54 protein-coding genes and 1 tRNA gene (2 of these 55 running past the window's edge) are annotated in these 57671 nt (G+C 49.0%); 34 read left to right on the top strand and 21 right to left on the bottom strand.

Annotation, left to right across the window (positions count from 1 at the left end):
• On the top strand, positions 1-1030 hold the 3' portion of the coding sequence (dnaG, locus tag GWK09_RS02385; RefSeq protein ID WP_163691409.1) for a DNA primase. It extends 950 nt beyond the left edge of the window; only the last 1030 of its 1980 coding nucleotides appear in the window; its start codon lies beyond the left edge, outside the window; it ends in the stop codon at positions 1028-1030.
• An 86-nt stretch (positions 1031-1116) separates the two neighbouring features.
• On the opposite strand, the gene GWK09_RS02380 is transcribed toward dnaG, so the two are convergent.
• Together GWK09_RS02380 and nadE are read right to left on the bottom strand one after the other, a co-directional pair.
• Positions 1117-1746 (bottom strand): response regulator, encoded by a 630-nt coding sequence (locus GWK09_RS02380; protein WP_163691408.1) that lies wholly within the window; start codon positions 1744-1746, stop codon positions 1117-1119.
• Positions 1747-1910: 164 nt separating this feature from the next.
• Positions 1911-2699, bottom strand: coding sequence for an NAD(+) synthase (gene nadE / locus GWK09_RS02375; protein ID WP_163691407.1), 789 nt, complete (start codon positions 2697-2699; stop codon positions 1911-1913).
• 94 nt (positions 2700-2793) lie between these two features.
• Between nadE and gldB the strand changes: the two genes are divergently transcribed.
• Positions 2794-3756, top strand: a complete 963-nt coding sequence (gene gldB, locus GWK09_RS02370; protein WP_163691406.1) for a gliding motility lipoprotein GldB — start codon at positions 2794-2796, stop codon at positions 3754-3756.
• Positions 3757-3848: 92 nt separating this feature from the next.
• Complete coding sequence (gene gldC / locus GWK09_RS02365; protein WP_163691405.1) at positions 3849-4184, top strand: gliding motility protein GldC; 336 nt, start codon at positions 3849-3851, stop codon at positions 4182-4184.
• Here the strand turns inward: gldC and GWK09_RS02360 are convergent.
• Complete coding sequence (locus GWK09_RS02360; protein WP_163691404.1) at positions 4181-4894, bottom strand: pirin family protein; 714 nt, start codon at positions 4892-4894, stop codon at positions 4181-4183. The two genes, gldC and GWK09_RS02360, sit on opposite strands and share 4 nt — an antisense overlap.
• A 101-nt stretch (positions 4895-4995) precedes the next feature.
• On the opposite strand from GWK09_RS02360, the gene GWK09_RS02355 reads away from it, so the two are divergent.
• Positions 4996-5376: a GTPase gene (locus tag GWK09_RS02355; protein WP_283401225.1), complete on the top strand. Its 381-nt coding sequence runs from the start codon at positions 4996-4998 to the stop codon at positions 5374-5376.
• 13 nt (positions 5377-5389) lie between these two features.
• On the opposite strand, the gene yihA is transcribed toward GWK09_RS02355, so the two are convergent.
• Both yihA and GWK09_RS02345 read right to left on the bottom strand, forming a co-directional pair.
• Entirely contained in the window at positions 5390-6022 is a 633-nt protein-coding gene (gene yihA / locus GWK09_RS02350; protein WP_163691403.1) for a ribosome biogenesis GTP-binding protein YihA/YsxC, read from the bottom strand.
• Between the two features lie 12 nt (positions 6023-6034).
• Complete coding sequence (locus tag GWK09_RS02345) at positions 6035-6799, bottom strand: alpha/beta fold hydrolase (protein ID WP_163691402.1); 765 nt, start codon at positions 6797-6799, stop codon at positions 6035-6037.
• A 259-nt stretch (positions 6800-7058) separates the two neighbouring features.
• On the opposite strand from GWK09_RS02345, the gene mraZ reads away from it, so the two are divergent.
• The 18 genes from mraZ to GWK09_RS02255 all read left to right on the top strand — a co-directional run bounded on the left by mraZ (position 7059) and on the right by GWK09_RS02255 (position 26962).
• On the top strand, positions 7059-7523 hold the full coding sequence (mraZ, locus tag GWK09_RS02340) for a division/cell wall cluster transcriptional repressor MraZ (RefSeq protein ID WP_163691401.1): 465 nt from the start codon (positions 7059-7061) through the stop codon (positions 7521-7523).
• Positions 7510-8406 (top strand): 16S rRNA (cytosine(1402)-N(4))-methyltransferase RsmH, encoded by an 897-nt coding sequence (rsmH, locus tag GWK09_RS02335; RefSeq protein ID WP_163691400.1) that lies wholly within the window; start codon positions 7510-7512, stop codon positions 8404-8406. Before mraZ ends, rsmH begins: the two co-directional genes overlap by 14 nt.
• A 17-nt stretch (positions 8407-8423) precedes the next feature.
• Positions 8424-8744: an FtsL-like putative cell division protein gene (locus tag GWK09_RS02330; RefSeq protein WP_163691399.1), complete on the top strand. Its 321-nt coding sequence runs from the start codon at positions 8424-8426 to the stop codon at positions 8742-8744.
• Positions 8744-10750: a penicillin-binding protein gene (locus tag GWK09_RS02325; RefSeq protein ID WP_163691398.1), complete on the top strand. Its 2007-nt coding sequence runs from the start codon at positions 8744-8746 to the stop codon at positions 10748-10750. The genes GWK09_RS02330 and GWK09_RS02325 overlap by 1 nt, the downstream gene beginning before the upstream one ends.
• Positions 10747-12210, top strand: a complete 1464-nt coding sequence (locus tag GWK09_RS02320; protein WP_163691397.1) for a UDP-N-acetylmuramoyl-L-alanyl-D-glutamate--2,6-diaminopimelate ligase — start codon at positions 10747-10749, stop codon at positions 12208-12210. Before GWK09_RS02325 ends, GWK09_RS02320 begins: the two co-directional genes overlap by 4 nt.
• A gap of 12 nt (positions 12211-12222) precedes the next feature.
• The gene (gene mraY / locus GWK09_RS02315) at positions 12223-13443 is read left to right on the top strand and encodes a phospho-N-acetylmuramoyl-pentapeptide-transferase (protein WP_163691396.1); all 1221 of its coding nucleotides are present in this window, start codon (positions 12223-12225) and stop codon (positions 13441-13443) included.
• Between the two features lies 1 nt (position 13444).
• Complete coding sequence (gene murD, locus GWK09_RS02310) at positions 13445-14779, top strand: UDP-N-acetylmuramoyl-L-alanine--D-glutamate ligase (RefSeq protein WP_163691395.1); 1335 nt, start codon at positions 13445-13447, stop codon at positions 14777-14779.
• A 3-nt stretch (positions 14780-14782) separates the two neighbouring features.
• A complete protein-coding gene (locus tag GWK09_RS02305) occupies positions 14783-15976 on the top strand; it encodes an FtsW/RodA/SpoVE family cell cycle protein (protein ID WP_163691394.1) in 1194 nt (397 codons plus the stop codon).
• Complete coding sequence (gene murG, locus GWK09_RS02300; RefSeq protein ID WP_163691393.1) at positions 15963-17063, top strand: undecaprenyldiphospho-muramoylpentapeptide beta-N-acetylglucosaminyltransferase; 1101 nt, start codon at positions 15963-15965, stop codon at positions 17061-17063. Before GWK09_RS02305 ends, murG begins: the two co-directional genes overlap by 14 nt.
• Positions 17056-18408 (top strand): UDP-N-acetylmuramate--L-alanine ligase, encoded by a 1353-nt coding sequence (gene murC / locus GWK09_RS02295; protein WP_163691392.1) that lies wholly within the window; start codon positions 17056-17058, stop codon positions 18406-18408. Before murG ends, murC begins: the two co-directional genes overlap by 8 nt.
• Positions 18398-19117 carry a cell division protein FtsQ/DivIB gene (locus tag GWK09_RS02290; RefSeq protein WP_163691391.1) on the top strand — a complete coding sequence of 240 codons (720 nt, stop codon included), beginning with the start codon at positions 18398-18400 and terminating at the stop codon, positions 19115-19117. The genes murC and GWK09_RS02290 overlap by 11 nt, the downstream gene beginning before the upstream one ends.
• A 4-nt stretch (positions 19118-19121) precedes the next feature.
• Positions 19122-20444: a cell division protein FtsA gene (ftsA, locus tag GWK09_RS02285; protein WP_163691390.1), complete on the top strand. Its 1323-nt coding sequence runs from the start codon at positions 19122-19124 to the stop codon at positions 20442-20444.
• 36 nt (positions 20445-20480) lie between these two features.
• Positions 20481-22406, top strand: coding sequence for a cell division protein FtsZ (gene ftsZ, locus GWK09_RS02280; protein ID WP_163691389.1), 1926 nt, complete (start codon positions 20481-20483; stop codon positions 22404-22406).
• 100 nt (positions 22407-22506) lie between these two features.
• On the top strand, positions 22507-22956 hold the full coding sequence (locus GWK09_RS02275) for a GatB/YqeY domain-containing protein (protein WP_163691388.1): 450 nt from the start codon (positions 22507-22509) through the stop codon (positions 22954-22956).
• Between the two features lie 64 nt (positions 22957-23020).
• Positions 23021-23094 (top strand) — tRNA-Arg (locus GWK09_RS02270).
• A gap of 506 nt (positions 23095-23600) precedes the next feature.
• Positions 23601-23900, top strand: coding sequence for a hypothetical protein (locus tag GWK09_RS02265; RefSeq protein ID WP_163691387.1), 300 nt, complete (start codon positions 23601-23603; stop codon positions 23898-23900).
• An 84-nt stretch (positions 23901-23984) separates the two neighbouring features.
• Entirely contained in the window at positions 23985-26387 is a 2403-nt protein-coding gene (locus GWK09_RS02260; RefSeq protein WP_163691386.1) for a TonB-dependent receptor, read from the top strand.
• A gap of 20 nt (positions 26388-26407) precedes the next feature.
• Positions 26408-26962, top strand: coding sequence for a type 1 periplasmic binding fold superfamily protein (locus GWK09_RS02255; RefSeq protein WP_163691385.1), 555 nt, complete (start codon positions 26408-26410; stop codon positions 26960-26962).
• A 176-nt stretch (positions 26963-27138) separates the two neighbouring features.
• On the opposite strand, the gene GWK09_RS02250 is transcribed toward GWK09_RS02255, so the two are convergent.
• The gene (locus GWK09_RS02250) at positions 27139-28122 is read right to left on the bottom strand and encodes a YpdA family putative bacillithiol disulfide reductase (RefSeq protein ID WP_163691384.1); all 984 of its coding nucleotides are present in this window, start codon (positions 28120-28122) and stop codon (positions 27139-27141) included.
• Positions 28123-28279: 157 nt separating this feature from the next.
• Between GWK09_RS02250 and GWK09_RS02245 the strand changes: the two genes are divergently transcribed.
• Complete coding sequence (locus GWK09_RS02245; protein ID WP_163691383.1) at positions 28280-28705, top strand: CBS domain-containing protein; 426 nt, start codon at positions 28280-28282, stop codon at positions 28703-28705.
• Here the strand turns inward: GWK09_RS02245 and rpe are convergent.
• From rpe to rpsO, 5 genes are all read right to left on the bottom strand, one after another.
• Complete coding sequence (gene rpe, locus GWK09_RS02240; RefSeq protein ID WP_163691382.1) at positions 28702-29364, bottom strand: ribulose-phosphate 3-epimerase; 663 nt, start codon at positions 29362-29364, stop codon at positions 28702-28704. The genes GWK09_RS02245 and rpe overlap by 4 nt on opposite strands.
• A gap of 62 nt (positions 29365-29426) precedes the next feature.
• Positions 29427-30425 carry a tetratricopeptide repeat protein gene (locus GWK09_RS02235; RefSeq protein ID WP_163691381.1) on the bottom strand — a complete coding sequence of 333 codons (999 nt, stop codon included), beginning with the start codon at positions 30423-30425 and terminating at the stop codon, positions 29427-29429.
• 180 nt (positions 30426-30605) lie between these two features.
• Positions 30606-31469 (bottom strand): sigma-70 family RNA polymerase sigma factor, encoded by an 864-nt coding sequence (locus tag GWK09_RS02230; RefSeq protein ID WP_163691380.1) that lies wholly within the window; start codon positions 31467-31469, stop codon positions 30606-30608.
• A gap of 166 nt (positions 31470-31635) precedes the next feature.
• Positions 31636-33867: a polyribonucleotide nucleotidyltransferase gene (locus tag GWK09_RS02225; RefSeq protein ID WP_163691379.1), complete on the bottom strand. Its 2232-nt coding sequence runs from the start codon at positions 33865-33867 to the stop codon at positions 31636-31638.
• A gap of 181 nt (positions 33868-34048) precedes the next feature.
• A complete protein-coding gene (gene rpsO, locus GWK09_RS02220) occupies positions 34049-34318 on the bottom strand; it encodes a 30S ribosomal protein S15 (RefSeq protein ID WP_163691378.1) in 270 nt (89 codons plus the stop codon).
• Between the two features lie 166 nt (positions 34319-34484).
• On the opposite strand from rpsO, the gene GWK09_RS02215 reads away from it, so the two are divergent.
• The gene (locus GWK09_RS02215) at positions 34485-35348 is read left to right on the top strand and encodes a hypothetical protein (RefSeq protein WP_163691377.1); all 864 of its coding nucleotides are present in this window, start codon (positions 34485-34487) and stop codon (positions 35346-35348) included.
• A 40-nt stretch (positions 35349-35388) separates the two neighbouring features.
• Here the strand turns inward: GWK09_RS02215 and accD are convergent, their stop codons facing one another.
• From accD to tamL, 3 genes are read right to left on the bottom strand one after another with little or no spacing between them, the layout of a single operon-like run.
• Positions 35389-36249, bottom strand: coding sequence for an acetyl-CoA carboxylase, carboxyltransferase subunit beta (gene accD / locus GWK09_RS02210; RefSeq protein ID WP_163691376.1), 861 nt, complete (start codon positions 36247-36249; stop codon positions 35389-35391).
• Between the two features lie 29 nt (positions 36250-36278).
• A complete protein-coding gene (fbaA, locus tag GWK09_RS02205; protein WP_163691375.1) occupies positions 36279-37346 on the bottom strand; it encodes a class II fructose-bisphosphate aldolase in 1068 nt (355 codons plus the stop codon).
• Between the two features lie 58 nt (positions 37347-37404).
• Positions 37405-39987, bottom strand: a complete 2583-nt coding sequence (tamL, locus tag GWK09_RS02200; protein ID WP_163691374.1) for a translocation and assembly module lipoprotein TamL — start codon at positions 39985-39987, stop codon at positions 37405-37407.
• A 24-nt stretch (positions 39988-40011) separates the two neighbouring features.
• Between tamL and GWK09_RS02195 the strand changes: the two genes are divergently transcribed.
• The gene (locus tag GWK09_RS02195) at positions 40012-40743 is read left to right on the top strand and encodes a TrmH family RNA methyltransferase (protein ID WP_163691373.1); all 732 of its coding nucleotides are present in this window, start codon (positions 40012-40014) and stop codon (positions 40741-40743) included.
• Position 40744: 1 nt separating this feature from the next.
• Here GWK09_RS02195 and porT read toward each other — a convergent pair whose 3' ends face one another.
• Positions 40745-41443: a type IX secretion/gliding motility protein PorT/SprT gene (porT, locus tag GWK09_RS02190; RefSeq protein ID WP_163691372.1), complete on the bottom strand. Its 699-nt coding sequence runs from the start codon at positions 41441-41443 to the stop codon at positions 40745-40747.
• Between the two features lie 3 nt (positions 41444-41446).
• The gene (gene ubiE, locus GWK09_RS02185; protein WP_163691371.1) at positions 41447-42175 is read right to left on the bottom strand and encodes a bifunctional demethylmenaquinone methyltransferase/2-methoxy-6-polyprenyl-1,4-benzoquinol methylase UbiE; all 729 of its coding nucleotides are present in this window, start codon (positions 42173-42175) and stop codon (positions 41447-41449) included.
• Positions 42176-42402: 227 nt separating this feature from the next.
• Between ubiE and trkA the strand changes: the two genes are divergently transcribed.
• Complete coding sequence (gene trkA, locus GWK09_RS02180) at positions 42403-43752, top strand: Trk system potassium transporter TrkA (protein ID WP_163691370.1); 1350 nt, start codon at positions 42403-42405, stop codon at positions 43750-43752.
• 1 nt (position 43753) lies between these two features.
• Positions 43754-45244: a TrkH family potassium uptake protein gene (locus GWK09_RS02175; protein ID WP_163691369.1), complete on the top strand. Its 1491-nt coding sequence runs from the start codon at positions 43754-43756 to the stop codon at positions 45242-45244.
• Positions 45245-45250: 6 nt separating this feature from the next.
• On the opposite strand, the gene GWK09_RS02170 is transcribed toward GWK09_RS02175, so the two are convergent.
• Together GWK09_RS02170 and GWK09_RS02165 are read right to left on the bottom strand one after the other, a co-directional pair.
• Complete coding sequence (locus GWK09_RS02170) at positions 45251-46435, bottom strand: pyridoxal phosphate-dependent aminotransferase (protein WP_163691368.1); 1185 nt, start codon at positions 46433-46435, stop codon at positions 45251-45253.
• Positions 46436-46449: 14 nt separating this feature from the next.
• Entirely contained in the window at positions 46450-47553 is a 1104-nt protein-coding gene (locus GWK09_RS02165) for a fatty acid desaturase family protein (protein WP_163691367.1), read from the bottom strand.
• 120 nt (positions 47554-47673) lie between these two features.
• Here GWK09_RS02165 and rsmG point away from each other — a divergent pair, with 120 nt between their 5' ends.
• Positions 47674-48315: a 16S rRNA (guanine(527)-N(7))-methyltransferase RsmG gene (gene rsmG, locus GWK09_RS02160; protein WP_163691366.1), complete on the top strand. Its 642-nt coding sequence runs from the start codon at positions 47674-47676 to the stop codon at positions 48313-48315.
• A gap of 276 nt (positions 48316-48591) precedes the next feature.
• Here the strand turns inward: rsmG and pruA are convergent, their stop codons facing one another.
• The 3 genes from pruA to GWK09_RS02145 all read right to left on the bottom strand — a co-directional run bounded on the left by pruA (position 48592) and on the right by GWK09_RS02145 (position 52136).
• Positions 48592-50220: an L-glutamate gamma-semialdehyde dehydrogenase gene (pruA, locus tag GWK09_RS02155; RefSeq protein WP_163691365.1), complete on the bottom strand. Its 1629-nt coding sequence runs from the start codon at positions 50218-50220 to the stop codon at positions 48592-48594.
• Positions 50221-50279: 59 nt separating this feature from the next.
• Positions 50280-50666, bottom strand: coding sequence for a Co2+/Mg2+ efflux protein ApaG (gene apaG / locus GWK09_RS02150; protein WP_163692482.1), 387 nt, complete (start codon positions 50664-50666; stop codon positions 50280-50282).
• A 225-nt stretch (positions 50667-50891) separates the two neighbouring features.
• Positions 50892-52136 carry a type IX secretion system plug protein gene (locus tag GWK09_RS02145; protein ID WP_455429703.1) on the bottom strand — a complete coding sequence of 415 codons (1245 nt, stop codon included), beginning with the start codon at positions 52134-52136 and terminating at the stop codon, positions 50892-50894.
• 155 nt (positions 52137-52291) lie between these two features.
• On the opposite strand from GWK09_RS02145, the gene GWK09_RS02140 reads away from it, so the two are divergent.
• The 6 genes in view from GWK09_RS02140 to nqrF are tightly spaced (at most 21 nt apart) and all read left to right on the top strand, a layout consistent with a single transcriptional unit that may run on beyond the window.
• A complete protein-coding gene (locus GWK09_RS02140; protein ID WP_163691363.1) occupies positions 52292-53644 on the top strand; it encodes a Na(+)-translocating NADH-quinone reductase subunit A in 1353 nt (450 codons plus the stop codon).
• A gap of 5 nt (positions 53645-53649) precedes the next feature.
• Positions 53650-54918, top strand: coding sequence for an NADH:ubiquinone reductase (Na(+)-transporting) subunit B (locus GWK09_RS02135; RefSeq protein WP_163691362.1), 1269 nt, complete (start codon positions 53650-53652; stop codon positions 54916-54918).
• Positions 54919-54921: 3 nt separating this feature from the next.
• Positions 54922-55668 carry a Na(+)-translocating NADH-quinone reductase subunit C gene (locus GWK09_RS02130; RefSeq protein WP_163691361.1) on the top strand — a complete coding sequence of 249 codons (747 nt, stop codon included), beginning with the start codon at positions 54922-54924 and terminating at the stop codon, positions 55666-55668.
• Position 55669: 1 nt separating this feature from the next.
• Positions 55670-56317 carry an NADH:ubiquinone reductase (Na(+)-transporting) subunit D gene (locus tag GWK09_RS02125; protein ID WP_163691360.1) on the top strand — a complete coding sequence of 216 codons (648 nt, stop codon included), beginning with the start codon at positions 55670-55672 and terminating at the stop codon, positions 56315-56317.
• A gap of 21 nt (positions 56318-56338) precedes the next feature.
• Positions 56339-57082, top strand: a complete 744-nt coding sequence (gene nqrE / locus GWK09_RS02120; protein WP_163691359.1) for an NADH:ubiquinone reductase (Na(+)-transporting) subunit E — start codon at positions 56339-56341, stop codon at positions 57080-57082.
• Positions 57083-57084: 2 nt separating this feature from the next.
• A protein-coding gene (gene nqrF, locus GWK09_RS02115; RefSeq protein WP_163691358.1) for an NADH:ubiquinone reductase (Na(+)-transporting) subunit F crosses the window boundary here: on the top strand, positions 57085-57671 show its 5' end (the start). It continues 721 nt past the right edge of the window; the window shows 587 of its 1308 coding nt (coding positions 1-587); its start codon is at positions 57085-57087; the stop codon falls past the right edge of the window.

Here is a 57671-nt window from a genome sequence, read left to right as displayed (position 1 = left end):
GGACGCCGCCGGTTTGCGGGCTTCCCTGAGAGGGGTCGACCTGATCCTGGAACAGGGGATGAACGTCCGCATCTGCACCTTCCCTGCCGGAGAGGATCCCGATAGTTTTGCAAAGAACAACGCCTATGAGGATGTGGTCCTGTACCTGGAAGAGAACTCAAAGGATTTTATACAGTTCAAAACCTCACTCCTGGCTAAGGAGGCAGCCAATGACCCCATAAAAAAGGCAGATACCATCCGCGATATCGTGGGCAGTATCGCCAAAGTTCCCGATCGTATCAAACGGGAGATCTACGTACAGCAATGTGCGGCCATGATGAATATCTCAGAAGAGGTACTGTTCAATACGCTGGCCCAGATCGGAAGGAAGGATTTTCAGGAGGCGAGCAAGCGAAGGAACCAGGAAACAAAGGCCTTTGAAGTGGTCCGGGATACTCCGGCCGAAGCGCGGGTGGACGTGCAATACGAGCTGGAGCGCAAGATCATAGAAATACTCCTGCTTTACGGTAAGGAAATGGAGGAATTCGAAGACCTGGTCCTCAAAGAGAATGAGGAAGGAGAACTGGTGCTTGAACCGGAACGCGTGGAGGCCAGGGTCTATGAAAAGATCTACCTCGACCTGCAGGAAGATGAGATAGAACTCACCCATGACCACTTTAAAACGATCTACTACAGGCTCATGGAAGCCCTGAACGAAAAAGAGGATTTCCAGATCGCAGAATTTTTGCACGAACTCGATCAACAGCTGGTCAATGATGTTTCATCCATCCTTATGGAAGAGGAGAAATACAACCTCCACAATTGGGAACGCAAGGATATCTATCCCAAGGAGAAGGCCAGGACGATCGCCCAGCTGGTAAGTGAGACCATACTCACACTGCGCTGTTTCCTGATCAAGAAGAGGATCCACAGCCTCCAGCAGGATACGGAGGAAAAAACCGAGGACAACAGTGAAGTACTGGAAGAGATCGTGCATTACCTTCAGCTGAACAAATTGCTCAACAACAAACTGAACAGGGTCTTGTCCTGAATGTCTCTGATCGACCAAAGAGGTAAGAGGATAAAAAAAACCTCCTGAATCATCAGGAGGTCTTTCTATAGTTAGCTTGGTATTCTTTAATACAATTCGAGGGCTTTTGCCTGCTGCAAGAGATCCACGAGGTTATCCACGTTGAGTTTTTTCATCAGCCTGGATTTGTAGGTGCTCACCGTCTTTTCATTGAGGTTGAGACCCTCGGCCACATCCTTGTTGCGTTTGCCACTGGCCAGAAGTTTCAGTACCTCCACTTCCCTGGTGGAAAGTTTTCTGAAGAATCGGCGTTGTTTCTGGGTGCCTTCGTCAAAGGCGAGTCGTTGCGCCAGTTCGTTGGTTATGAACATTTTACCCTGCCCGACTTTTTTAACGGCTGAGATGATGTAATCGAGGTCTGCGGATTTAGACAGGTATCCAAATGCACCTGCCCTGATGGTACTGAGGGCGTAGACATCCTCAGACTGGCCACTGTAGATGAGTACTTTCACATCAGGATACTCTTTCTTCATCTTTCTCAGGGTGGCGATACCGTTTATTTCAGGAATGTCCATTTCCAGGATAACAATATCCGGTTTCTTTTTCTTAAGGGCTTCGAATAGCTCGTTTGTGGTTGAGACGTCACCAAGTACTTCAAAATCCGCAACTGTATTGAGGACCTCCTTGATTCCCAATCTGACAATAGGGTGGTTGTCGGCAATTAAAATGTTGATCATCGTTGGTTATTTCTAGACAAATAGCGTAAGAATTACGCCTAAACCTAACACGCAATGTAAGGTTTTATTGTCTAAGTTCTATGGCAAAACTGTAAAAATATTAAGGTTTTACTACAATTTGCCGCCAACAATTCGTCTTAAATGCCCTATTTTCAGGTGATCGGTCATTTCAGAGTCTCCGGAATCTCACAAATGGGTATAGGAATCATCTTATGTTTGTTCGCCGTATTGAACTTCTTGTAGATTGCGAAAACTTCCGCTTCCCTTCCTTTAAAATCCTGTATTTTCCTCCTCTCCGTATCCATTTTTATGGCCCATTCCAATTCGGGGTAAGATGCACCTATCTGGTCTTCGTCAGTTCGGTCGTCTCCCCAGAGTCCGTCTGTGGGAGGCGCCATCAGGATGTCCTCATGCACCCCGAGGTATGAGCCCAGTTCATAAACTTCGGTTTTGAGGAGGTCCGCAATAGGGCTGAGGTCTACCCCCCCATCCCCGTATTTCGTGTAGAAACCAATGCCAAAATCCTCGACCTTGTTTCCAGTACCTGCGACCAGGTATCCCTTGAGGGCAGCGAAGTAATACAGGGTGGTCATGCGCAATCTGGCACGGGTATTGGCAAGTGACATAAAGCGCTCCTCTTCGTTCTCCACCTTGGGCAGGGCGCTCACAAGCTGGTCAAAGACCGGGGTCAGATTTACGGGTTGCCTGCTCACATTGGGATAGTTTGCAATAAGCCAGTCTATGTGCTTGTCTGCACGGGTTACCTGGTTCTCGCTCTGGTGTATTGGCATTTCCACGCAAAGGACATCCAGGCCCGTTCGGGCGCAGAGGGTGGAGGTCACCGCTGAATCGATCCCACCGGAAACTCCTACCACGAAGCCCTTCGTCTTTGCATTCGTACTGTATTCCTTGAGCCAATCTACAATATGAGCTACTACTTTATCCGTTTGCATGATCTTCTAGAATTTAATTGAAATGCTGTACCTTTGGGCTCGTAAAAATAACCCCTGCAGACGTAATATTAAAGCGCTAAACCCATTACTTTTTATGATCAGGTCCTTCTTTCTTGGAATCCTTTCTATTCTCATTTTATCAGGGTGTGCAGATGAAAAAGCAATTCCGGAGGAGATCCTGAATCAGCCGGTGCAACTGGAAATAAAAAGGTTTGACAGGGAGTTTGCCCAAACCGATGTTAATAGTCTGCCGGACCTCAAAGCGAGATACCCCTATTTCTTCCCTCCTCAGTACTCGGATAGCATATGGCTTGCTAAACTACAGGATACCATCCAGGTTGAATTGAGGCAGGCCGTGGACAGCGCCTATGCCGATTTCGGGGAAGAAGAAGAGGAACTCACCCTGTTATTTAAACACGTCGCATACTATTTTCCGCAATACCCTATCCCTGACCTGATTACCCTGACCACGGATGTGGACTACGAGAACCGCATCATCCTGACAGATTCCCTTCTGCTTATCGGTCTGGATAATTATCTGGGGAAAGATCACAGGTTCTACGCCGGGATCGATCGCTATATTGCGAAAGGTCTGGACTCCCAGTACCTGGAGAGCGATATAGCCAGTGCCCTGGCTAAGAAAGTGGTGCCATTTCCTGATGACCGGAGCTTCCTGGCCCAGATGATCTATTACGGAAAGGAGCTGTACCTGAAGGATCTGCTGCTGTCCTGGCAGACCGACGGGCAAAAAATAGGGTATGAGGAGGAAGAACTGGCCTGGGCCCGGGCGAATGAAGAGCAGATATGGCGCTATTTTGTCGAAAGGGAATTGCTCTACAGCACAGACTCAAAACTGGCGCCCCGTTTCCTGGACCCTGCCCCGTTTTCTAAGTTCAGGCTGGAACTCGACAATGAATCCCCTGGACGATTGGGCCGCTACATAGGATGGCAGATCGTAAGGGCCTTTATGGAGCGCACGGATACTCCTGTAAACCGCTTGTGGACCACACCGGCAGAGATCGTATTCAAGGAATCCAACTACAAACCCCAGAAATAAGGCTATGTAATGAGTCGTAACAGATCGTGATTCCCACCGAGATGTTTATTGGCGAATTACATCTGACCTGTAAAAAATCTAAAAATACACAGATGAAAAAGGAAGAGACCTCAGAGATCCTGCTCAGGATCACCCTCGATGAGAACCGCATCCCCGAAAAGTTGAGCTGGTCTGCCCAGGATGGGGGGATCGTCGACGAGGAAGCCAAAGCCATGCTACTGTCTGTTTGGGACAGCAAGAACAAAGAGTCTCTCAAGATCGACCTCTGGACCAAGGACATGCCCCTGGATGAGATGAAGGTCTTTTTTCACCAGACCCTCCTTTCCCTCTCAGATACTTTTATGAAAGCGACCCAGGACGAGAAGATGACGGCTACCATGAAGGATTTCTGCGCCTATTTCGCTGAGAAACTCGAACTGGAGGGCTAATTGGCCATAGGCACTTCCATCAGCAACAACTTGGAAGGCTCCATGGTACTGAATTCTAAGGAATCCGTCTCCCACACCCCCAGGCCATCCCTTCTGTAAACGCGTTCTCCGGCCACGTCACAGGAACCCTCCAGCACAAAAATATACAGTCCGTTGCCCTTCTTTTTAAAGGTGTAGGGGATCACAACCCCGGAGGTTAATTCACCTAAATGAAACCAGGCGTCCTGGTGTATCCAAATGCCTTCATCTTCGGGAACAGGCGAAATGATCTGATGGAACCGGTCCCTGAGATCTTCCGGTTCAAGGGTGATCTGATCGTATCTCGGGGTCACATTCGCCTTCTTGGGCAGTACCCAGATCTGAAGGAATTTCACCGCCCTGTCCGAATTCCTGTTCTTCTCGCTGTGGCTCACTCCGGTCCCTGCACTCATAGCCTGTATATCGCCTGAACGGATCACTGCTACGTTGCCCATGCTGTCCCTGTGCTCCAGGTCACCTTCCAGCGGGATGGAAATGATCTCCATATTCTGGTGGGGGTGGGTACCGAAACCCATCCCCGGGGATACTTCGTCATCATTGAGAACCCTGAGAACGCCAAAATTCATTCTGGATGGATCGTAATAATTTGCAAAGCTAAAGGTGTGATATGAGTTAAGCCACCCGTGATTTGCATGGCCCCGGCTATCTGCCTTGTGGAGGATCTTTTTCATAGGTATTATTTTTGCCCTTCTCAGTCGTAAGGAAAAGGAATTCCTGACGACTCTTCCCGGGGAATTAATCTATTTTTCCGGAGAAACAAAATTCGGTACTTGTGGGCAGAGATCCAATTCAAAAATTACTGTTTGTATACAATGCAGATTCGGGCCTGGGAAACGGTCTTATCGACGCGGCCCACAAAGTGCTGAGCCCGCATACGTATGAGTGCAGGCTGTGTGAATTGACCCATGGCACATTATTGGAGAAACCGGAATGGAAAAGATTCAGGAAGAAATCCGTCGTTCCGATGGAATTCCTTCACAAGGATGAATTCCGCAAAGCCTATGCTTCTAAATTCATGCCGGCCCTGACCTTTCCCATCGTCCTGGAAGTTACCGATTACGAAATGAACATTTTTCTGGGGACCCGGGAACTCAATGCCCTCGCAGGGACGGAAGACCTGGTCCGGGAGATTGAAGTCCGTTTACAACTTTAGTGAGCCTGGTTTTTTAAGGCCTGAATGATCCCTGGCCCTGTTGAGCATGGTAATCAGAATTGATCTGCCCTATATAATCCAGGATCTCGTCCCTGCCCGCAGATTTTAAAGAAGAGGTGACAAAATGAAGGGGGGCCTCCTCCCAAACTCCCTCGGTCATCGTCTTGAGGTAGGCCTTTACCTGGCGTTCTATGGCGTTGGGCTTGAGTTTATCTGATTTGGTGAAAACGATGGCAAAGGGGATGCTGTTTTCTCCCAGCCATTCCATGAAATTGAGGTCTATGGGCTGAGGATCGTGGCGGATATCCACCAGTACAAAGGCGCTGATGAGCTGTTTCCTCTTAAGAAAATACTCGGTGATATACTTCTGGAAGGTCTTTTTATCCTTTTTGGAGACCCGGGCATACCCATATCCAGGGAGGTCCACCAAAAACCAGTTATCGTTGATCCTGAAATGGTTGATCAACTGGGTCTTTCCCGGCCTGCCGGAGGTTTTAGCGAGGGATTTTCTCTCCGTCAGCATATTGATGAGGGAACTTTTGCCGACGTTAGACCGACCTATAAAGGCGTATTCAGGGATGGGGTCCGAGGGGCAGCTGGCCACACTGGAATTACTCATGACAAAGTCGGCCGACTTTATTTTCATGATCTCCCGGACTTAGAAATTGCGTTGCTCAAGCCACTTGGCAAGGATCTCGTTAAATTCATCAGGATGCTCCATCATAGGGGCATGTCCGCACTTCTCAATCCAGAAGAGGTCTGAATCGGGAAGGAGCTCGTGAAATTCCCTGGCTACGTTCGGGGGTGTTACCGAATCATTTTCGCCCCAGATTATACAGGTAGGGGTTTGCATGTGAGGCAGGTCCTTAGACATATTGTGCCTGATGGCGCTTTTGGCAATAGCCAGGGTCTTGATCAGTTTCATCCGGTCATTCACCGTGGCAAAGACCTCGTCCACGATCTCCTTGGTGGCTACCGCCGGGTCGTAAAAAACGTCCTGTGCCTTCTTTTTGATGAATTCGTAATCTCCCCGCTTGGGGTACCCATCCCCCATGGCACTTTCGTAAAGACCGGAACTGCCGGTTATAACAAGGGCCTTAACCATTTCCGGATAGAGTTTGGTATGCAGCAGTCCAATATGCCCTCCCAGGGAATTTCCGAGCAGGATCACGTCTTTAAGACCTTTGTATTCAATAAACTGCTCCAGGAACTTCGCAAAATTTTTGACGTTGGTCTTTAGCATGGGCATGCTGTATATAGGCAATTCAGGGACCAGCACCTGGTACCCTTTCCTGGGAAAGTAATTGGTGACCCCTTCGAAGTTACTCAGACCCCCCATCAAACCGTGAAGGATGATCATAGGAGTACCTTCTCCTACTTCTATATAGCGGTATTTTCCGTCCTTCTTAATCGTATTCTCCATGCTCAACAGCTTCTGTTGTCAGTGGGCAAATATAGGCATTTCCCATATATGGGGCCATTTAATGAGATATGAGAATTCTTACCTCCATATGATAGAAGCGCTTTTTCGCACATCTCCGCCTTGCGGAGATAGTCCGTGCACTAAGTGGAATTTCCGGTTCAGATTTGGAAAAAAAACAAACAAAGTGGTAATTTGTGGTAAATAGTGGTAATAATTTCTATATATTTGAGTTTATATACAGAAGACCAACCAAGTTTGAATGATCAGTTTCATTGGGACATATGATTGCAAAGCCGATGCTAAGGGAAGGGTAATGATACCCGTTACCCTTAAGAATCAAATGGCCCCGATCATCAACAATGGTTTTGTTATCAAGCGTTCGGTATTCCAGCCTTGCCTCGAACTTTATCCTATGGAAGAATGGAATTTGCTGATGCAGAAAATGAACCGAAAGAATCGATTCAAAAAGAAGAACAACGACTTTATAAGGAGGTTTTCAGCTGGCGTCAAGCCTGTGGAGGTCGATGCTACCGGCCGCCTCCTCATTCCAAAAAATCTTATAGCCGTGGCCGGGATCAACAAGGAAGTGGTGCTGAGCTCAGCGATCAATATCATCGAGATCTGGGATAAGGACAGCTATGAAAAGGTACTCGATGAGACGGCAGAGAACTTTGCAGAATTGGCCGAAGAGGTCATGGGTGACGATGGCGATGAGCTATCATAACCCCGTTCTGCTTCATCCTGCGGTGGATGGACTTGATATAAAAGCGGATGGCGTCTATGTAGACATCACCTTCGGAGGAGGAGGGCATTCGCGGGAGATCCTCAGAAGGCTGGGGGAACAAGGCAGGTTGATTGCCTTTGACCAGGACGAGGACGCTCTGCAAAATGAGATAAAGGATGATCGATTTACCCTGATCAATGAGAATTTCAGGTACCTCGGTCAGTTTTTAAAGTTCTATGGCATTCGGAAAGTGAACGGCATCCTGGCTGATTTCGGGGTCTCTTCCCATCAGTTCGACAGTGCAGAGAGGGGATTTTCCACTCGTTTTGAAGGGGGACTCGATATGAGGATGACCAGGCGCAACGAGCTCTCGGCCTTTGACATTGTAAATACCTATCCGGCAGATCAGCTGAGCCAGGTGTTGAAAGAGTACGGCGAGATCAGGAACGCCCAGGCGATGACCCGGGCCATCATTTCTGCCAGGAAAGAGAAGCCGATCAGGACCTCTTCTGAATTAAAGGAGGTGTTGAGGGGATTTTTGCCGGCCCATAAGGAGCACAAGATCCTCGCCCAGGTCTACCAGGCGATACGGATCGAAGTGAACCAGGAGTTGGAGGCGATCAAAGAGTTTTTACTCCAGACCCCCGATCTGCTGGTGACAGGTGGCAGGCTGAGCGTGATCAGTTACCATTCCCTGGAGGACCGCCTGGTAAAGCGGTTCATATTGACCGGGAATTTTGAAGGAGAACTGAAAAAGGACTTTTACGGCAAACCGCTAAAGCCCTTTGATAAGGTGGGAGGCCTGATCGTACCGACAGAGGAGGAGATCAGAGAGAACAACAGAGCCAGGAGTGCGAAACTGAGAATAGCAGAGAGAAGATAACCATATAGACCATTAAGATGAAAGAGGGAATTGTATCCATATTAAAAGGGAAGTTTCTGGTAAGCGGGGACGCGCCAAAGAACTGGCTCTTCCTTGTTTTTGCCTCTTTCCTGGCCACTATCATGATTTCCAGCTCCCACAGTGCAGACAAAAAGGTGCACCAGCTTGCCGCCCTGAATGAGGAGGTCAAGGCTTTGCGCAGCGAGTTTGTCGAGATGCGATCCGATGTCCAAAAGCAAAAACTGGAGTCGACCGTAAGACTGGCAGTAGCCGAAAAGGGTCTGCTTCCCTCTGAATCGCCTCCAAAGAAGATCAAAGTTAAATCCGCTACTCCGTAATGGCCTTTAACCCGAAACATATCCTTACCAGGTTATACCTCGTCTCGGGGACCATGTTCCTTTTTGCAGGTCTGGTCCTTTTTAAATTGGTGAGCATACAGATGGTGCAGGGCGATAAATACAAGGAACTGGCTCTGGAACGCACCGAGAAGATGTTTACCATCCCTCCAAACCGGGGTAATTTGTACTCTGATGACGGCAGTTTGCTCGCTACCTCGGTCTCCAAATACTCCATTCGGTTTGATGCGGTTACCGTAAAGGACGAAGATTTCAAGAAACTGGTCGGTCCACTTTCCAAAGAATTGGGGAGGCTCCTGAACAAGCCCGCCTCCCATTTTGAACAACTCCTTCGCAAGGCAAAGGCCCAAAAGAACCGGTATGCTCTTATTGCCCGCAACCTGGACTACTCCGAGTATATGAGTGTAAAGGGGTTCCCGCTTTTCAACCTGGGGCCGTACCGGGGCGGACTCATCGTAGACCAGAAGACCGTTCGCGAACACCCTCTTGGCAAGATAGCCGAAAGGAGTGTGGGGTATGAGCGTTTCGACGAAAATGGCTACGCCACCCGGGTAGGTCTGGAAGGTGCCTTCGGGGAATACCTGAGGGGAAAGGAAGGCAAACGGCTTAAACAAAAGATCGCTAAGGGACAATGGAAGCCTATTGGTCTTGATAACATTATAGAACCCCAGGACGGGTACGATGTGATCTCTACGATCGATATCAATATCCAGGATATAGCCCATCACGGGCTTTTGAAGCAACTCGAAAAATACAAGGCAGACCACGGCTGCGTGATCGTGATGGAGACCCATACGGGTGAGATCAAGGCTATCTCAAACCTCGGCAGGACCGAAGAGGGTAAATACTACGAACGCCTGAATTACGCAGTAGGAGAATCCCACGAACCGGGATCTACCTTTAAACTGATGTCCCTCGTGGCGGCCCTTGAAGACCAGGTGGTAGATACCAATACGGTAATCGACACCGAAAAGGGCAGGTGGAGGCTCTACGACCGAGTGGTAAGGGATTCCAAGCACGGCGGATACGGGGAGATCACGGTGTCAGAGGCCTTTGAGGTCTCTTCGAATACGGCCTTTGCCAAAATGATCCACAACGGATATAAAAATGACCCACAGGCTTTCGTGAATCGACTCAGGCAAATGGGGTTACATGAAGAACTGGGCCTGCCCATAAAAGGGGAAGGCCGGCCGGTGATTCGCAACCCGGGAGACAAAGGGTGGTCCGGTATCTCCCTGGCCTGGATGTCTCACGGATATGAGGTCTCCCTGACACCTCTTCAGATCCTCGCCTTTTACAACGCTATTGCCAACGACGGGCAATTGCTGAGGCCGAGGCTGATCAAGGAGGTAAAGGAATGGAACAGCACCATCCAGAAATTCGAGAAAGAGGTGATCAATCCCATGATCTGTTCTGAGGAGACCGTCCGGAAAGTACAGCAACTGCTCAAAAATGTGGTGGAAAAGGAACACGGGACAGGACACAGGCTGTACACCAGTGATTTTTCCATGGCAGGAAAAACGGGGACAGCCCAGAAGAATTACGTGGGGAAGGATCCTGATAAGCTAAAGTATATATCCACTTTTGCGGGCTATTTCCCGGCAGATGACCCCAAGTATTCCTGTATCGTGATCATCCATGAACCGGATAAGAGCGTGGGGTATTACGGGGCTGATGTTTCGGGCCCGGTATTCAAATCCATCGCCCAAAAGATCTACGCCAACAATCCCATGGTGGATGAGGTGGCCGACCTGGACCCATTCAACGAGGCACTGGAAGATGCCTATGAATCCTATTTCGAAGAAGTACAAAAGGACCTTCAAACCATTCCTGACCTGAAAGGGATGAGCGGGATGGATGCCGTGTCCATTCTGGAGAACCTCGGTCTTCAGGTAGAGGTCAGAGGTAACGGGAAAGTCAAGAAACAATCTGTGAGCCAGGGAACCCGGCTGAATCAGGTGACCAAAATAATTCTGGAATTGTCATGAAATCGCTTAAGGACATCCTGTACGGAGTAGGCCTCACGGCAGTGAGCGGGACCACCGCCAAGCTCGTGAACCACATCTGTTTCGATTCCAGGGAAGTCGGCATGGACGATGTATTCGTGGCCATTCGCGGGACCCAGTCAGACGGGCATGGATTTATTGAGAAAGCGATCGCCTCAGGCGCAAATGCGGTGGTTTGTGAACAATTGCCTGAAAAACTGGTGAATGAGGTTAGCTACCTCGAAGTGGAAGATTCCAAAAAAGCCCTTGCGGTGATGGCCGCCAACTTTTACGAAAATCCTTCAAAGAACCTCAAATTGGTGGGGGTTACGGGTACCAACGGAAAGACCACAGTTACCACCCTGCTTTACAGATTGTTCAAAAAGGCAGGTTTTAAAGTGGGTTTAATCTCCACCATCCGGATCATGGTAGACGAGAAGGAATACCCCACCCGACATACAACGCCGGATGCGCTCACCATCAATCGATACCTGTCCCTGATGAGCGAGGCAGGGGTAGAATACTGTTTTATGGAGGCCAGTTCTCATGGGATCGATCAGAGACGCACGGCCGGACTCGTATTTGCGGGGGCCATTTTCACCAACCTTTCCCATGATCACCTCGATTACCATAATACTTTCGCCGAATACCGGGATGCGAAGAAGAGACTCTTCGACGAGTTGCCCAAAAATGCCTTCGCCCTGGCCAACATGGATGACAAGAACGGTTTGGTCATGCTGCAGAATACCAAAGCGAGAAAATACACCTACGCCCTGAAATCCTATGCGGATTACCGGGCCCAGATCCTGGAAAACCAATTCAGCGGGCAGTTGCTGAAGATCGATAACAATGAACTCTGGACCAAACTCATCGGGCATTTCAACGCCTACAACATCCTGGCTATCTACGCAACGGCCGATCTGATGGGTCTGGATAAATTCGAAACCCTTAAACTTCTCAGCGAACTCGAAAACGTCGACGGGAGGTTTCAATACCATATCTCTAAGAATCGCATAACGGCTATTGTTGATTATGCCCATACGCCGGACGCTTTAAAAAATGTGCTGGAAACAATCAGTGCATTGAGGACTGGAAATGAAAGCGTCATCACCGTAGTGGGGTGCGGTGGTGATCGTGACAAGTCTAAGCGTCCGGTAATGGGGCATATCGCCTCCTCCATGAGCAACAAGGTGATCTTCACCTCTGACAACCCCAGATCCGAACCCCCGGCGTCCATTATTTCGGAAATGGAAGCAGGAGTGGAACCTCAGCACTCTCTGAAGGTACTGGCCATTGAAAACAGGGAACAGGCTATAAGGACGGCCTGTCAGCTGGCTGGTGCACAGGACATAATCCTTCTTGCTGGAAAGGGACATGAGACGTACCAGGAGACGAACGGGAACAGGGTCGACTTTGATGATTTCAAGATCGTGAAACGCATTCTGGAAGAATTGAAAAAATAAGCAGTATAAACTATGCTATACTATCTGTTTGAATATTTGGAAAAACAATACCAGTTCCCGGGAGCTACCCTTTTTCAGTTCCTCACCTTCCGGGCAGCCATGGCGGTATTGCTTTCCCTTGTATTGGCGACCACCCTCGGGAAGCGGATCATCCTGCTACTCAGGCGCAAGCAGATAGGGGAGACGGTCCGTGACCTCGGGCTGGAAGGGCAGCAGCAGAAACAGGGAACACCCACCATGGGAGGGATTATCATCATTATGTCTACCCTGGTCCCCGTACTTCTGTTCGCAAGATTGGACAATATCTATGTGATCCTGTTGATCGTCACTACTCTCTGGATGGGGATCATCGGATTTATAGACGACTATATAAAGATCTTCAGGAAGAACAAAGATGGCCTTAAAGGAAGGTTTAAAATCCTGGGACAGGTGGTCCTGGGGTTGATGGTAGGTGCTACCCTGTTCTTTCATCCCGAGGTCACCATGAAAGAAAAGAACAAGACCACGATCACGGAGCGATTCGAGGTCAGGGATGTGGAAGGGAAGGAATTGAAATCGACCAAGACCAACATCCCCTTCTTTAAGAACAATGAGCTCGACTATGGGGAAGTGGTTTCCTGGTTTGGCGCAGATCCTCAGAAATACGCCTGGCTGGTCTTTATCCCTATCGTGATCTTTATTGTCACGGCGGTCTCCAACGGTGCCAACCTGACGGATGGGATCGATGGCCTTGCCGCAGGTACATCTGCGATCATCGTACTTACCCTCGGCATTTTCGCATGGGTCTCCGGTAATATTATTTTCTCAAACTACCTGGACATATTCTATATACCCAGGGCAGGGGAACTGGTCGTCTTTATCTCGGCCTTTGTGGGTTCCCTGGTGGGATTTCTGTGGTACAATGCGTACCCGGCCCAAGTGTTCATGGGGGATACGGGAAGCCTTACCATAGGCGGGGTGATAGCGGTCATCGCCATCATCGTGCGAAAGGAACTGCTCATCCCCATCTTGTGCGGGATCTTTTTTGCAGAGTCCCTCTCGGTCATGATGCAGGTGAGCTATTTCAAGTATACCAAGAAGAAATACGGGGAAGGGAGGCGCATTTTTCTGATGTCGCCCCTTCATCATCATTATCAGAAGAAAGGCTATCACGAAAGCAAGATCGTCACCAGATTCTGGATCATCGGGATCTTGCTGGCCATCGTGACCATAGTAACCCTAAAGGTACGATAGGATGGATCGCCTGGTGGTTCTGGGAGGAGGCGAAAGCGGAGTGGGCACAGCCATCCTGGGGAAAAAGAAAGGATATGAGGTATTTGTCTCGGACAAGGGACAGATCCAGAAAAAGTACAAGGACGTTCTTATTCATTTTGGATTGGATTGGGAAGAAGGCGGTCATTCGGAGGAGAAGATCCTCAATGCAAGCCTGGTGATGAAGAGCCCGGGGATCCCGGACAAGGCACCCCTGGTGCAAAAACTCATCGCAAAGGGCATTCCCGTGATCTCCGAGATCGAGTTTGCATCCAGGTATACGCAGGCCACCATTATCGGGATCACCGGGAGCAATGGAAAGACCACCACCACCATGCTGACCTACCATATTTTCAAACAGGCGGGCCTGTCAGTGGGTATGGCGGGAAATATCGGCGATAGCTTCGCCAAAATGGTGGCTGAGACCGAAAAGGACTATTACGTCCTGGAGATCAGCAGCTTCCAGTTGGATGGGATCACGGATTTCCGGCCTCACATCGGGATGATCACCAATATCACCCCGGATCACCTGGACCGGTACGACTACGATTTTACAAAGTACGTAGCGTCTAAATTCAGGATCACCATGAACCAGGGCAAGGAGGATTATTTCATTTATGACGGGGATGATGAGGTGATCACCTCCCACCTAGAGAACCACCCGGTCCGGGCCGTATGCCTGCCCTTCTCATTGGAAGGGGAAGGAAGAGAAGGAACCAGCCTTAGGAAAGAACAATTTATTATAAAGACACAAGAGGACATTATGGAATTAGCATCAGATTCATTAGCACTGGAGGGAAAGCACAACCTCAAGAATACCATGGCCGCGATCACGGCGGCCAAATTAGTGGGTATACGGAAGGAAGTGATCCGGGAGAGCATACAAAATTTTCAGGGTGCCGATCACAGGCTGGAAAAGGTGCTGAAAATACACCATGTACAGTACATCAACGATTCAAAGGCCACCAATGTAAATGCCACCTATTACGCCCTGGACAGTATGACCACACCTACGGTATGGATCGTGGGAGGGGTAGACAAGGGGAATGACTACAAGGTGCTCATGCCCCTGGTTCGCGAAAAGGTAAAAGCCATAATTTGCCTGGGTATGGACAATTCCAAACTCAGGGAGGTATTCAGCAATGCGGTAGACATTTTTGTGGAGACCTACGCCATGTCCGAAGCCGTAAAGGTAGCTTACAAGGTTGCCGAAAGGGGGGATTCCGTACTGTTGTCACCAGCATGTGCGAGTTTCGACCTCTTTCAGAATTACGAAGACCGGGGCAATCAGTTTAAGGAGGCCATCAAAAACCTTTAAACAATGAAGATATTCAGCCACATACAGGGAGATAAGGTCATATGGGCTGTGGTGGCCCTGCTGGCTTTGTTCTCATTCCTGCCGGTCTACAGCGCCAGCAGTAACCTGGTCTATGTGGTGGGGAACGGTACCACTATGGGTCACCTGGTGAAACACGGTCTCTTACTCTTTCTTGGATTTGGCATCATTTACGGGGTTCACAAGATACCGGCACATTATTTTAAAGGGCTGTCCATTATTGCGATGCCCGTGGTACTGGCACTTCTGGTGTATACCCTGGCACAGGGTACTACCATAGGGGGAGCCAACGCGAGCAGGTGGATCCGGTTACCCCTGGTGGGGATCACCTTTCAGACCTCCACCCTGGCTTCAGTGGTCCTGATGGTGTATATCGCCCGCTACCTCTCGAAGATCAAGGAGAAGGAGATCACTTTCAAGGAGAGTATTTTACCTCTGTGGTCCCCTGTATTTTTGATCGTCATGCTGATCCTGCCTGCGAACTTTTCCACGGCAGCCATCCTTTTCTTCATGGTTCTCGTGTTGTGTTTCCTGGGGGGCTACCCTGTGAAATATCTGACCGGGGTCGTGGGAATCGGGCTGTTGGGGTTATTGCTATTCGTGCTGGTGGCCAAGGCGGCTCCAGACCTTTTTCCAAACAGGGTAGACACCTGGATGAACCGGTTGGAAAGTTTCTGGGATCCAGCAGACACGGAGGCAGACTATCAGATAGAAAAAGCAAAAATTGCCATTGCCAGCGGGGGCCTCGTGGGTAACGGGGCAGGCAAGAGCGTCATGAAGAATTTCCTTCCTCAGAGTTCTTCGGATTTTATATATGCCATTATCGTGGAGGAATACGGGCTAATTGGGGGTTTCTCCCTCATGTTCGTGTATATGCTCCTCCTTTTCAGGATCGTGGTCGTAGCCAATGCCAATACCTCGGTCTTCGGGAAATTGCTCGTAGTGGGGGTTGGCTTGCCGATCGTATTCCAGGCACTCATCAATATGGCAGTGGCGGTAGAACTGTTTCCCGTCACAGGACAGACCCTGCCGCTTATCAGCAGTGGGGGTACATCGATCTGGATGACCTGCCTGGCCATTGGAATTGTACTGAGTGCGAGCAGGAAGAATGAGCAGGCTGAAGAGCAGAAGGAAATAGATGAGAATAACCCTTTAGAAGTCTTGAGTGGGCAGTTATAGGATCATTCTCTCAGGAGGAGGCACAGGAGGGCATATCTATCCGGCAATCTCTATTGCCAATGAGTTTAAAAGGAGATTCCCGGATGCAGAGATCTTGTTTGTGGGAGCACAGGACAGGATGGAGATGGAAAAGGTGCCTCAGGCAGGATACGAAATAAAAGGATTGTGGATCAGTGGATTACAGAGAAAACTAAGCGTAAAGAATCTGCTCTTCCCAATTAAAGTGATAAGTAGTTTGATAAGAGCGAGAAACATAGTAAGAAAGTTCAATCCGGATGTGGTAGTCGGGACAGGCGGCTTTGCAAGCGGACCTGTTTTGCAGGTGGCCTCCCGCAAGGGTGTACCCTGCCTGCTGCAGGAACAGAACTCCTACGCGGGGATCACCAATAAATGGCTTTCCGGGAAGGTAGACAGGATCTGTGTGGCCTATGGGGGGATGGAAAAATTCTTCCCAAAAGAGAAGATCGTATTTACGGGGAATCCCGTGAGGGCCGCTCTGGTTAATCTCCCGGAAGATGCGAAGGGATCATACGAATTCTTCGATCTCCTCCCGGAGAAAATGACCCTCCTGGTTCTCGGAGGAAGCCTCGGATCTAGGCGTATCAACCAGCTCATCGAATCCCAGCTTCCCTTTTTCAAGGCATCGGGATTACAGCTCGTCTGGCAATGCGGCTCTGGGTATTACGAACAATACAAACACCTGAATTCTGATACTGTAAAGGTATTTGGATATTTAAATCATATGGAACACGGCTATAGAATTGCGGATATCATTATTTCCAGGTCAGGAGCCGGTTCCGTCTCAGAACTCTGTATGGTAGGCAAACCTGTCATGTTCATCCCTTCGCCCAATGTGGCGGAGGATCATCAGACCAAAAACGCATTGGCTTTGGTGAAACAGCAGGCCGCGCTTATGATAAGGGAAGAGGAACTCGATGCGGAGTTCAAACCGGCCTTCGAGGAGCTGCTAAACTCCGGAGAGAAGCGAGCAGAACTCGGCAGGAACATCAAAAGTCTGGCAAAGCCCGGGGCTACGGAAAGTATTGTGGATGAGATCGTGGAATTACTCAATAACAGGCATGGATAGATTCGATTTCCATAGGGTTTATTTTATCGGGATCGGAGGCATAGGAATGTCTGCCCTGGCCAGGTATTTTGTATTCCGCGGTATGGAAGTGGCGGGCTATGACAAAACCCCATCACCCCTGACCATGGAATTGGAGGCCCTGGGGATGGATATTCATTATTTGGATGATCTTTCCCTTGTGCCGGCTCCATTCCTCGATCCGTCAGACACCCTGATCGTTTATACTCCAGCCGTGCCAGTGGATCACAGTGAATGGACTCACTTTAAGGAACACGGGTTCAGGGTTCAGAAGCGATCTGAGGTCCTTGGAACGATCACTCGGGACACCTTCTGTTTCGCTGTGGCAGGAACCCATGGGAAGACCACCACTTCCAGCATACTGGCACATTTGCTCAGGGAGACAGGTACACCCCTCACGGCTTTCCTCGGAGGAATTTCAGAAGACTTCAACAGCAATTTTATCAGTGAGGGAGACGAATACTCTGTGGTGGAAGCAGATGAATTTGACCGATCCTTTTTGAGACTCCATCCGAACGTGGCCTGCATAACCTCTATGGATGCGGACCATCTGGACATCTACGGTGACCAGGAATCGCTGCGTGCATCCTTCCTCGAATTTGCCTCCAGGCTCAAACCCGGCGGAAAACTCTTCGTAAGGAACGGGCTGCCCTTAAAGGGCATCACCTATGGAATTGAGGACGATTCCGATTACTGCATAAGGAATATAAAGATTGAACATGGCACCTACATATTCGATTTGGGCACCCCTGAAAGAACACTCGAAGGGGTGAGATTCAATAAGCCGGGCAGACATAACCTGCTCAATGGCTTAGTGGCTTTCGCAATGGCGATCCAGGCCGGTCCCCCGCCGGATCGCCTCGCGAAGGCACTGGAAACCTTCAAGGGTGTACAGAGACGTTTCTCCTATAAGATCCGGAAGGACAACCTGATCTTTATTGACGATTACGCCCACCACCCAGCGGAAATCGACGCCGTGCTGGAAGCGATCCGGGAAATGCATCCGGGGAAGAGCATCCTGACGGTCTTTCAACCCCATCTGTTTTCCAGGACCAGGGATTTTATGGAGGATTTTGCCAAAAGCCTGTCCGGATTCGACAGTATTCTGTTGCTGGATATCTACCCGGCCCGTGAAAAACCGATCCCCGGAGTTACTTCCCAGGGCTTGTTGGAACGGATCTCAAACCCGAAGAAAAAACTGGTCACAAAACAGGAATTGGCCAAAGAAATAAAGGCACAAAATCCCGAGATCCTGGTAACGCTGGGAGCAGGGGACATAGGCCTTGAAGCAGACTCACTAAAACGCGAATTTGACTATGAAAATTAATTGGAACTATATCAAAACGTTCTGTTTAATAATCTGTATAACAGGACTTTATGCATTTTCTAATCATCGAAATGCCGTCAGACCCATCGGTGAGGTGGAGATCGTTTTTGAAGGAGACAACAATGTATACCTATCCAAGGATATGGTTAATAAATTGTTAATACAAAATTACGGAAGCATCCTGATGGAGGATAAAGAAAAGGTAGTTTTGAATACTATAGAAAAGGTCCTCGAGACCCATGATATGGTGAAAAGTGCCCAAGTATATCTTACTATTGATGACAAACTTACATCCAAAATTTTCCAAAGGCAGCCCATAGGCAGAGTTAAAGGGAATTCAACTTTCTACCTTGATGAGGATGGAAAATCTATGCCCTTATCCAAGTTGCACTCCGCCAGGGTACCTATCATAACAGGGGAGATTACCGGTAAGAGTCTGGATGATGTATTTGAAATACTGAAGTATATAAACAAGGACGATTTTCTCAGGAAGAACGTGATCGGGATTCACATTCTTTCTGAAGAGCGGTACCAGTTAAAATTCAGGGTGGAGGATTTTATCGTGAACCTGGGGGACGTCAGGGACCTTGAAGCGAAGTTCAAAAACTTCAAGGCTTTCTACGCGAAGGCCCTAAAAGACAAATCCCTCAAGGATTACGCCGTGGTAAGTTTAGAATTTGACAACCAAGTTGTGTGCACAAAAATATAAGATTATGGATCAGGTAAATTACTCAGTGGGTCTCGATATAGGAACCACTAAGATCGTGGCGATTATCGGTAAGGAAAATGAATACGGCAAGATCGAAGTATTGGGTATCGGCCGGTCTAAAAGTCTGGGGGTACACCGTGGTGTGGTGAACAATATCACCCAGACCATAAAATCCATTCAGCAGGCAGTAGAGCAGGCAGAAGCCAATTCGGGCTTGAAGATAGGGTCAGTAGTCGTAGGGATCGCCGGGCAGCATATCCGGAGCCTGCAACACAGTGATTACATCACCCGGGCCAATTCCGAGGAAGTGATCAATGAAGACGATCTGGAGAAATTGTGCAATCAGGTTTACAAGCTGGTAATGTTACCCGGAGAAGAGATCATCCACGTGCTGCCTCAGGAATACAAGGTAGACGGACAGGCTGAGATTAAGCAGCCCATCGGCATGTATGGCGGACGTCTCGAGGCCAACTTCCACGTGGTCGTAGGGCAGGTATCCTCGATCAAGAACATAGGAAGGTGCATAAAAAGTGCCGGTCTGGATCTGTACAATATTACGCTGGAACCCCTTGCTTCTTCCGAGGCTGTGCTGAGTCAGGAAGAGAAGGAAGCCGGGGTGGCCCTGATCGATATCGGGGGAGGTACCACAGACCTGGCAATCTTCAAGGACGGCATCATCAGGCATACGGCCGTAATCCCTTTTGGAGGGAATGTGATCACTGAAGACATCAAGGAAGGATGCTCCATCATTGAAAAACAGGCAGAACTCCTTAAGATCAAATTCGGCTCGGCCTGGCCAGGAGAGAACAAGGACAACGAGATCGTTTCCATTCCCGGGCTAAGGGGCAGGGAGCCAAAGGAAATCACACTGAAGAATCTGTCCAAGATCATTCACGCCAGGGTGGTCGAGATCATAGAGCAGGTATATGTGGAGATCAAGAATTACGGACACGAAGAACAGAAGAAGAAATTGATCGCCGGTATCGTCCTGACGGGAGGTGGAAGCCAATTAAAACACCTCAAGCAACTGGTCGAATACATCACGGGAATGGATACCAGGATTGGCTATCCCAATGAACATCTGGCCGGAGATTCCGATGCAGAGATCGCGAGTCCGCTTTACGCAACGGCCGTTGGATTGTTGATGAATGCCGTAGAGAACAAGGACAAGCGTAGGTTAAAGACCCTGGAGGCAGAAAAGGAACGGGAGATGGTCATGCAGGGCCATGAGGAAACGGTTACAGCCACGGCCAAGAAAAGAGAGCGTAAATCAGTCTTTGACAGGTGGTCAGAAAAACTAAAGGATTTTCTGGACAACGCAGAATGAAGAAAAGCAAAACAATAAACCCCTAATAAGAGCAACATGAGCAAGAACACCGAATTTGAAAATATTTCCTTTGACCTCCCCAAGAATCAAAGCAATGTCATTAAAGTGATCGGCGTCGGTGGTGGAGGAAGCAATGCGATAAATTACATGTTCCAGGCTGGGATCAATGGCGTGGACTTCGTGATCTGCAACACGGATTCTCAGGCCTTACAGAACAGCCCGGTACCGAATAAGATACAGTTAGGAGTTTCCCTGACGGAGGGACTTGGGGCAGGGGCCAATCCTGAAGTGGGGGAGCAGGCCGCTGTGGAAAGTATGGAGGACATCAAGCGTATGCTCGATATCACCACAAAGATGATCTTTATCACAGCCGGAATGGGAGGAGGTACCGGCACAGGAGCGGCTCCTATCATTGCGAAACAGGCGAAGGCCATGGACATCCTTACGGTGGGGATCGTCACCATGCCTTTCCAGTTCGAGGGGAAGATGAGGTGCCATCAGGCCCAAAAAGGGATAGAGAGACTCAGGGAGCACGTGGATTCCCTCATCATCATCAACAATAACAAACTTCGCGAAGTGTACGGGAACCTTGGCTTCAAGGCTGGTTTCTCCAAGGCAGATGAGGTTTTGGCCACTGCGGCCAGGGGCATTGCAGAGGTGATCACCCATCACTACACCCAGAATATAGATTTAAGGGATGCCAAGACTGTGCTATCAAACAGCGGGACCGCGATTATGGGATCTGCCATGGCTTCAGGCTCTGCCCGGGCCACAGAAGCGATCATGAAGGCTCTGGACTCCCCCTTACTGAACGACAACAAGATCACCGGAGCCAAAAACGTATTGTTGCTCATCGTTTCTGGTACCAAGGAGATCACCATTGATGAAATAGGGGAGATCAATGACCATATCCAGGCCGAAGCAGGCCACGGTGCCAATATTATTATGGGGGTAGGAGAGGATGAGGAACTCGGTGATGCCATTGCCGTGACCGTGATCGCCACCGGCTTTAATGTAGACCAGCAGGATGAGATCGTCAACACGGAGTCTAAAAAGATCATACACACTCTGGAAGACGACCAGAAGGCAGAACAGAATCTCTCTGACAATCCCGTGGAAATAAAGGAACTAAAGCTTGAGGTCGAAGAAGCAGAACCCATCGTCAAACACGTCCTTGAGGTGGAAGATGAAATGGACCTGGTTCCCACGACGAATTTCATACGCAACTTTCATGTGTTCTACGACGAAGTGGTAGCCGAGGATATCGATGAAGACAGTTTTGTGATCATCGACTCTAAGCATGCCCTTTTCGATATGGAAGTAGTGGATCCGGTTACCGTGACTCCCAAGGAGCAAAAGAAGGAACAGATAACCATGAGCTTCGACCTCCCTTTGTACGAAGAGAATTCTGAAGAGGAAGAAAAAGAGCACGTGATCACCTTCACCCTGGATGAAGAGATCAGCGATATGGATGTGAACGAGCATATTGAGGTCATCCCGGTCCTGGAATACAACAAGGAAGGGGAAAAGCGATATAGCCTGGATGATTATATGGAATTGGAATCCAAGCTTACGGGAGCCCGCTCCAAGGCGGAGGATTTCGATCCCAAGATCGTGGAGGACGAACTCGTCTTTGAGCACAAGACCGTCAGTGCCTTTGAACAGTCGAACAGGGAAGAGCAAAAAGGAGAGATCGATCCAATGAACTCTCCCATCGAAGAACTTCTGAAAGCCAGGGCGGACGAGCGAAGGAGAAAACTCAAGGATTTCAATTACAAATTCCAGAACAGCCTCAACCACATTGAGGAAATAGAGAAGGAACCTGCCTACAAACGCCAGGGCGTCAATCTAAGTGATAGCCCAAAGGAAGGAAAGGTATCGCGCACCACCCTGGGGGAGGATAGCAATGACGAGATTCAATTGCGTTCCAACAATTCATTTTTACACGATAACGTAGATTAGTTAGTTTTTTGTTCGGTTACTTTAACCTAGCCAAAACCCGAAAGCATGCCAGTCCTTTCGGGTTTATTTTTTTAACTTCGCAGGACTAAAAACTGAGGTTATGAGCTTACAGGAAAAGGTTATGCAGGAAATGAAGGCAGCCATGAAAGCTAAGGATTCCGTAGCCCTGGAATCCCTTCGGGCCATCAAATCGGCCATACTGCTTGCTCAGACAGAGAAAGGAGTAGGCAATGGATTGTCAGAGGAAGAAGAGATCAAAATGGTTCAAAGGCTCGTGAAACAACGCAAAGACAGCGCGGCAATTTACACAGAGCAGGGGAGAGAGGACCTCGCCTCAACCGAGTTATCACAGGTGGCGATCATTGAAAAGTTTTTGCCCGAACAATTGGATGAAGCCACTATCGAAAAGATGGTCAGCGAGACCATTCAGGAACTGGGGGCCGATGGGATGAAGGATATGGGCAAGGTGATGGGTGTGGTCTCCAAAAAGCTGGCAGGACAGGCCGATGGTAAGACTATTTCGAACATCGTGCGTAAACAACTGACCTAGTTTTGTTCGTTCGGAAATAAACTTTTTGTGTACCTTTGCGCTCGCTGGAAACACAGCGCATCACGGCCGCGTAGTTCAACTGGATAGAATATCAGATTTCGGCTCTGAGGGTTGGGGGTTCGAATCCTCCCGCGGTCACACATAAATGGTCCAATAAGAAAAAACGCCAAGCTTGCTTGAGCGTTTTTTTGTTTGGACCATTTTCAACGCGGAGCGTTGAGGATCACCGAAGCGTGAGCGAAGGTAATCCTGCGGAGCGTTGAGTATCACCGATCCCGATAGTCCCGATAGTTATCGGGAGGAGGCAATCCTTTATTTTCAAAACACGTGCCCACTCTTGGAGGGGAGCGTTGAGGATCACCGATACGATGGTCACATGGAGGATATGATTCATTGTTTCGAATGTTCATGCCTGGTTCAAAAGGGATGTACGGGTGCTTTTCCGGGGCGTACGCCTCCTCCCCGAGTATCAATTTCGTGTTTTACCCTGAAAGTACCATGCGTGTTCATCTAGAGGCTTCTTCATATGAAGCTGAATATCAGCAAATAATTACATCACCTGAATAAGATATAGAGAGTTCGAGAATTGAAAATTAGCACTTCATTAACAGATAAAAGAGATTCATTATCTATTTTTGGAACCGATGCGACATAAAAGATTTACATCTGTTATCGCTATTCTTTTGCTCGGTGTTTTCCTCGGAATCAAAGCCCTGGATTATCACCCCCTCACACATTCACAGGACGAACCCGTTAAATGTGAGCTTTGTACCCTTTCCCTTCTGCATGAGAGCACTTCCTTTGACAGGGTAGTGAGTGTAACTTACACTCCTGTCTTCTGGGACAAACGCATGGAATCGATGGGACCGGTTGCTATTATCCTCTTCGAGGATGACCCAGTTTTCCCCTCTCTTTTTGGCAGACCCCCGCCTTTTCTGGGTTAGTCCCAGGAGTCATCCCAGAATATTTCAGGGTTCTCAACTTCTTCAGAAGTTATGAATCCATCCCTAAACCTTCATCTTATTTACATGTATCTCAGATACTTCTTAACGGTTTGCGCAATTCTCACAGTAACCTTTGGCTGGAGTCAGGATTGCAATTATACCCTGAGTGGCAAAGTCCTGGATTTCCACGATAAAAAACCCCTTGCCGGTGCCACCCTTTATATAGCGAGGCTCGACTCCTACGCTTATACCGATCTGAATGGCACCTATTCCTTTAAGAACCTCTGTGTCGGCACTTATGAAGTGGAGGTTATGCATCCGGAGTGCCGCACCTTGATTTTCCCTGTTGAAATCAAGGGAAGGACGAAGGAGGATTTTCTGCTGGAGCACCACCTGGAAGAATTGGATGAAGTCCGTGTAATTGGCAGTATCTACGCAGATAAAACGAATTCGGGACTTGAAAGCAGACTGTCTGAAAAGGCCCTTTTGCAGAACAGTGGTACCAGCCTGGGGGATGCTATTAAGGGGTTAAGTGGAATCTCCAGCCTAAATACCGGAGCGACCATTGTGAAACCTGCCATCCATGGGTTAAACGGAAGTCGGGTCCTGGTTCTCAATGATGGGGTCCGGATGCAGGATATGGAGTGGGGGGATGAGCATGCTCCTAATGTGGATATCAATGCGGCCGGCTCCATTACGGTCATCAAAGGGGCTTCAGCCCTGCAGTATGGAGGAGATGCTATTGGCGGGGTGATCTTAATGGAGCAAGCTTTCTTGCCTGGAACGGATACCCTCTATGGAAAGACCGTTCTCAACGGTTTTTCGAATGGCCGAGGAGGCAGTATCTCAACAGACCTTACCAAGGTATTCAGAAACGATGGTTTTATCCGATTACAGGGTTCATTCAAACGTCTGGGTGATCAGGAGTCGCCCGATTATATCCTCTCCAACACAGGTGTCTCCGAAAAAGCTACTACTCTTGAGTTCGGAAAAAGGACCTTGAACTGGGGGATACAGGGAAAGTATTCATTCTACGACGCTGAAATCGCCATCTTAAGGGCTTCCCATATCGGCAATATTGACGACCTGATCCGAAGCATCAACAGCGGAGAGCCGGAGATTATCAGGCCCTTTACTTATGATCTGCAAAACCCCCGTCAGCAAGTGACACACCACCTGGGTAAGATCTCAGCCTATAAAAGGTTCAAAGGACTTGGCAAATGGAGCGCCCAATACGATTTTCAGCAGAACCGGAGGAAGGAGTACGATGTGCGAAGGGGAGAGCTCAATGATCAGGCTTCCCTAGACCTGGAACTCACCACCCATTCTTTCAGCACTGATTTTAAATGGGATGCAGCAGAGAAACTCGATTGGACTACCGGACTTATGGGCAGGTATCAGGAGAATTTCCCAAATCCCGCAACCGGCGTAAGACGGTTGATCCCTGATTACGAGCGGTTGGAACTCGGGGCGTTTGTAACGGGAGAGTATGCATTCACTCCCCAATGGAAACTCGATGCCGGTCTCAGATATGATTTCTCCAGGATAGACGCGCTAAAATACTATCAGACCTCGCGATGGGAGGAAAGGGGGTACGACAATGAGTTCTCCGGGATCGTTCTGGAAGATCTGGGCTCCCAATTGCTGACCAATCCTGTATTTACCTTTAAGAATTTTTCCGGCACCACGGGTGTCAATTATTCTAGCAATAATACGACCTTCCTCAGGTTTAATTATTCCCTGGCACAACGTGCTCCCAACCCTTCTGAACTTTTCAGCGATGGCCTCCACCATTCGGCTGCCCGTATAGAGTTGGGAGATCTGAGGATCAAAAGCGAAACCTCCCACAAGATATCCGCCTCCTTTGAAAGGCGTTTACAGAATTGGGGTTTTACCCTGGAGCCCTATGCCAATTTTCTGACGAATTTTATCCTGCTGGAACCAACCGGTTTAGAATTTACGATTCGGGGTGCTTTTCCGGTCTGGAGCTACCGGCAAACAGATGCCCGTTTGCTCGGGATAGACGCCTCCGCTTATGCCAACTGGCACCGAAACTGGCGGACAGAACACCAGGTTTCCCTGGTGAAGGGAAAGGACCTGTCACAAGATCTGGCATTGATCAATATGCCTCCAGTCAACTTCAGGAACAAGCTTGATTTCCTGCAAAAAGAGTGGCACGACTTCGAGATATCTCTGATCAGCGACCTCGTGCTGAGGCAAAATGAGGTGCCACCGAATATAGTGGTATTCTCTCCTGAACAACAGGAAGATGTGGTACTGGAGATCAATACGCCCCCTCCGGCCTACCACCTCCTCGGTTTGAGTTCCTCGGCCGATTTTTCCCTGGGAACTTCAAGCCGACTGACCACTTCTCTCACCGTCAGCAACCTGCTCAACAGTTCCTTCAGGGATTACCTGAACCGGCAGCGGTTCTTTGCCGACGGACTGGGGAGAAACATACAACTGCAATTCATAATCCATTATTAATTTAATTCAACTTGAAAATCATGAAAAATATCAAATCACTTCTTTATTTGTCTATTGGATTTCTCACAATTACCTCCTGCTCCGATGACGACCCCGCTCCGGAACCGATCAATGAAGAGGAGATCATAACCACTTTTACGGCCACCCTGGTCCCTCAGGGAGGTGGAACGACCATCACTCTTCAGACAAGGGATCTCGATGGTGACGGACCTAACCCGCCTGTGGTCACTGTTTCCGATGATTTGATGCCAAATTCCATTTACGACGGTACGATCGTTCTCCTAAACGAAACAGAGACACCGGCAGAGAACATTACGGACGAAGTCGAAGCAGAGGATGAGGAACACCAGTTCTTTTATACTGTGGGAGGCGGACTCAATGCAAATGTGGAGTACGCAAATTTTGATGGTAACGGAAATCCCCTGGGAACTGCTTTCACCCTTACCACCACCGCATCGAGCAGCGGGACCCTGGCCTTTACCCTGAGGCACGAGCCCACAAAGCCCAATTCCGGACTTGCGGATGCAGGAGGGGAGACAGACCTTGCGGTGACCTTCAGCGTCACCATCCAATAATTTCGGAATAAGAGGATAGTTTCACTCCTGAGAACTAGATAAAGGGATCCCTCCGAGTGTATCCGGTCTGTTTTTTAGCCTGGACATTGTGGAGGGATCTCTTTTAGAAATATCTCTTCCTGCCTGTAGGTTTTCTTGCAGAGCAGATTCTTATTAAAACAGGAAAAAAGTCTTTATTAGACGGCTGGAACAGATCGCTCGTTAACGATATGCTCCACGATTACCTTGGCGTGTATACGGGAGTTTTCGATAAACCATTTGTGGGTTTCCATGCCGCCGCAGATCACCCCGGCCAGGTACAAGCCGGGTACATTCGTCTCCATCGTATCCGGGTCGTATTCCGGTAGTTTTTTCTCGTCATCGGATAAATGTATCCCCATGGACTGCAGGAATTCAAAATTGGGCATGTATCCGGTCAGTGCCAGCACAAAATCGTTCTCGATCCGCTTTTTGCCCTCAGGCGTATTCAGTACGATCTCCTTTGGAAGGATCTCCGAAACTTCGGTGTTGAAATAAGCCTTAATACTGCCTTCCTCAATTCGGTTGATGATATCGGGCCTGACCCAGTATTTAACCCGTTGTCCAACTTCAGGACCTCGTATGATCATGGTGACTTCAGCCCCTTTCCTCCAGCATTCCAGGGCGGCATCAACCGCCGAATTACTGGCCCCTACCACAGCAAGTTTCTGACTGGCGTAAAAATGAGGGTCCTTGTAATAATGCGATACTTTATCGAGTTCCTCTCCGGACACTTTCAGGGTATTGGGCAGATCGTAAAACCCTGTGGAAATGATCACATTACTCGCCTCGTAAGAGGCTTTTTCAGATTCGATCCTGAAGAACTCAGAATCCTTTTTGACGGTATTGACCTTTTCAAAAAGATGAATATTCAGCTTGTTTGAGGTGACGATCCTGCGGTAGTATTCGAGGGCCTCATTCCTCTTCGGTTTGGCCTCCTTACTGATAAACGGGATCTCATCGATTTCCAGCTTTTCAGAAGAGGAAAAGAACTGCATATTCACCGGATAGTTGAAAAGAGAGTTGACGATGGGACCCTTTTCAAGGATCAGGTAGGTCAGTTTTCTCTTTTGTGCTTCCAGACCGCACGCGATCCCGATCGGACCTCCCCCCACAATGATAACATCAAATACCTTCTTCATTCTTTGGTTCCTTTTCCGATTAGACGTTCCATACCTGCAAAATTAACAAAGATCCTCCAGAAACCCGGGAGGAATTCGGGATACAAACCTGACAATTATCATGATTTATTGGTGTTTAGAATCGGATATTTAGGATATCAAAATAAAAGACAACGCCATGACGATCTCCATAGATATACCCATCTCCACCATCATGACCAAGCATATTATCTCCGTGGATGTCAAAGACGGCCTCGACAGGGCAGAGCACCTGTTCAAAAAATACAATATACGGCATATGCCTGTAACCAAGGGAGGGAAGATCGTCGGTATGCTCAGTATGAATGACCTGTTAAGGCTTAGTTTTGCAGATGGGGCATTCGTGGAAGAAGGAAATATCAAGTCTGAAATCTATGAGATGTTCTCTATCAGTCAGCTTATGGTACGCACCCCGGAAACGATCAGTTCCACCAATACCGTTAGGGATGCCACAGAACTGCTGGTAAAGCGGAAATATCACTCCCTGCCCGTGGTTGATGATGGTGAGGTAGTGGGAATGGTGACCACCACCGACCTTTTGAAATACTATCTCTCTATGTTCTAGGAGACCTTCACGGATGCCATCTCAGCAATAATCGCTTTGGGATCCTTAGCCTTAAAGACCGAACTGCCGGCCACGAGGACATCGGCACCGGCATCTATCAGTTTGGAGGCATTATCAGGTCCCACTCCTCCGTCTACTTCGATCAGGGCAGAAGATTCCTGATCCTTCAACATCTTTTTGAGTGTCCGAATTTTATCATAGGTGGCGGGTATAAAGGATTGGCCTCCAAAACCGGGGTTGACACTCATCACCAGGACCAGGTCTAGGTCTTTTAAAATAAATTTCAGAAGGGAAACATCCGTGTGAGGATTGAGGGCCACACCTGCCTTCATCCCCGCTGCCCTGATTGCCTGTACCGTTCGGTGGAGGTGTTGGCAGGCCTCGTAATGAACTGTAAGTAGATAGACCCCAAGGTCTGCAAAGGTCTGGATGTATCGGTCCGGGTCAATGATCATAAGATGAGCATCCAGCGGTTTGGACGCGTGTTTTGCAATGGCTTTGACCACGGGCATCCCGTAAGAGATATTGGGGACAAATACCCCGTCCATAATGTCGAGGTGGTGCCAGGCCGCATCACTTTCATTGACCATTTCCACATCCCTCTGAAGGTTGCCGAAGTCTGCCGCCAGGAGTGAGGGGGCTATTTTTACTTGATTCATTATTCAGCTGTATTTCACTTTATAAAAGTAATCAAATGAAAAGTTTATTTGGCAACCCCCAGTTATTTAGTGGCAGTCTGGGCGGAAGAATTAAGGCGGATAAGATCGCTTTCAGCGGCAATATAACCAAAAGAAGTCCAGTTTTCACCTTCTACCATTTCGTTCAGTAGTTCATATCCTTTATCAACTTTACCTTCCATCAGATACCAGTTGGCCAGTCCGTAGGATATGGCATCCGAAGCTGCCGAGGAGCCCTCATCAGGGAGTAAGGTTTTTTCTGGGATCGATCCTTTATAAAACAGGCAAAGGTTATGGTAGCTGTGGTTCTCAATGATCTCAAGTTCCCGAGTAATGGGGAGCAGGAGACTATCTGCCGCCACATGGTTTCCCTGTCGCCTTTGAATCATATAGAGCCAATGCGTGCTCGACACCAGGTTGTCATGGTTGGAACTGCTCCTGAGGCAGTTTAGATAAGCAGTGTAGGCCTCCTCGTAATTGCCTTTCAGGTAGTGGGCCAACCCCAGGTGGTACCAGATATTTCCGTGGAGAGTACTTACCGGAATATTCATCGCATTCGGGATCCCGTCGGGTTCTGTCTCATTGGTCGTACCCTCTATGAGTTCTGAGGCTTTTTCAAGGTCGGCAATAGCTTTGTCGAATTCCCGTATCGAGATATAGCGGTGTCCGCGGTGTCTGTAGAGTCGCGCTTCATCCGGGAATCTCCTAAGTCCATTTGTATAGATCTCGATGGCGTCCTCGTAATTCCCCAAATAGGCCATTCTGCGACCGTACCAAATGAGGAGATCTACGTCTGTACTGTCCTTTTCGTGAGCTTTCCTGGCATCCAGGTATTGCTGTAAGGGTTTGCCACTGGCCGATTCCCTGCTGATAACTTTCCCCAGGGGAGTTTTGAAGGGTGGGGGAGTCGCGGGCAATTCCGGTCCTGTATCCTGGCAGGAGAAGGACAGCAACATGAATAGTAAGCCCGGGATTGTGATTCCCACCTTCATGGTGAACTGGGAGATGCTTCTGGTCTCCACGATTGCCGAATGCTTTGCCATGTTGATCTTTTTTGGGTGATAAGAACCTTCTTTAAATGAAAAACTCCGGTAATCAGCCGGAGTTTATTCATCAATCAAAAAACGAACAGTCATGATACACTGTTGTTATCGTTAAAATTACGCTAAAATCTCCAGTTATCCAATTCCGGGATCGGTCTTTCAGCGAATTTTATCTATGGTTTACCCCAGGTATGTCTTCAGGATCTTGCTTCTGGAAGTGTGTTTCAGCCTTCTGATCGCTTTTTCCTTGATCTGTCTCACACGCTCCCGGGTAAGGTCAAAGGTCTCGCCGATTTCCTCCAGGGTCATGGAATGCTGCCCGGCTAGTCCGAAATAGAGGCGGATCACATCTGCCTCCCTGGGTGTGAGGGTCTCGAGGGCCCTTTCGATCTCAGTTCTCAGGGATTCGTGCAGGAGATCCTTGTCTGGATTTGGAGATTCACCGCTGCGAAGAACGTCGTAGAGGTTGGAATCCTCACCATCTATCAAAGGTGCATCCATAGATACGTGTCTCCCTGAGTTTTTTAGGGATTGCTTAACATCCTCTACGGTCATATCGAGTTCCTTGGCGATCTCTTCGGCAGAAGGCACCCTTTCGTGGGCCTGCTCAAGAAAAGCGAAGGTTTTGTTGATCTTGTTGATGGAGCCGATCTTGTTCAGTGGCAAACGCACGATCCTTGACTGCTCTGCCAGGGCTTGCAGGATGGATTGTCTGATCCACCACACTGCGTAGGAAATGAATTTAAAACCCCTGGTTTCGTCAAAGCGTTGAGCGGCTTTGATCAGGCCGAGGTTTCCTTCGTTGATCAGATCGGGAAGGGTAAGACCCTGGTTCTGATACTGTTTGGCTACGGAAACCACGAATCTCAGGTTGGCCTTGGTTAACTTCTCGAGGGCCGACTGGTCTCCTGCTTTAATCCGTTGTGCCAGTTCTACCTCTTCGTCAGCCGTGATCAGGTCTACCTTGCCAATTTCCTGGAGGTATTTGTCCAGTGACGCCGTCTCCCGGTTGGTCACCTGTTTTGTAATCTTTAACTGTCTCATCTAATAGGTTCCTTTCAATTTAGGTTATAGTGCATGGACTGCATCTATTTATACGTATAAAACAGAGGAATGTTACAAGTGGGTTAGGAAAATTTTATTAAAATGTTAAAAAAAACAAAAAACCCCGGCATTTCGTCGGGGTTTTGCTGTTTATCGGAGGATTGTATCAATCCCTCCTATCTCTTGGAGGCCTTCTCTGACCCCCTCGATCATTGCGATCTCTGCGGTCATTCCTGTCATTCCTGTCATTTCTCGGAGGTCTCTCCTTATACCCTTCCGGTTTTGGCAACAGGGCCTTCCTGGAAACCTTGTCCTTCTTGGTCCTGGGGTCGATCCCGATGTACTTCACGTCAAAGACGTCTCCCATGTTCACCACATCGGTTACCTTATCTGTGCGCTCCCACGCCAGTTCGGATACGTGCAGCAATACTTCGTTGCCGGGTGCTTCCTGGTATTCTACAACGGCCCCGAAATCGAGGATCTTAATGACCCTGACCTCGTAGACATTGCCTACCTCAGGCTTAAAGGTGATGGAATCGATTTTGGCGAGAACAGCATCTATACCTGCCTGATCTGTACCTAAAATTTCCACGATTCCTTCTTCCGTTACCGGATCTTCATTGATGACGATCGTGGTCTTGGTCGCTTTCTGCAGTTCCTGTATCACTTTTCCACCCGGACCAATAAGGGCCCCGATGTATTCTCCAGGGATGGTGGTGGTGACCATTTTCGGCGCGTGAGGTTTCACATCAGGTCTTGGTTCGGCGATCGCATCAACAAGGGTCTTCAGGATGTGTAACCTGCCTTCCCTGGCCTGTTTCAGCGCTTTTACCAGGATCTCATAAGAAAGTCCCTTGACCTTGATGTCCATCTGGCAGGCGGTAATCCCATCTGCGGTCCCGGTCACTTTAAAGTCCATATCACCCAGGTGATCCTCATCCCCAAGAATATCAGAGAGGACGGCATACTTGCCTGTCTCAGTATCTGTGATCAGTCCCATGGCGATCCCGGATACGGGTTTTTTCAACTGTACCCCGGCATCCATCAGAGCCATGGTTCCGGAACATACGGTCGCCATGGAAGAGGATCCATTACTCTCGAGTACTTCGGAAACAACACGAACGGTATAAGGGCAATCTGCAGGAATCATCCTTTTAAGGGCCCGCTGGGCCAGGTTACCGTGTCCTACTTCCCTCCTCGAGGTACCCCTGATGGGCCTCGCCTCTCCGGTGGAGAAAGGGGGGAAATTGTAGTGCAAATAAAAGGTCTCCTCTCCTTCGTAAGAAGGCATGTCGATCTGGTTAGCCTCCCTGGAGGTACCCAGGGTAACCGTAGCCAGGGCCTGTGTTTCCCCTCTTGTAAAGATGGCAGATCCATGGGTGGAAGGCAGGTAGTCTACCTCGCACCAGATCGGCCTGATCTCGTTAGTCTTTCGCCCGTCGAGCCTCAGTCCTTCATTGAGGGTGAGGTCCCTTACGGCTGCTTTTTCAGCCTTGTAATAGTATTTACCGATCAGGTCTCCTTTTTCCTCGAGTTCTTCCTCGGAAAAAGAGGCCATGATCTCATCCTTTATCTCGGAGAAGGCAGCACTTCTTTCCTGTTTGGCTGAACCTGCCTTGGCCACTGCATAGACCTTGTCGTAGGCCATATCGTGGATCTTTTTTTCAAGGGCCTCATCTTCAGCAGCAGTCTCGTACTCCCTTACTTCTTTCCGGCCAAAGGCTTCGGCCAGTTTCAGCTGTGCAGCGCACTGTACTTTGATGGCCTCATGAGCAAATTTGATAGCCTCGACCATATCCTCCTCAGAGATCTCTCCCATTTCACCTTCCACCATCATGACGGAATCTGCGGAAGCACCGATCACCATGTCGATATCGGACTCTTCGAGTTGTGCCCTTGTCGGGTTGATGATGAACTCACCGTCCACACGGCCCACGCGCACTTCAGAGATCGCACATTCGAATGGGAAGTCTGAAAGCTGAATGGCAGCCGAAGCGGCGAGTCCGGCCATGGCGTCCGGCATCACATTATCGTCATGAGACATCAGCTGGATCATCACCTGAGTCTCATAGTGGTAGTCTTTAGGGAAGAGGGGTCTCAACACCCTGTCTACCAGTCGCATGGTCAGGACCTCCCCATCGCTGGGCCGGGCTTCTCTTTTAAAGAATCCGCCGGGGTAGCGGCCTGAAGCTGCAAATTTTTCTCTGTAATCCACGGTCAGCGGCAGGAAATCGACGTCTGATGCTTTGTAGTTGGATACTACGGTGCAAAGCAACATGCATTTGCCCGATTGAACAACCACGGAACCGTGTGCCTGTTTGGCGAGTTTTCCGGTTTCGATAGAAATGGTCCTACCGTCACCGAGGTCAATGACCTCTTTAAAAGTCTTAGGAATCATAGAAATTAGTTAAACCTGTAACCGATACAGGATTGTTAAACAATGGTCTGCCGCCCTCATGGCCGGCTGTAGTTGTGTTGTTGTGTTGTGACCAATGAAAAACTAAGAGTAAGCTTTTTAAGATTGCCCCTTTCGGGGACTTGGCAATTAAAAAATGGGGAAGTGAGACTTCCCCATTTTCTTATTTTCTGATATTCAGATCTTTGATGAGTTCTCGGTACTTTTCAATGTCCTTCCTTTTCAGGTAGTCGAGCAGACTCCTCCTTTTTCCTACGAGCCTTACCAGTGATCTTTCGGTGTTGAAATCCTTCTGGTTGTTTTTAAGGTGCCCCGTAAGGTGGTTGATCCTGTGGGTAAACAAAGCGATCTGCGCTTCTGTGGAGCCCGTATTGTTTTCGTCTCCTCCGTACTTTTTGAAGATATCCTTCTTTACTTCTGCAGTTAAATACATGCCAATATTGTCTTTAATGATTTTTATGTATTTGATTGATTTTCAATCGAGGTGCAAAGATAGAAATAATTTCTCAATGCGATCCGCCCAGGGAATTTTTTTATCAGGACGTTAAACCTTTCTTAAAGAAATGGGTCCTAGAGGGGTAATCTTTAAAAACTACATTATGAAAAAGAGTCTCAAAACATTGAACTACACAGCCGGAGTGCTCATGGCAACTGCCTTGTTGTTTTCCTGCAACAAAGAAGAATCCTCACCCATAGCTGAGTCAGAGACCTTCGAGGTCGCTGAACTCAAGGTAAGCGATGAATCGGAACTGATCTCAGAAGAGATCATGAGTATAGCAGAGGATGTTTATATGGCGGATGAAGCCCAGGCCACCGCCAAGTTTTCGTATCATTCTGATTTTCTCCCGGACTGTGTGACCATTACAACAGTGGTTACCTCAACTACCAAAGAACGCACCATTGATTTCGGGGAGGGTTGTGAATTGCCCAATGGGAATGTCCTCAGCGGGATCATCTTTTTGAGCTATTCCAAAGACATGGAAATGGCGACCAAAACGCTCAGTCTTTCCCTTGAGAATTTCACCTTTAACGGTGTGGCCATCGAGGGGGCTGCTTCCATCCTGAGGATGCGGGCCAATGAGAATGGCAATCCCCAATCGGATGCGAATGCCAGTTTCTCAGCTACCTGGCCTAACGGGGATACGGCGAGTTTTACCGGGGAGCGGACCAGGGAGTGGATCGAAGGGTACGGCAGCGGCTTCTGGGGAGACAACGTATACCTGATCTCCGGAAAAGGTACCTTTACCGGCCCCATGGGCAACGTTTTCATCAAAGAAACAGTGACGCCCCTGAGAAGGGAACTGGCCTGCCGCTTTATAGTAAGCGGTGTCCTGAACATCTCCAGAAATGATGCCACGGCAAGCCTGGATTTCGGGGATGGCAGTTGTGACGCCAAAGGGTTGCTTACCTATCCCGATGGCACCACTAAAGAGATCTTCCTCCGAAGATTTTTAAATAACTAGAGTGCGACAAAAAAAACAGCCCTGATCTCCAGGGCTGTTTTTATTTTCGAATGGGTTCGTTCTGTATGAGGTCGATGTAGAGATTGACCTTTTGTTTGAGTTCGCTTCTGTGAACGATAAAATCCAGAAAACCGTGTTCCTTTACGAATTCTGCGGTCTGGAAGTCCTTTGGCAGGTCCTTTCCGGTTGCCTCTTTGACCACCCTGGGCCCGGCAAAACCAATCAGCGCCCCGGGTTCCGAGATGTTGATATCCCCAAGCATGGCATACGAAGCCGTTGTCCCACCCGTGGTCGGATCGGTGCAAAGGGAGATGTAGGGAATCTTCGCCTCGGCCAGTTGTGCGAGTTTCGCGGAAGTCTTGGCCAGCTGCATCAGGGAGAGTGCTGCCTCCATCATTCGCGCCCCACCTGATTTAGAGATCATCAGAAAAGGTACCTTCTTTTTGATGGACATGTCTATGGCCCTCGCGATCTTTTCACCTACCACACTTCCCATGGAGCCTCCTATAAAACTGAAATCCATACAGGCCACCACCAGGTCTTTCCCCATGGATTTGCCGATCGCTGTGCGCACGGCATCCTTGAGCCCTGTCTTCTTCTGGGCAGATTTAAGACGATCTACGTATTTTTTTGTATCCTCAAATTTGAGGGGATCCTTGGAACTGAGTTTGGGATCGAGTTCGGTGAACTTATTGTCGTCAAACAGGATTTCGAAATATTCCTTGCTGCCTATCCGCACGTGGTAATCGTCTTCAGGACTTACGTAGAAATTCTTGGCCAATTCCTCGTATTCCACGATCTTACCGGTTGGAGACTTGTACCAAAGGCCCTTGGGGGTATCCTTCTTCTGTTCCGTTGCGGTTTGTATCCCTTTTTCTTTGCGTTTAAACCAAGCCGTCATAGTCAGATCATTTAAATGGGAGAAATTGCCTAGAGGGTATTCACATTGTTGAGGTCCTCAAAAGCTTTTTTCAATCTGGCCACGAAGGTCTTTTCTCCTTCCCGTAGCCAGACCCGGGGATCGTAGAATTTTTTATTCGGTTGATCGTCCCCATCAGGATTCCCGATCTGGGATTGCAGGTATGGCCCTTTGGCCTTAAAGTAATCCCGAATACCTTCCATAAAAGCGTACTGAAGGTCTGTATCTATATTCATCTTGATGACCCCGTACCCTATCGCTTCCCTTATCTCCTCGACGGTAGATCCCGATCCTCCGTGGAATACAAAGTCGATATGGTTGTGCCCTACCTGGTACTTTTTAGAGATATATTCCTGAGAATTCCTCAGGATCTTGGGAGTCAGTTTTACATTGCCGGGCTTGTAGACCCCGTGGACATTCCCAAAGGCGGCCGCAATAGTGAACCTGTGGCTCACCTTGGAGAGTTCCTCATAGGCATAAGCCACCTCTTCGGGCTGTGTATACAGTTTGGAATCATCCACATCGGAATTGTCCACTCCGTCTTCTTCTCCCCCGGTGATCCCGAGTTCGATCTCCAGGGTCATATCCATTTTTTTCATCCTGCTCAGATACTCCTTGCAGATGGCGATGTTCTCTTCTAAGGGTTCCTCCGAGAGGTCGATCATATGGGAACTGAAGAGGGACTTACCGGTAGCTTTGAAATGCGCTTCACTGGCATCGAGAAGGCCGTCTATCCATGGAAGTAAATTTTTAGCGCAGTGATCAGTATGTAAGATGACAGTGGCCCCGTAGGCCTCTGCCAGTTCATGAATATGCTTCGCCCCGGCGACCGCCCCTTTGATGGCTGATTGCTGCCCTTCATTGGACAAACCTTTTCCTGCATTGAACTGAGAACCCCCGTTGGAAAATTGGATGATGACCGGCGATCTGAGGGCCGCAGCGGTTTCCAGAACGGCATTGATGGTGTTGGAGCCAGTGACGTTAACGGCGGGAAGTGCAAAGCCTTTTTCCTTAGCATAGGCAAAAATCTTCTGTACGTCATCTCCCGTAGCAACCCCTGGTTTTATATTATGAGCCATGTTTTTTCTTTGATTATTTGGTTTTGGTACACGGGCAAAAGTAATAAAATAATTAGGTCTAGAAGGGATAATTGATCCCTATTTGTATAACCGCATTGCCGAAATTGTACTCTCTGAACCATCTTTTTGAGGGTGCTTCTGCAGGATTATAGGTCTTAAAACCTGCATCCACCCGAAAGACAAAATAGGTGAAATCGTACCTCAGCCCTAAGCCTGTCCCAAGGGCGATATCCGCAAGGGAATCGAAGCCGTTAAACGTTTTGTTCGGGTCGTCCACGTTATCCCATACGTTCCAGATATTCCCCGCATCCGCGAAGAGGGCTCCCTTGAAATTTCCAACCACCGGGAAACGGTATTCCAGGTTGAAGGAGAGCTTCAGGTTGGCCTCGTTGAAGTCATTAATGTCACTAGACCGTCCGGGTCCCAGGGAATAAGGGAACCAGGCCCTGTTGTCATTGGATCCCCCTGCGAAGTAACTACTGACGAAAGGTACACTCTCAGAGTTCCCATAGGGCACGGCAATTCCGACAAAACTGCGGAAGGCCAGGACGTTCGATCTGCTGAGGTCCCAGTGCTTGATAAAGTCGAATTCCGTCTTTATATATTGCGAATAGGGTACACCAAAGACCAGGAGGTTGTCATTGTCATTCTGGTTGAAAGGAACCAGGTAAGACAAGCCTGAAAGCAGGTTTCCAGCACTTTCCAATTTGAGGCGGAACTGGTAAAAGCTGTTGTCGTTGATCCCGCTCTTATTATTTTTCGTAAAGGTGTAGTTGCTGGAAAAGATCAGGTTGTTCTCTGTTAGACGGTCCCTCCTTTCCTCGATCCGGCTTACATCTATGAAATCTTCCCTTGTGGTATTTACCATACCGTCGATTACAGCCTCGGTGAAACCCGTTGTCCCTTCAGGGATGATGAGCCTGAGGTCATCGGGGTCATCCGTGGGCTCAAAAAAGTCGGCCAGGGCAGGATCGTCCTCATAATTGTTCGCAATGTTATCGAGTTGTCTGAAACTGCTGCCATACACATTGAAGAATCGGTCAGGGTTTACGTTGCGCACGTAGAGGATATTCAGAAGTTCCAGGGTATTTTTCCTGAAGAGGTCTGGTGTCCAGGTATACCCCAGAATACTGTTGAGGGTCTGTTTATCAAGACCTATGTTCTTCTGGAAGCTCGTACCTGCAGAGATCCTCGTCTGGGGCAGCATGTAATATGGGATGACCTTTTCCGTGGGCAAAGGGAACCAGATCCTGGGGAAAGTAAGGTTGATATCTGCCCCTACCTCCGAAAAGAAATCCTCAGGGAGGGAAGTGTCACTGAGCAGCCCGAAGGTACCCCGGGCCGAAAGGCTGAGGGTCTCAGCACCCCCGAAGACATTTCTCGTGATCAGGGAGGTACTGAATCCTATCCCCAGTCTTTGGATGTTGGAATGGGTCACATCCAGGTTCAGACCGAGGGAATACTTGGACCTCGCCGTCAGGAAAATATTGGAGATCAGTTTGGACTGGGTACTGTCCTCCAGGATCTGGATGTTGGGATACTTAAAAGTGTTGAGGTTGGTGATCTGCCTGTAGGTCCGCAGCCTGTCGAGGTCCCTGTATAGGCTGTCTTTTTTAAAGAAAATGGCGTCGGTCAGGGCTTTGGGCTTATAACGCAGTTTATCCTTGAAGTAGATCGTGTAATTTCTGTATTCCGTAGACTGCATGGACCCCGGGTCATCACCAAATTCATAGTCTGCAAAAACATTGATCCTGTCAAAGGAGAAGACCTTATACTCCGAAGTGGTAATGGCAGAATCCCCCCGCTTACGCAGGTTCTCAATGTTGAGTTCCACGGTCATTTGCTGGTCGTCCCTTGTTTCGGCCGTATCCCGCAGAATATTGTAGGTAATGGAGCTCTCCTGGAAGTTATAGACGCCCGAATTCCTGAAGAGTTCGGTAAGTCGCTGCCTTTCGCTGTTGAAGTCGGCAAAATCAAATTGCTTGCCCTCGAGGATAAAGGATCTTGCAGTGTTTTTCCTGTAGATGGAATCTATGGCCGGGGAGGCGATGCTGTAGGTTAGTGAATCGATAAAATAGGGTTTTCCCAGGGATATGAGGTAGTCTATCCCAGCCCTCTGTTTTCGTTTTTCCTCTTTGATCTCAAAGGTGGTGGAGTTGTTGAAGTACCCTTTACTGTCGTAATAGGTCTTGAGTCGCTGGAGGGTTTTTCTCGACCTGGAGGTGTCGATAATCACCGGTGCCTCTCCGATCTTTTTCAGCCATTCGCTGTATCCTTTGACCAGAAAAGACTCCCCCAGGGCGTCCACCTGCTTGTTGGAAAGCAGCTTGGCCAGCCGTTCCTCCCTGCCGGGTTTGCGGTTAAGCCAGGCCTGAAAGGTGGAATCCGGATCCTTTTTTGCCAGGTTATAGAGATTCAGGCGCAAGGGATAACCCAGGACACGCGTATTGGGCTCCTGCACGATGAGGCTCCTGGCATCTTCATCGAGCACCCTTTCCCCGTCTGTATATATCGCATTTTTTGTGAGCAGCAGCTCATTTTCCCCTACCCGTTTCAAAGTATTACATGAAGAAAGCCACGCGATAAGCAGGAAGATACCTATTTTAGCACCGCGGCCCTTAAGAGGAAAGGAGGAATTCATAGGAATCAAAAATACATTATTTGGATGGTTGGAAAAAGTCAAATAAAGTATATCAGGAGCCTGCAGCAAAAAAAGCACCGCAAGGCCAGCGGCCTCTTTGTAGCCGAGGGTGTAAAGCTGGTGAACGAACTTCTGCTGTCTGGTTATTCCCCCAGGTTTCTCTATACGACCGACCCAGAGATCCTTCCCGAAAATGTCCCTCCCTTTGAGGTAGTGAAGGAGGCAGATCTCATCAGGATGAGCGGACTCCGATCTCCCAACAAGGTGCTGGCAGTGTTCCCGATTCCCGAATCATCCCCTTTTATCGGGGAGGGCTGGATCCTGGCCCTGGACAGCGTACAGGACCCCGGAAACCTGGGTACCATCATCCGTTTATGCGATTGGTTCGGTATTCCTAACCTGGTCTGTTCAGAGGATACGGTGGATTGTTACAACCCCAAGGTCCTGCAGGCCACTATGGGCTCCATCGCCAGGGTCAACCTGTTCTATACTCCTCTGTCAGAATTCCTGTCGAATTCAAAAAAACCCGTGTATGGGGCCTTTATGAATGGGGAGAGCGCCTATGGTGTCCGATGGCCGGATTCCGGTGTTCTGGTCATGGGAAACGAGGCTCACGGTATCTCAGGGGAAGTGGGGGACCACATCCATAAAAAAGTGAGTATCCCCCAGTTTGGCAGAGTCTCCGCAGAGAGCCTGAACGTAGCCACGGCCACTGCCATCCTGCTGAGTGAATTGAGAAGGAATCCCGGGAACTGATCTATTCGAAGGTAAAATTCACAAAAACTCCCCTGGTGCGAAGTGCATCGATGTTTCCCGTCCATGGGCTGGAGGGGTCGTTGTCCGGCACCAGTTCGTCCGTAATGGCAAATACCCCCCTGATGGAGGGGGAAAACTTAAAATATTCCGTATAGAAATCGATCCCGAAACCGAGTTCGTAATTATAAACCTGTTTTTTCATCCTAAAAGTCCCGCTGCTATTGTCATCCAGGCTGGCTTCATTGCTGCCGAGGTTAAGTGAGGCCGATACACCTCCCACGAGAAAGGGTTTCCAGTTCCCTATCCGTTTGGTACTGGCCTTCAAAAGGAGGGGGAAGTTGATGTAGGTCGACTTTACCTCCCGGATCGCATCGTTCTCCTGAGAAAACCCAGGGAAACCCAGGGTGCGGGTTCCGTAATAAAGCCCGGGTTCAAAGCGAAGATCGAAGTGTTCGTGCAACCGTAACTCCCCGATCAGTCCGACATTAAATCCGACCGATTTATTCACCAGAATATCCTGCAGGTCGTTCCTGTACTCAAATTTGAAATCGTACTGGTTAAAACCCAGAAAGTACCCCCAGTTCAGCAGCCTTTTGTCTTCGTTCTCCAGATTGAGGATGGGCTTTTCATTGAACTGTGCAGAAAGCTTCGTTCCGTGAACAAAAAGGATCAGGATCAGCAGAAGGAAGGATCGTCTCATAAACTACTTGGTGGCGATATAGATGGAGGCCACGCCAAAGGTTTGCGGCCTGTTCTCCATACCTATAAACCCGATTTCCTTCAAAATATTGTTGAAGGCTTGCCCATGAGGGAATACCGAAGCCGATTCGCTCAGATAACGATATGCGGAGCGGTCCTTGGAGAAAATCTTGCCTATGGTAGGGAGCATATACTTGGTGTAGAGGCTATAGCCCTGTTTGTACGGGGTTTTAGTGGGAACCGAGGTCTCCAGGACCACCAGGGTTCCACCGGGCCTCAGAACCCTATGGATCTCGCTAAGCCCTTTGTTGAGGTTCTCGAAATTCCGGACCCCAAAAGCGACGGTCACGGCATCGAAGCTGTCATCCTCAAACTGCAGGTCCTCGCTGTCTCCCACCAGCATTTCCACCCGATCCTCCAACTGTTTTTGAAGTACCTTTTTCTTTCCCACTTCCAGCATTCCCCTGGAAATGTCGAGGCCAACGATCCTCCTTGCACCGGTGGCCACCAGGTTGATGGCCAGATCCCCCGTACCTGTTGCGATATCCAGGATGGTCTCGGGAGATTTATCCTTGAGGATTTGCACGACCCTCTTCCGCCACTTCACATCGATCCCGAAGGAGATCACCCGGTTGAGCCCGTCGTATTCCCCCGAAATGGCGTCAAACATGGTGGTCACCTGTTCTTTCTTTCCCCTTTCGGTATCCTTGTATGGAGTCACATTCCTCGACATAGCTCTGATTTTGCGCAAAGATAACACAAAGCCGTGGTTCTGAGTGTGCGATCGGTGGAGACCTCACTTCACAAAACTATGCGCACGGATAAGCAGGGATGAAATAAAATTGTGTAATTTTGCTTCGCGGTCCATGCAACTCTTCCTTTGGTAAGTGCCGTGGAAATTAGATCGGGATTGAACTTCCAAGACGGTCTGTACAATATGATTAAAGACCTTATTTGCTCATGAAGATTATCATCGCCGGTGCAGGCGAAGTAGGCTTTCATTTGGCTAAATTACTCTCTTACGAATCACAGGACATCACCCTGATAGACACCAATAAAGAAAGTCTGATCTACGCAGACAACCATTTGGATATAAGGGTTTTGAGAGGGGACGCTACTTCCCTTTCGGTATTGCAGGATGCCCGTGTTGAGAATTCGGACCTGGTGATCGGGGTCACCTCCTCGGAAACCACCAATCTGACCCTCTGTATGCTGGCCAAACAACTGGGGTGCAAAAGGACGATCGCGCGGATCTCCAATACTGAATTTCTCGATTACCGCGAAAAGATCAATTTTCCGGAACTCGGGATCGATGAATTGATTTCGCCAGAGGAACTCGCGGCCTCGGAGATACAGTTACTGCTCAATCAGTCGGCCTTCCACGACACCTATGAATTTGAGAATGGCGCTCTGATCATGGTGGGGGTATCCCTTCCCAAAAGCGCTCCTTTTGTTGGAAAGTCGGTAAAAGAGGCGGCATCCATCTTCCCTGAACTCCATTTCATGCCCATCGCCATGCAGAGGAGGGGAACACAGTACACCCTGATCCCCAGGGGGGATACCGTGTTCAAGGCCGATGATCAGGTGTACTTTATCACGGACAAAAAAGGGGTTGACGAATTGTACAAGCTCACGGGGAAGAAGAAGGAATCCCTGAAGAATGTAATGATCCTGGGAGGCAGCAAGGTAGGCTTTAAGGCAGCACGGGACCTTTGTGCCAGGAAGTTCAATGTAAAACTCATTGAAAAGAACAAGGAAAAGGCCTTCGACCTGGCCGATATTCTCCCCAATGCCCTCGTCATCAACGGGGATGGCCGTAATGTGGAGTTGCTGGAAGAGGAAAGCCTCGAATCCATGGATGCCTTTATCGCAGTAACGGGAAATTCAGAGACCAACATCATGTCCTGCCTGGTGGCCAAATCAAAACATATCAAGAAGACCATCGCCCTGGTAGAGAATATGGACTATTTCCAACTCTCCCAGTCCATTGGTATCGATACCCTTATCAACAAGAAACTCCTTGCGGCCAACAACATCTTCAGGTATATCCGGAAAGGAGAGGTAGTGGCACTGACGCGGTTGAACAACCTCAACGCCGAGATCCTGGAATTTGTCGTCAAATCCGATTCCAAAATGGACGGACAGGTAATCCGTGATCTCGACTTCCCAAGAAATGCGATCATTGGAGGAGTTATACGGGAAGGCAAAGGGATGGTCGCCCTCGGGGATTTTAAGATCTCCGCCGGAGACCGGGTGGTGGTTTGTTGCCTGCCCCAGGCCATACAAAAGATCGAACGCTTATTCCTGTAAGATGGGGTTTAACGCCAAAATCATAATTCACCTCATGGGCCTTCTGCTGCTTTGCAATGGGGGCTTTATGCTGCTGGCCGCTGTGGTCAGCGGTATCTATGAGGACGGAGTTACCCTGGATATCACCCTGGCCTCCATCGTAACCATGATGATAGGTGTAATGGCCATGTTCCTCACACGGGGTCACGACAAGGAGGTCTCACGGAAGGAGGGATATATCATCGTCACCTTTGGCTGGATCATCATGGCGGCTTCCGGCGTTCTGCCTTACATATTCTCCGGGGCTATCCCGGATGTAACCAACGCATTTTTCGAGACCATGTCCGGGTATACCACCACGGGGGCCTCCATTATTGACGACATCGAGGTTCTCCCCGAGGGGATCCTCTTCTGGCGCAGTCTCACCCATTGGATAGGCGGAATGGGGATCATCGTCCTGGCCATAGCTATCTTGCCGTTACTGGGGATAGGGGGGATGCAGCTTTTTGCAGCGGAGGCACCCGGGCCCAGTGCAGACAAGTTGCACCCAAGGATCACCGATACCGCAAAACGACTCTGGCTGATCTATTTTGGATATACCGTCGCCGAGACCATCCTGCTCAAAGTGGCTGGGATGTCTTTTTTTGACGCTATCAACCATTCCCTGGCCACCTTGTCCACAGGGGGATTTTCTACAAAGAACTCCAGCCTGGCCTACTGGAATGATCAGCCATTGATACAGTATATCGTCATTGCTTTTATGTTCCTGGCAGGGAGCAACTTCGTGTTGAGCTATTTTGCCTTTAAGGGAAAGGTGCAGAAGGTTTTGAGGGATGAAGAATTCAAATATTATTTCGCATTTACCCTGCTTATTGTGGCCGTTGTAGCTTTGGTAATCTACTTTAAGGCAAATGTGCCGGTATCGGATTACCATCCAAAAGTGTTAGGCCAGGCAGAGAGTGCTTTCAGGCACGCTCTTTTCCAGGTGGTAGCAGTGGTGACGACCACAGGGTTTGTGTCGGCCGACTTTACCGCCTGGACGCCTTTTATCACCGTTTTCTTCTTCGGGCTGATGTTCGCTGGGGGATCGGCGGGATCGACGGCCGGGGGGATCAAGATCATGAGGCATATCCTCATTATCAAGAACGGCTTGCTGGAGTTTAAGAGAACCCTCCATCCCAACGCCGTGATCCCCGTAAGGTTCAATAATAAGACGGTCACGGAACACGTGGTCTATAACGTGATCGGATTCTTCGTGCTCTACATGCTCCTTTTTGTGATAGGCGCACTGGTTCTCGGTTTTTTAGGACTCGATTTTGAATCGTCCATCGGGGGCGCCGCTTCTTCACTGGGGAATGTAGGACCCGCCTTTGGCAGTTTGAGTCCGCTGAACAATTTCAACAGCCTGCCTGCCCTTGGGAAATGGTGGTGTGGCTTCCTGATGCTGGCGGGAAGGCTTGAACTCTTTACTGTACTTATCCTGATGACGCCCTATTTCTGGAAAAGGACCTAAGGGGTACTACAGCGCCTTTTTGATCCTGGCAACGGCTTCCCGTATCTCGGCCTCGGAAGCGGCATAGGATATGCGGATGCAATCCGGATTGCCAAAAGCCTCACCGGTCACGGTGGCCACGTTGGCGTGTTCCAGAAGATACATAGCGAAGTCAGAGGCGTTGTTGATCTTGTTGCCTTTCAGCTCCTTTCCGAAATAGTCTGAGATGTCCGGGAAGACATAGAAGGCGCCTTCCGGGACATTGAGCTTAAAGCCTTCGATCGTTCCCAGGAGGGAAAGGATAAGGTCTCTTCGCTCCCTGAATTTGTCGATCATGTATTGGATGCTGCTCACCGGTGCTTCCAGGGCCGCAATGGTCGCCCGTTGCCCGATGGCATTAGCCCCGCTCGTGATCTGCCCCTGATATTTTGTACAGGCCTTGGCGATCCAGTCGGCCGCGCCAATGTACCCTATCCTCCAACCGGTCATGGCAAAAGCCTTGGATACGCCGTTCACGGTGATCGTCCTCTCGTACATCCCGTCGATGCAGGCGATACTGGCGTGCTTTCCCCTGAAGTTTATATGTTCGTAGATCTCGTCAGAGACGACAAAGATATCCGGGTATTCCCTCAGTACCTCGGCCAGGCCCATAAGTTCTTCTTCGCTGTAGACGGAACCACTTGGGTTGCAGGGAGAACTGAACCAGAGCATTTTGGTTTTAGGGGTGATGGCTGCCCTGAGTTGGGAGGGCGTCATTTTGAAATCGGTCTCAATGGTAGTGGGTACCTCAACAGGTGTACCTTCGGCCAGTTGCACGATGTCACTGTAGCTCACCCAGTAGGGGGCCGGGAGGATGACCTCATCCCCCTTGTTGAGCATCACCATGGCCACGTTGGCCAGAGATTGTTTGGCCCCGGTAGAAACGACGATCTGGCTGGGGGCATACTCCAGGTTGTTATCTCTCTTGAACTTTTTCGAGATGGCCTGTTTGAGGTCTGCATATCCGTCAACAGGAGAATAACTGCTATAATTTTCGTCTATAGCCTGTTTTGCGGCTTCCTTGATGAAATCAGGTATGTTGAAGTCGGGTTCCCCCAGGCTTAGGCCGATAATATCTTTCCCTTCATTCCTCAGTTCCCTGGCCTTGGCGGCCATAGCGAGGGTGGCCGAAGTAGACAGTTTTTTAATTCTATCGGATAAGGCGTTGCTCATTGTGATCGATCTGATTATTGATACTGCACCTGCGGGTTTCTGCCGAGTTCCCTCAAGTGTTTGAAGTGCGAAATTATAGCTTTTCTGGTAGTTTTATACTCATTGTAGGGCAAATTAAACTCCCGGGCCGTTTCTTTCACAATTTTGGAAATTTTTGTGTAATGGATGTGGCTGATGTTGGGAAAGATGTGATGCTCTACCTGATGGTTGAGTCCGCCTGTAAACCAGTTGACGATCTTGTTCCGGGTACCGAAGTTAACGGTTGTGAAAAGCTGGTGAATGGCCCAGGTGTTCTTCATGGACCCGTCTTTTTCGGGAAGAGGGGTTTCTGCCTCATCCACTACGTGGGCCAGCTGGAATACCACACTCAGGATAACCCCGGCTACGTAATGCATGACAAAGAAGCCCAGGAGGATCTTCCACCATGCGATGCTCAGAAAGATCATGGGGATTACGATCCAAATGGTAATATAAATGGCCTTGGTGATCAGGAGAACGCTCCAGTTCACAAAGGGATTGGGAAATTTACCATATGATAGCTTTCGTTTGGTATATCGGTACATCTGCATGAAGTCTGTCGTTACGGCCCAGTTGAAGGTGAGCAGGCCGTAGAGGAAGACGCTGTAATAATGCTGGAATTTATGGAAACGGTGCCATTTGGCGTGTTTTGAAAATCGCAGGATCCTGCCCGCCTCCAGATCCTCATCATGGTTGTGGATATTGGTATAGGTATGGTGCAGTACATTGTGTTGCACCTGCCAGTTGTAGACATTTCCGGCGAGGATATAAATGCTACTGCCCATAAGCTTGTTCACCCATTTTTTGGTGGAATAGGAGCCGTGGTTGCCATCGTGCATAACGTTCATTCCCACTCCGGCCATCCCCACTCCCATGGTCATGGTCAGCAGCAGGTTGGCCCAATTAGGAAGATTGAGGGTCAGGATGAGGAAGTACGGTGCTAGGAAAAGGGAAAACATGACCGCGGTCTTCAGGTGCAGTTTCCAATTCCCGGTCTTTTTCAGGTTGTGGGTTTCAAAATATTCATTGACCCTTTTGTTGAGTGTTCTGAAAAAATTGGCCGAGTCCTTTCGCGAAAATCTTATTGTCGTTTTCTCCATAATTGTGATTGAAAGTTGTAAAGATAACGCAATGCGATTCTTTTTAATGCCTAGGAATTCATAAAATATCAGAAACAGGTCGGACGATTTGTGGTATTTTTAACCCTTAAACTCCGGTATATGGACGAAGAACGGATTCTTCATTACTTCCCTGAACTTACAGAAATGCAAGTGGAACAATTTAAAAAGTTAGGGGATCTCTACAAGGATTGGAACAAAAAGATCAATGTGGTCTCCAGAAAGGATATAGACGAATTGTATCTCCGGCACGTATTGCATTCCCTGGGGATTGCTGAGGTAATCTCCTTTCTCCCCGGGGCCCGTGTCCTCGACGTGGGTACAGGAGGGGGCTTTCCGGGTATTCCGCTGGCCATACTGTTTCCTGAAACGAGTTTTACACTGGTCGATTCCATCGGGAAGAAGATCAGAGTGGTTCAGGAAGTGATAGACGGACTGGGATTACAAAATGCGACCGCCCTGAATATGAGGGTAGAGGATCTCCGGGAACAATATGATTTTATCGTCAGCAGGGCGGTAGCTGCCATGCCAACTTTCGTGCACTGGGTCAGAGGGAAAATTAGGAAGAAGTCTGTCCACCCACTAAAAAATGGAATACTGTACCTGAAGGGAGGAGATTTGACGGAGGAATTAAAAGGATATGACAACGCCGTGATATGTGCCTTGTCAGATTATTTTGAAGAAGACTACTTCAAAACTAAGGTAGTGGTGCACCTGCCCCTGAAATTTAAAGCACAGTTATAAGCTCAGCAGGGACAGATAGGAATAGCGACACTTCTTGGCGTACCTCTTTATGACCTGGTATAAGCCCATGTTTTTGGAAGCAGACCTTTTCTCGGTTTTAGATAGGGGATCGGAGTATGTCATGACACTTGTATTTGATTTCAAAGTTACAAATAATTTACAATTACTTAACGTTAAGTTTACATAAAAAGTATTCCCGATAGGCTACGACCTGTTCTGAAATAAAAAACCCCTGAGGGATAGCCACTCAGGGGTCGGTATACACTTGTTTTGGGTCTATCCCAGGAAGGGATATCTGTAATCCTCGGGGCTCACAAACGTCTCCTTGATCAGGCGGGGAGAGACCCACCGAAGAAGGTTCTGGGCCGATCCGGCCTTGTCGTTCGTCCCTGAGGCCCTGGCCCCACCGAAGGGTTGCTGCCCTACGACGGCCCCTGTGGGCTTGTCATTGATGTAGAAATTACCCGCCGAATCCTGCAGGGCCCGGGTGGCCTCCTCTATGGCATAGCGGTCTGTAGACATAACAGCACCTGTAAGAGCATAAGGGGAGGTTTTATCTACCAGTTCCAATACGCTCTTCCAGTCCTTGTCCTCATAAATATATACGGTAACCACAGGCCCGAACAATTCGGTCTCCATGGTCACATAATGCGGATCCGTGGTCAGGATTACCGTGGGTTCAATGAAGTACCCCTTGCTCTTATCGTACCCTCCTCCGGCAAAAACCGAAGCCTCCTTATCCTTTTTGGCCCTGTCTATGTACGAGGCCAGTTTGTCAAAAGACCCTTCGTGAATGACGGCCGTGATGAAATTGATCATGTCTTCAGGAGACCCAGGAGGGTTAAAGGATTCCATGTCCTTTTTTACTTCCTTCAGGATCTCGTTTGCGGTGGATTTTGGGAGGTACACCCTGGATGCAGCACTGCACTTTTGCCCCTGGAACTCAAAGGCACCGCGGACAATAGCCGTGGCTACCTGCCGGGGTTTGGCACTGGGATGTGCGAGGATAAAGTCCTTACCCCCGGTTTCCCCAACGATACGGGGATAGGTCTTATAAGTATGGATATTATTCCCTATTTGTGTCCAGAGGTTTCGGAAAACATCGGTGGATCCCGTAAAATGAAGACCTGAAAAATCAGGGTGATTAAGGACCTGATCTGTGATCATCACCGGGTCTCCATAGACCACATTGATCACCCCATCCGGGAGGCCTGCCTCCTTAAAGACGTCGACCAGCACCTTGGCTGAGAAGATCTGGCTGTCACTGGGTTTCCACACCACGACATTCCCCATCATGGCGGCACTGGCGGGAAGGTTCCCGGCAATGGCCGTGAAATTGAAAGGGGTAATGGCATAGACAAAACCTTCCAATGGACGGTATTCTACCCGGTTCCAGATCCCTTCTGCGGATTCCGGCTGCTCCTGGTAGATTTGCGACATATATTCTACGTTGAACCTGAGGAAGTCTATGAACTCACAGGCCGCATCGATCTCCGCCTGGTGAATGGTCTTGGACTGAGCGATCATGGTTGCCGCATTGATCCTCGCCCGGTAAGGACCTGAGACCAGTTCAGCTGCCTTTAGGAAGATGGCAGCCCTCTGTTCCCAGCTCAGGTTTGCCCATGCTTTCCTGGCGTTTAAAGCTGAATTGATGGCGTCAGTCACGTGCTTTTTTTCGGCGAGATGGTACTGACCTACCTTGTGTTTATGGTCGTGGGGAGGGGAGAGTGGCCGGGTGTTTCCCGTCCTTACCTCCTGAGAACCAATATAAAGGGGAATGTCCTCATTCCCATTGTAATACGCCTTGTACTGCTTGATAACAGCCTCTCTTTCCGGGGTCCCCGGAGCATAACTTAGTATCGGTTCATTATACGCGACTGGAACCTGGAAAAAACCTTTACCCATGATCTGACAGATTTAATTTAAACGGTGCAAAGGTACGAAAAGGAGGGGAGTTTCCCAGACTAATTCAGGGCGAAGGGCGCGCTGAATTTAAAACTGGGCACGAAGACCCTGAACTTCTCCGTAGTGGAGAAATTGACCATGTTGTAGTACCCTTTCATGGAGCCTATCGGTGAGGAAAGCAGGCATCCTGAACTATAGGTATGAGACTGCCCGGGTTTGATCACGGGTTTCTTCCCGATGACCCCTTCCCCGTCAAGGACCTCCATCTCGTTAAGGGCGTCGTAGATCTGCCAGTGGCGTGAAGTGAGTTGAACAGAGTGCTTGCTCTGATTCTCGATGGTTATCGTGTACCCGAAGGCGAAATGCGTTTTGTAATTCTTGAAGAAAGTGCCTTCAAAACTCGTGGCAACTGAAATCCTAATCCCCTTGGTGACCTGCGTAATCATCTTCACGTATTCTTAAGCTTTAAAGTTCTTATCTCCACTTAGACAAATCTCTTGCGTTTAGTTCGAAATAAAACAATTGCACTTTCAAAAAAGGTATTAATCCTACTAGAACTCTCCGCTCCGGGAAAATTTGTGTCTCGAAAGATAATGATTTAGGCTGTTCCGAGAAGAAATCACCTCATTTTTTCGGTGTACAGGAGGATTTCTCTGGCCAACCTAAGTGGATCAGTTGCTGATGGACCGGGAATTGGCCGTTCCTATTCCTATGATCCCGTCATAGAGATCACCGAAATTCCGGTAATAGACCAGGATGAGGTAGTTATTCTCGGTAAAGTGGAAATTTCCGCCCACTGTACTGATATCCACACTGCCGTCAGGTTTTTTGAGGGCGTAGGTATAATTGTAAAACCCCTGCTTGAGCAGAAGGGTGGACTCCAGATACCCATTCGTGTTATTGTACGTCATCCTGTTGCTTTCTTCCAGGGAGTAATTGTTGTACTTTCCGTAGATGTACACCTCGTCCAGGCCGATGCGCTCCGTGTAGGGCAGGGCAAAATGGACCTGGGTGTACTCTGCCTCCCGGGACGGGTCGGTCCCCTGAAGGGTTCGGATAGTGAAATCTCCATTGATATCCGGAAAATAGGTATATTCCCTGTCGAACCTGTAGACGTCCGGAAAGAGGAAATGCTGGTACAGGTCTTCGAATTCGATCCTGGAAATGGCTGCAGTGGGTGCCCTGAGATCGCTGGTGTCGAAGTTGAGGTATTCGTTCCCCCCCTCAAAACTCGTTTCCTGATCGTAGCGGTATACCAGATCATTGCCCAGGACGTACTGGGGTGAAATGTCCTGTAACATAGTGGTCCACTGGTAGTTTTGCAGGATGGCCACCCTGATCTCCCTTTTGGGGTTTACCCAGGGAAAACCGGCAGAGTTGATGGTGAATTGGACGGATTGTCTCTCGTTGAGGAAATTGAAATCCCTGGAACGCCTCACCTGAGCCCCCACGCGGACGAGGTTCTGGTAGACCACGAATCGCCTGGAGAACTGCAGCTCGTAGGAACTGTTGTATACCTCCAGGACATAGTTGCCGCTGACCTTGAGCCTGACATTCTCATTAGGGATACGAAGCTGGTAGTTGGAATAAGGCTGAAGGGTATTGTAGCTGTTCTCGTAATTGATGATCCGCTGGTTATCGATGCCGGTGAGGTATTGTGATTTTAGCAGGTCGGAAGGAGTCCAGTCGTAATCACAGTGAATGATGGAATAGTAATAGTCCTGTTCCACCGCCAGCAGATCATCGAACTCCAGATAGATCTCCTCCCCCAATTGTACTACAGGAAATTGATCCTCCGTGGGCCCGATGAAGATGACGGACTTGATATTCTCCGGTGGATTTACTTCCATTTGTACCTGAGCAAACCCTTGGAAAACAAAGCAGCAGAGAAAGAAATGTTTAAGATTTAAACGCATAAAAGGGTTAAATGTGAACCAAAGGTAAACAAAAACCATGCCCATGGAATTCACTTCGTTATAATGCCCAAATTTATAGGCAATAATTATGAAAACTTTCTATTTAGTGGTATTTTTGGGCACATTTTTCCATAACAGTAAAAGGGTTCTATTTCATGTCCAAAGACATTCGAATTAAAAAGGGGTTAAATATCAACCTGGTAGGTGCAGCGGAGCCTACGACTTCCAAAGCCGCCCTCAGCAACGTACATGCTATCAATCTTTCTGATTTCCACGGCCTCACACCTAAAATGATTTTGAAGGAGGGTGCCGAGGTAAAGGCTGGAGAACCTTTGTTTTTCAATAAAAAGGTGGAATCCATGATATTCGTTTCCCCAGTGAGCGGTGAGCTCGTCGAGATCGAAAGGGGTGCCCGCAGAAGGATCCTTACCCTCAGGATACTCGCTGATAAAAACCAGGAATACGTCACTCATAAGGTGCCTGATCTGGCGAAGATCTCCGTAGCTGATCTGAAGCAGTACCTGCTTAAATCGGGTTGCTGGCCCTTTATCAAGCAAAGGCCTTATGACCTTATCGCTGACCCGGGCGTGACCCCCAAGGCCATTTTCATATCCGGGTTCAATACGGCTCCTCTTGCGGCCGACATCGAATATGTCCTGGCAGGGAAAGAAAAGGAATTGCAGGCTGCCCTGACCGCCCTGGGTAAACTTACACCAGGACCGGTTCACGTTTCCGTACGGGATAAGGGAGCTTCTGTCTTTTCCAAAATGGAGGGAATAGAATTGCACAAAGTCTCTGGTCCACACCCAGCGGGCCTTGTAGGGACTCAGATCAATAAGATTGACCCAATCAACAAAGGCGAAAGGGTCTGGACCGTGGGTGCAGCAGACCTCGTCATCATAGGGGAGGCCCTGCTGACAGGCAGGTTTAATGCCGAACGCCTTGTGGCCCTGGCCGGATCTTCCATCAAGAAACCTCAGTATTACAAGACCAAAATAGGGGCAGAAGTGTCCACTTTCCTCTACGCCAGCGGGGTAAACGACAAACACTTCCGCGTGATCAACGGGGATGTTCTTACGGGCTCCAAAACGCGGCCGGACGGTTACCTTGGTTTTTATAACACCACCGTTACTGCTATCCCTGAAGGGGACGACTACGAGTTCTTCGGATGGAACAAGCCCGTCTTTGACAAGATCTCCACTACCAGGGCGCTGACTTTCTCCTGGTTACAGCCCAATAAAAAATACGACCTCACCACCAATACCAATGGAGAGCACCGCGCTTTCGTGGTCACCGGCATGTACGAGGAGGTGTTCCCCATGGACATCTACCCCCTGCAGTTGCTCAAGGCCTGTATGGTCAAAGACCTGGATGAAATGGAACAATTGGGGCTTTACGAGGTCATTCCCGAGGATTTTTCACTGACCGAATTCATTTGTATTTCCAAACAACCGCACCAGCAGATCATTAGAGAAGGATTGGATTTATTACATAAAGAAATAGGATAAAGAATATGAGTAACAAGAGATTGACGTTTAAGAAAAGGTTGCATATCATCAAGCACCAACTCAGAGGCAAAAAGTTAGCTCCGGCCTTCAATGCCTTCCATACCTTTTTGTTCACTCCAGACGAGACCACCCATTCCGGGGGACACATACGTGCGGCGGACGATCTGAAAAGAACTATGAACACGGTCATCATCGCTTTGATACCCGTCTTGTTGTTCTCCATGTTCAATGCCGGGTATCAGTATTATAGTGCCGTTAACGGGTTCCCTGAAAACTTCTCGGTCTGGAATGATTTTCTTACCTGGGACAACTTCTGGATCGGGATCATAAAAGTCTTGCCGCTTGTGGTGGTTTCCTATGGGGTTGGACTTCTGGTGGAATTCATCTTCGCAGTGATCAAAGGACATGAAGTGGAAGAAGGGTATCTTGTCACTGGGATGCTCGTACCGCTGATCGTGCCTATTGATACTCCCCTGTGGATGCTGGCTGTTGCCGTTGTATTCGGGGTGATCATTGGTAAAGAGGTCTTCGGTGGAACCGGGATGAATATCCTGAACCCGGCTCTCACCATCAGGGCTTTCCTGTTCTTCGCTTATCCAACCTGGATGAGTGGTGACAAGGTATGGGTCTACCAGGGCATGGAAAGGGCGGGCACTCCCGATGCCATATCTGGGGAGACCATCCTGGGGTATCTCGCACAGAACAGTCAAAACGAATTCTCATATACGGTTTCCGATATGTTCTTCGGGTTTATTCCCGGCTCCGTAGGGGAGACATCGACCTTTCTGATCCTTTTGGGCGGACTCTTCCTGATCTTTTCCAAGATCGCCAGCTGGAGGATCATGGTGAGCGCCGTTGCAGGTGCCCTGGCCATGGGTCTGATCTTTAACGGGGTGGTGGATGCAGGCTGGATCACTGAATCCAGCAAATTCTACGGCCTTATGAGCTTTGATTTCTGGAAGCACCTGATCGTCGGAGGGCTCGCATTTGGGATTGTCTATATGGCCACGGACCCTGTGACGGGGTCCCAGACCAATAGGGGTAAATGGATCTATGGCTTCCTCATCGGGTTTATCTCCGTGATGATACGGGTATTCAACCCGGCTTATCCGGAGGGAGTATTCCTCGCGATACTGTTGATGAACGTCTTCGCGCCTACCATTGACCATTACGTGGTACAGGCCAACGTCAAGAGGCGAATGAAGCGATTCAAGAATGCTGTGATCCTGCCAAAGGATGCAGAAGAAGCTAAACTCAAAGTTGAAACGATATAGCAGATGAATAAAGAAAGCAATATTTATACAGTTCTCTTCGCCTGTTTGATGGTTGTTGTCGTGGGAAGTGTCCTTGCCTATCTCGCATCGGCACTCAGTGCGAAGATCAAAGAGAACGAACGTTTCGAAAAACAGCAGAACATCCTGTACGCCATGGGCGTAAACCAGAACGAGGATGAGGGAAGCGTTAATTTCGTTCCCACTGAGGTTGTAGAACGGGAGTTCTCCACCTATATCACTGAACAGTTGGTCATCGAAGGAGACAAGATCACCAAGGACGACCAGGCGTATATGATAGACATCAAAAAGGAACTCGACAAGATGAAGGAAGGGGCTACACCCAAACTTCCCGTCTTTGTCGGGCAAAAGGATGGAGAGACTTTTTATATAGTACCCATGTATGGCAAAGGCCTGTGGGATGCCATCTGGGGCTTTATGGCGCTGGATAAGGATATGGTGGTCCAGGGTGTGTATTTTGACCACAAGGCCGAAACCCCGGGTCTGGGTGCCAACATTAAGCAGCGTTACTTTATGGACGACTTTACCGGTGAGACTATCCTTAACGGATCTAACTACGCCGGGATCAAAGTTGTAAAGGGCAATAACGATCCTGTGAATGAGATCAAGGATGACAATGAGGTAGACGCACTGGCGGGTGCCACTATTACTGGTAATGGGGTCTCGGCTATGATCTCCAAAACCGTGAACCTGTACAAGGATTATTTTGAATCATTAAGAAATCAAGGATAAGATGGCATTACTTTCTAGAAAAGATTCCAAACTGATTTTAGACCCCCTGGCGGACAACAACCCGATCACCATTCAGGTTCTCGGTATATGTTCTGCCCTGGCGATCACCGCAGAATTGAAAGCCTCTATAGTGATGGCCCTTTCCGTACTCTTTGTACTGGGCCTGGGGAATGTCGTGATCTCCTTGATGCGGAATATGATCCCTTCCAAGATCAGGATCATCGTGCAACTGGTCGTTGTCGCAACGCTTGTGATCATAGTTGACCAGGTTCTGAAGGCATTTGCCTACGAATTGAGCAAGACTCTGGCAGTTTTCGTGGGTCTGATCATCACCAACTGTATCATTATGGGCCGGTTTGAAGCCTTCGCCCTCGGAAACGGCGTTTGGCGATCCTTCCTTGACGGGATTGGTAATGCCGCAGGATACGGGGTCATCCTGATCATTGTAGGCTTTTTCAGGGAACTGCTGGGATCGGGCACTCTATTGGGCTTCCCGGTTCTCGGAAATCCGATCGAAAAGACCGGGCTGTACGCTATGGGATACGAGAACAACGGGTTTATGCTGTTGTCACCCATGGCGCTCATCGTGGTGGGTATCCTGATCTGGTTTCAACGTTCGCGCAACCCTGCACTGATAGAAGAAAATTAATACATCCTATACAACGGTATTATGTTAGAACATACAGAATTATTTTTTAAGTCGATTTTCATAGACAACATGGTCTTCGCCACCTTTCTGGGGATGTGTTCCTACCTGGCGGTTTCCAAAAAGGTGTCTACGGCAGTAGGTCTGGGAGCAGCGGTCATCTTTGTACTGGCCGTAACGGTTCCCCTGAACTGGCTTTTGGATCAATATCTCCTGAGGGATGGTGCCCTGTCCTGGCTCGGACCGGAATACGCAGACTACAACCTGAGTTTCCTGTCCTTTATCCTGTTTATCGCCACGATTGCTACCATGGTTCAGCTCGTGGAGATCGTTGTTGAGAAGTTTTCCCCCGCCCTGTACAACTCCCTGGGTATCTTCCTCCCCCTGATCGCCGTGAACTGTGCGATCCTGGGAGGTTCCCTGTTCATGCAGGCACGGGAGATCCCTTCCCTGGGTCTCGCTTTTAATTACGGCCTTAGCTCTGGAATAGGCTGGTTCCTGGCCATCCTCGCCATTGCTGCGATACGGGAGAAGATCCGGTATTCTAATGTGCCACCTCCGCTGAGGGGACTTGGGATCACATTTATCATCACCGGACTCATGGCGATTGGTTTTATGAGTTTCGGAGGGATGCTCACAGGGGGCGACGAAGCCGCTCCTGTACCCGAAGAGACCGCGGTACAGAAGAAGGCCGAAGAAGAAAAAATGAATTTGGAAGAGGAGACAGAACAAACAACTGTTTCCTATAACGCTATAGAAAAAGAATAAGCATGTTTTTAGCTACAAGTACTCTTGGTACCATCCTGATCACGGTAATTGCCTTTATGGTCCTGCTTTTAATGCTGGTCGCACTGCTGCTCTTTACCAAGGAAAAATTATCGCCCTCGGGCCCGGTGACCATCACCATCAACGGGGAGAAAAAGATAGAGGTGGCCTCCGGGAACTCTCTCCTCTCCACCCTTGGGAACCAGAAAATCTTCCTTCCATCTGCCTGCGGTGGGGGAGGTACATGCATTCAGTGTGAGTGCCATGTGCTTTCCGGAGGAGGAGAGGCCCTGCCAACAGAAACTCCTCATTTTTCGAAAAAGGAGCTCAACGAAGGTGCCAGGCTGGCCTGTCAGGTAAAGGTGAAACAGGATATGAACATCACTATCCCGGAAGAGGTCTTCGGGATCAAGAAATGGGAAGGTACGGTCGTACGAAATTACAACGTGGCCTCCTTTATTAAGGAATTTGTAGTGGAGATCCCCGAGGATATGAACTACAAGGCCGGGGGGTATATACAGATCGAGATTCCACCCTGTGAGATCAAATACGCCGACATAGATATCACGGCACACCCGGAAGAGCACGAAAC

The organism is Muriicola jejuensis (assembly GCF_010671595.1).
Lineage (GTDB): Bacteria > Bacteroidota > Bacteroidia > Flavobacteriales > Flavobacteriaceae > Muriicola > Muriicola jejuensis.
Note: the sequence above shows the minus strand (reverse complement) of the source record. Positions and strands in the feature narration are given on the sequence as shown.

Coding starts and splice junctions, on each gene's coding strand:
- GWK09_RS02135 (WP_163691362.1), top strand. CDS start 53,650: ATGAGTAACAAGAGATTGACGTTTAAGAAAAGGTTGCATATCATCAAG.
- GWK09_RS02140 (WP_163691363.1), top strand. CDS start 52,292: ATGTCCAAAGACATTCGAATTAAAAAGGGGTTAAATATCAACCTGGTA.
- GWK09_RS02175 (WP_163691369.1), top strand. CDS start 43,754: ATGGGGTTTAACGCCAAAATCATAATTCACCTCATGGGCCTTCTGCTG.
- murD (WP_163691395.1), top strand. CDS start 13,445: ATGGATCGCCTGGTGGTTCTGGGAGGAGGCGAAAGCGGAGTGGGCACA.
- GWK09_RS02230 (WP_163691380.1), bottom strand. CDS start 31,469: ATGAGACAGTTAAAGATTACAAAACAGGTGACCAACCGGGAGACGGCG.
- GWK09_RS02265 (WP_163691387.1), top strand. CDS start 23,601: ATGCGACATAAAAGATTTACATCTGTTATCGCTATTCTTTTGCTCGGT.
- GWK09_RS02145 (WP_455429703.1), bottom strand. CDS start 52,136: ATGCGTTTAAATCTTAAACATTTCTTTCTCTGCTGCTTTGTTTTCCAA.
- tamL (WP_163691374.1), bottom strand. CDS start 39,987: ATGAATTCCTCCTTTCCTCTTAAGGGCCGCGGTGCTAAAATAGGTATC.
- GWK09_RS02130 (WP_163691361.1), top strand. CDS start 54,922: ATGAATAAAGAAAGCAATATTTATACAGTTCTCTTCGCCTGTTTGATG.
- mraY (WP_163691396.1), top strand. CDS start 12,223: ATGCTATACTATCTGTTTGAATATTTGGAAAAACAATACCAGTTCCCG.
- nqrE (WP_163691359.1), top strand. CDS start 56,339: ATGTTAGAACATACAGAATTATTTTTTAAGTCGATTTTCATAGACAAC.
- apaG (WP_163692482.1), bottom strand. CDS start 50,666: ATGATTACGCAGGTCACCAAGGGGATTAGGATTTCAGTTGCCACGAGT.
- GWK09_RS02260 (WP_163691386.1), top strand. CDS start 23,985: ATGTATCTCAGATACTTCTTAACGGTTTGCGCAATTCTCACAGTAACC.
- gldC (WP_163691405.1), top strand. CDS start 3,849: ATGAAAAAGGAAGAGACCTCAGAGATCCTGCTCAGGATCACCCTCGAT.
- GWK09_RS02305 (WP_163691394.1), top strand. CDS start 14,783: ATGAAGATATTCAGCCACATACAGGGAGATAAGGTCATATGGGCTGTG.
- pruA (WP_163691365.1), bottom strand. CDS start 50,220: ATGGGTAAAGGTTTTTTCCAGGTTCCAGTCGCGTATAATGAACCGATA.
- yihA (WP_163691403.1), bottom strand. CDS start 6,022: ATGAAAATAAAGTCGGCCGACTTTGTCATGAGTAATTCCAGTGTGGCC.
- porT (WP_163691372.1), bottom strand. CDS start 41,443: ATGAGACGATCCTTCCTTCTGCTGATCCTGATCCTTTTTGTTCACGGA.
- murC (WP_163691392.1), top strand. CDS start 17,056: ATGGATAGATTCGATTTCCATAGGGTTTATTTTATCGGGATCGGAGGC.
- GWK09_RS02235 (WP_163691381.1), bottom strand. CDS start 30,425: ATGGCAAAGCATTCGGCAATCGTGGAGACCAGAAGCATCTCCCAGTTC.
- GWK09_RS02195 (WP_163691373.1), top strand. CDS start 40,012: ATGGTTGGAAAAAGTCAAATAAAGTATATCAGGAGCCTGCAGCAAAAA.
- GWK09_RS02290 (WP_163691391.1), top strand. CDS start 18,398: ATGAAAATTAATTGGAACTATATCAAAACGTTCTGTTTAATAATCTGT.
- ftsZ (WP_163691389.1), top strand. CDS start 20,481: ATGAGCAAGAACACCGAATTTGAAAATATTTCCTTTGACCTCCCCAAG.
- GWK09_RS02250 (WP_163691384.1), bottom strand. CDS start 28,122: ATGAAGAAGGTATTTGATGTTATCATTGTGGGGGGAGGTCCGATCGGG.
- ubiE (WP_163691371.1), bottom strand. CDS start 42,175: ATGTCGAGGAATGTGACTCCATACAAGGATACCGAAAGGGGAAAGAAA.
- GWK09_RS02165 (WP_163691367.1), bottom strand. CDS start 47,553: ATGGAGAAAACGACAATAAGATTTTCGCGAAAGGACTCGGCCAATTTT.
- GWK09_RS02320 (WP_163691397.1), top strand. CDS start 10,747: ATGAAATCGCTTAAGGACATCCTGTACGGAGTAGGCCTCACGGCAGTG.
- ftsA (WP_163691390.1), top strand. CDS start 19,122: ATGGATCAGGTAAATTACTCAGTGGGTCTCGATATAGGAACCACTAAG.
- accD (WP_163691376.1), bottom strand. CDS start 36,249: ATGACGGCTTGGTTTAAACGCAAAGAAAAAGGGATACAAACCGCAACG.
- mraZ (WP_163691401.1), top strand. CDS start 7,059: ATGATCAGTTTCATTGGGACATATGATTGCAAAGCCGATGCTAAGGGA.
- rpe (WP_163691382.1), bottom strand. CDS start 29,364: ATGAATCAAGTAAAAATAGCCCCCTCACTCCTGGCGGCAGACTTCGGC.
- GWK09_RS02330 (WP_163691399.1), top strand. CDS start 8,424: ATGAAAGAGGGAATTGTATCCATATTAAAAGGGAAGTTTCTGGTAAGC.
- GWK09_RS02275 (WP_163691388.1), top strand. CDS start 22,507: ATGAGCTTACAGGAAAAGGTTATGCAGGAAATGAAGGCAGCCATGAAA.
- GWK09_RS02125 (WP_163691360.1), top strand. CDS start 55,670: ATGGCATTACTTTCTAGAAAAGATTCCAAACTGATTTTAGACCCCCTG.
- rsmG (WP_163691366.1), top strand. CDS start 47,674: ATGGACGAAGAACGGATTCTTCATTACTTCCCTGAACTTACAGAAATG.
- GWK09_RS02255 (WP_163691385.1), top strand. CDS start 26,408: ATGAAAAATATCAAATCACTTCTTTATTTGTCTATTGGATTTCTCACA.
- rsmH (WP_163691400.1), top strand. CDS start 7,510: ATGAGCTATCATAACCCCGTTCTGCTTCATCCTGCGGTGGATGGACTT.
- GWK09_RS02380 (WP_163691408.1), bottom strand. CDS start 1,746: ATGATCAACATTTTAATTGCCGACAACCACCCTATTGTCAGATTGGGA.
- fbaA (WP_163691375.1), bottom strand. CDS start 37,346: ATGGCTCATAATATAAAACCAGGGGTTGCTACGGGAGATGACGTACAG.
- GWK09_RS02215 (WP_163691377.1), top strand. CDS start 34,485: ATGAAAAAGAGTCTCAAAACATTGAACTACACAGCCGGAGTGCTCATG.
- GWK09_RS02170 (WP_163691368.1), bottom strand. CDS start 46,435: ATGAGCAACGCCTTATCCGATAGAATTAAAAAACTGTCTACTTCGGCC.
- GWK09_RS02325 (WP_163691398.1), top strand. CDS start 8,744: ATGGCCTTTAACCCGAAACATATCCTTACCAGGTTATACCTCGTCTCG.
- GWK09_RS02225 (WP_163691379.1), bottom strand. CDS start 33,867: ATGATTCCTAAGACTTTTAAAGAGGTCATTGACCTCGGTGACGGTAGG.
- GWK09_RS02360 (WP_163691404.1), bottom strand. CDS start 4,894: ATGAAAAAGATCCTCCACAAGGCAGATAGCCGGGGCCATGCAAATCAC.
- trkA (WP_163691370.1), top strand. CDS start 42,403: ATGAAGATTATCATCGCCGGTGCAGGCGAAGTAGGCTTTCATTTGGCT.
- rpsO (WP_163691378.1), bottom strand. CDS start 34,318: ATGTATTTAACTGCAGAAGTAAAGAAGGATATCTTCAAAAAGTACGGA.
- GWK09_RS02245 (WP_163691383.1), top strand. CDS start 28,280: ATGACGATCTCCATAGATATACCCATCTCCACCATCATGACCAAGCAT.
- GWK09_RS02345 (WP_163691402.1), bottom strand. CDS start 6,799: ATGGAGAATACGATTAAGAAGGACGGAAAATACCGCTATATAGAAGTA.
- gldB (WP_163691406.1), top strand. CDS start 2,794: ATGATCAGGTCCTTCTTTCTTGGAATCCTTTCTATTCTCATTTTATCA.
- nadE (WP_163691407.1), bottom strand. CDS start 2,699: ATGCAAACGGATAAAGTAGTAGCTCATATTGTAGATTGGCTCAAGGAA.